Here is a 57,671-nt window from a genome sequence, read left to right as displayed (position 1 = left end):
AAAGGAAACGGTTGTCAGAATGGTGACCTTGCTAGGGCGGATGTTGCGTTATTCAATCAATAACAAAGATTTGTTAGTTCCTGTTCATAACGAATTGGTTCATATGAAGGATTACCTAACGATACAAAAAATTCGTTTCGAAGACAAACTTGATTTTGTTGTCAACGAAGAGTTTAATACAAAAAAATACTATACGCCTAAGTTTCTTTTACAACCAATTGTGGAGAATGTGGTAAAACATGGAATGGTTTATGGGAAGGTCACGACCATTGAAACTTCTGTCAAGATCGTTCCAAACATTAACACTGGGGTAGAGGAGGTTGTTTTCCAAATAAAAGATAACGGACCTGGTACGAGAGAGGACATTCTAGAAAAGATTCAAACATCACTTAATTCCGATCCAATGGCCAAACGTGATTCACAGTTCGGTTTGATCAATGTGCATGCACGTATTGCCATGAATTTTGGTTTGAACTATGGGTTACAAGTCAACAGCGAGATAGGTGAAGGAACTCAAGTTGAAGTCAGAATTCCGGTTATAGCTGAGGAGGGTATACATGATTGGAAGAAAGATTAAGACAATCATTGTTGATGATGAAAGTCGAATACGTCGCGGAATTGAAAAATTAGTACTCTCATGTGGGGAGGACTGGGAAGTTGTAGCATCGTTTGGTGATGGACAGGAGTTACTAAATGCTTTTACTCTGGAACCAATTGATTTTGATGTGCTACTAACCGATGTAAAAATGCCTGTATTGGACGGCCTTTCTCTCATCAAGGAATTAAAAAAGCTCGCCTCATTCAGCCCAATTGTGATTAGCGGATTTGAAGATTTTTCGTTCTTACAAACAGCCTTGCGTGAAGGTGCGCTAGATTACATTATGAAACCGATTGACAGGGAAGAGTTTAAAGAACAATTAGATAGTGTCAAAGAAAAAATAAAAAAAGAATGGGCTGAACAAGATCTTTTAGAGGTGATCAAGGAGCAAGCAACCAAAGTCTCTGTTACTTTACAAACTGAAAAACTAAGAGAAATGATGAGCAATAAAACAATGGAGCAGTTTGAATGGTCAAATGATTTTCCACAAGGATCATACGTATTGCTGTTTGTTTCGATTGACCGTGCATTGAGTCACTCCCGCTCTATATTGAAAGAGGAATGGAATCGGAAAATCAATATGTATGGGACCATACTAGATGACACGCTAAAGGAATGTAATGTAGAGTATTGGAAATGGAGGGATGAAGGATCTTCCTTTTGGATTCTTTTATTTTTTTCGGATCGATATAAGCGAGAAGGATATATTGAATATGCATCTTCTATTTTAAAACCAGCTCAAACACAAGTACAACAGAAAACATCTCTATCCATTTCTATTGCCATTAGTGATATCATTGAAGATTTATCGTCACTGCCGAACGTGAAGAAAGACGTAATATCCCTTATGAAGTTTCGTTTTATATATGGTGATAACCAAATATTTACCCGGGAATTAGAAGGATTACAGTTACTTGAAAGGAACAACAATAAAGATGAAAAAAATATATCTGGAACTGTAAAAAAACTTATGGTTGCGCTTGAGAATGTAAATGAACAGCATATACAAGTACAACTTGCTCAATTGAATGAAGAACTTAAGATCCTAAATACTTCAAAAGAAATTGAACGATTTATTGAATCCCTAAGAGTTCAAGTGACTCAGTTTTGTATTAAACATTCTACTATTGGAAGTAGTGAGTACATTCATTTGATAGATGGAGGGAAAGAGTTAGATAAAGTTGGGAATTTTGAAGAATTACAACTAGAATTAGAGCGTTGGTTCTTATCTATTATCAAACTTATAGATGAAGAAAAATCCTATGATCAAATTGAAGAAGCGAAAGAATGGATTATTGCTCACCTCCAACAACATATTACGATTGAAAAAATTGCTGCAAAAGTTTATATGAATCCTACTTATTTTTGTGAGTATTTTAAAAATGAAACAGGAGAGACGGTTCTTGAATTCGTCACGCGGTCTAGAATTCATAAAGCGAGAGAATTGTTATTAACATCCAACTTAAAAGTATATGAGATAGCAGAGCAAGTTGGTTATTCTGATACGAAGTATTTTAGTAAATTATTTAAGAAATATTATGGAGAACTTCCTTCAAAATATAAGGAAAGAGTCAAGGTTAAATGATCAAATTAAGTATCAAAAAGACTCACAGACGTTCATCGGTCTGTGAGTTTTTAAGGTTTTATTAAATGGTTTTACAAATATCAGAAAAATAACCCCCTATAACCGAAATTCATCACCTTATGAAAAAGGATCTATTTCTATAATATTCTATGTAAGCGCTACAAAATACGACGAGTGATAGTTTTAAAGGGGTGGGATTATGTCAGAGTATGTTCTTGAGTTAAGGGGGATTACGAAGAAATTTCCTGGTGTTACGGCTCTAGACAATGTTCATTTTAAATTAAAGCCCGGTGAGATTCATGCACTAATGGGTGAAAATGGTGCAGGGAAATCTACATTTATTAAAGTCATTACAGGTGTTCATGCTCCTAATGAAGGAGAGATCTATTTAAACGGTCAAAAAGTAGAATTCTCTAATCCAAAAGAAGCACAAGCATTAGGGATTGCAGCTATTTACCAACACGTAACAAATTACCCTGATCTAAGTGTAACGGAAAATATCTTTATGGGTCATGAGAAAGTCCAAAAAGGTACAAGAAGATTACTTTGGAAACAAATGCATCAGGAGGCAAAAGAAATCCTGAGATCATTAGGATCATCCATTGATCCGAAATCGGAAATGGGGGCACTGAGCGTGGCTCAACAGCAAATTGTAGAGATTGCAAAAGCCATTTCTACAAATGCAAAAATCATCATTATGGATGAACCAACAGCTGCCTTAACAGCAAGGGAAAGTGAGGAGCTTTATAAGATTGCTGAGGAGTTACGTGACCAAGGGGCTTCGATCATTTTTATTTCTCATCGTTTTGAGGATATGTACCGATTGGCGACACAAGTGACGGTGCTACGAGATGCCAAATACATTGGGTCTTGGGAGATAAACGCAATCTCAAATGATGATTTAATCGTCGCAATGGTAGGGCGCGAAATCACACAAGTCTATCCTGATAAGAAGGGTAAAATCGGTGAAGAGCTTCTGAAAGTAAATGGTCTTAGCAAAACAGGGTATTTTGCAGATATTTCCTTTACTCTTCATCGTGGAGAAATACTAGGCCTGACGGGTCTTGTAGGAGCAGGTAGGACGGAAGTTTGTCAATCGCTCTTTGGAATTATGCCTTACGATAAAGGCAAAATCGAACTAAATGGGAAAAGCGTATCAATTCAGAGCCCAAAGGAAGCGATGAAACTCGGAATTGGATACTTGCCAGAAGACCGACAGTTACAAGGACTTGTTCTTCAGTGGGGAATAGGAAGAAACATTACTTTACCTGCTTTATCAAGTATCGGGAAAAAGGGTTGGTTAAACGAAAAGAAGGAAGCAAGCATTGCTAAGGAGCTAGCCGAGAAAGTACATGTAAAAGCGAATAGCATCTTTGATCTTGTCAGTTCATTATCTGGAGGAAACCAGCAAAAAGTTGCGGTAGCTAAGCTTCTAACAAAAGACCTTGATATTATCATCCTTGATGAGCCGACCAAGGGAGTAGATGTTGGGGCAAAGTCGGCCATTTACGAAATTATCAATGAATTAGCTGCACAAGGTTACGGAATTATAATGATTTCCTCTGAAATGCCTGAGGTTATTGGAATGAGTGATCGTATTGCCGTCATGCGTGCAGGGAGAATAACTAAGGTCTTGGATCGAGCAGAAGTTTCGCAAGAGGTTATTCTCGAAGCTGCGATGACGGACTTATCCAAGAAGGACGCTGGATAAGAGAAAGGAAAGAGGTGAAAAATGATGGCCGAAAGTGCTTTAGTCAACCCAAGCATGGATGAAAAAGAACGAAAAACTTCTAAACTAGCTGCGATTTCTAAATTTCGAGAATTAGGGTTACTTGCCTTTATAATCTTGCTTTGTATCTTTGTTCAAACTCGTAATTCAAGTTTCCTCACAGTTGGCAATCTAACCGATTTAATTACAAACACAGCCATACTTAGTATTCTCGCCTTAGGAATGATGCTTATTTTAATTACGAGAGGAATCGACTTATCGATTGGATCTACTCTTGCCTTATCTGGAATGATTGTGGCACAGGTAGTAAGTGTGAATCAGGGGCTTCCGCCAATAGTAGCCATTTTGCTTGGAATTAGCGTTGGGATTGTTTGCGGAGTGATGATTGGGTTTCTCGTTTCGAAGTTAGGGATTTTACCGATCATTGCAACTTTAGCGATGATGAATATTTTTAGAGGGCTAACCTTTACCGTTAGTGATGGCCAATGGGTGAGTTCCTATCAAATGCCTGAACGTTTTGTATCCATTGCAACTAGTCAAATTCTTGGTGTGAATACACTCGTATTTGTCGCCATTATCATTTATATGGTTGCCTATTACTTTATTAACCATACAACAACAGGAAGACAAATATATGCAGTTGGAAGCAATCCTGCTTCTGCAAAAGTAAGCGGTATCAATGAAACAAAGATCCTAATGATTGTTTACATGATTATGGGGGGACTATCCGGCTTATGCGGCGTTTTATGGGTTTCTAAATTTGCATCGGCCCAAGGGGATACGGCTTCTGGCTTTGAATTAACGGTCATAGCCGCTTGTATTCTTGGCGGGGTAAGCATTGCTGGTGGATCAGGAAAAATATCTGGAGTCATTTTAGGAGCTATTTTATTAGGGATTTTAAACAATGCCCTTCCATTAATGAATGTTTCTCCATTCTGGCAAATGGCCATTCAAGGCTCGATCATACTTATTGCTGTCGTCATTAACACCATAGTTAAGCGAGGCGTGGATCGAAACAATCTACTAAGGAGGAGGATCTAGCAAATGGAACCAAGAGTCGTTAATCAAAATGAGTACGTCCAAAGAACTCTGGTTAATAAAGAAGCCTTCTCTTTGAAAAAGTTTTTCTTCCAATGGGAGTGGCTCTTAATCTTAGTTTTCATTGTATTAATGGTAATTAACACGAATATCTCTCCTTATTTCTTAAGTGCTACGGGGTTAAGAGATGCAACGATGATTTTCTTAGATAAAGCATTTATCGTCTTTCCAATGGTCATGATCATGATCCTTCGTGATATTGATATATCGGTTGGTTCTACGGTTGCCTTATCTGCTGTTGTCATGGCAACTCTCTACAACCGTCTAGGTGTTCCGATGGAAATGGCTATTGTCATCTGCCTAATGGTTGGAGCGCTTTGCGGATTAATTAACGGTCTACTGATTGTGAAATTCAAAGAGCTTTCAGCTGTTATTGTCACGTTAGGTACGATGATTTTATATCGCGGGATTGCTTATGTCATTCTTGAAGACCAAGCTTCTGGTAACTTTCCAGAATGGTTTAGTTTCTTCGGATGGGGAAGTGTCGCAGGAATTCCGTTCATCCTAATCGTCTTTACGATTTTTGCCATCGCTTTTACGTTACTGCTCCATAAAACAACCTTTGGCAGACAAATCTATGCGATGGGGAATAACGATACTGCGAGTCGATTCTCAGGTGTTCAAGTCGATAAAGTGAAAGTGATTGTGTTTGTCTTAGCTGGTTTAATGGCAGCAATTACGGCGATTTTTCTAGCCTCAAGAATGGGGAGCACAAGACCAAATGTTGCGATGATGTACGAACTGGATGTTATTGCCATGGTTGCATTAGGTGGAATTAGTACAGCTGGAGGAAAAGGCAGAATGATTGGTGCGATTATCGCTGTTTTCATCATTGGTTACCTCCAATACGGGTTAGGGTTAATTAATATTCCTTCCCAAACGATGCTGGTTATCGTAGGAATCCTGTTAATTGTTTCGGTTGCGATACCGAAGCTGAATGTAGGGACCAAATTTAAAAAAACAGAAAAAAGAAAAACGTAAATTAGTTACCTAGCCGTAAATTACTTTCGAGAGTAGTGAACGCAATTTACGGCTTAAGTATAAAAACACTACACTAAGAAAAGGGGTTAAGGACATGAAGAAATTTTTATCAAGATGGGCGACAATTGGATTAACAGTAGCCATGCTTACGGCTTGTGGAGGAGGAGAAAGTACTACAAGTGAGCCTACAGATACAGGAAGTGATGATGGCGGTACAAAGACATATGCCATGGTATTTAAGAACACAGGAAATCCATATGGTGAAAAAATGATGGATGGATTTGAAGAAGCGATTAAGGAAGTGGGGGGGGGAGTCATCCTTCGTTCTCCAGATCAACCGACAGCAGAAGGACAAATTCAAATCATTGAACAATTAATCACTCAGCAAGTGGATGCAATTGCAATTGCAGGAAATGATTTCGATGCCCTTCAGCCAGTATTGACAAAGGCGATGAATGCAGGCATTCAAGTCGTTTCTGTCGACTCAGCTGTAAACGCTAACAGTCGCCATGTTCACGTCAATCAAGCAGATCCAGAACGTATTGGACGTTCACAAATTCAAGCAGTAGCTGAAATGATTGACCAGGAAGGACAGATAGCTGTATTAAGTGCTACGTCTCAAGCAGCTAATCAAAATCTATGGATTGAATGGATGAAAAAAGAATTAGAAGAGCCTGGCTATGAGAACATGGAGCTTGTTAAAGTGGCATACGGTGATGATTTACGAGACAAGAGTACATCAGAAGCAGAAGCATTGCTTTTATCCTATCCAGATCTAAAAGCGATCATTGCTCCAACAACTGTTGGGATTGCAGCAGCGGGTAAAGTGTTGACTGACAAAGGTTTACAAGGACAAATTGCTTTAACTGGTCTTGGGTTACCTAGTGAAATGGCTTCGTACATTCAAAACGGTGTGTCACCAGCGATGTTCTTATGGAATCCAATCGATGTAGGGTATGGTGCAGGTATGGCTGCTCATGCATTGGTTGAAGGTGAAATCACTGGTGAAGTGGGTGAGTCTTTTGAGGCTAGTCGACTTGGTGGAAAAGAAGTGGTAGAAGACGGAGACGGAACACAAATTATGTTAGGGGATCCTTACCGTTTTGATGCTGAAAATATCGATGAGTGGAAAGAAGTATATTAAAACATCTATGGTTTGACTCGATTATATTAATGGAAAGTGAATTGAAAATTTCTATTAAAGAGGGAGTCAGACCCTTTCTTGTTAAGGGAGGCAGTGATGAAAAAAAGTAATAAATTCGCTTGGACTTGGACGATTAAGGATGAGTGCTTAGAAGAGTACGTGAGATTACATGAACAACCCTGGGAGGAAATCTTAGACGAACATTCAAGGGCAGGAATTAAAAATTACTCTATCTTCCAAAATGGAACACAGTTTTTTTATTGTTTTGAATGCGATGATGTTGACCAAGCTTTTGCTTATATTGCTAAGAGCGATGTTTGCAACAAGTGGAACGCAATTACTTCTACTATGGTAAAAGGTTCATTTGATTTTCAAGAAACCGAACCAATTAAAGCGATGAAGGAAGTTTTTTATCTGGAATAAATTTAACAATAATAGGAGGTATACAAATGGTTATAAGACATTCTTTCAATGTGTTTCTCATGTTCATTTTACTATTTAGTATCGTCATCCCTACCTTCGAGACTACTAGTGCAGCTGAATCTTCAACAATAGAAAACCTTAACGTAGAATATATGAAAAACCCAGTAGGGATTGACTCAGAAAAGCCAAGGTTCAGTTGGAATATGAAATCTACTACTCGTGGAGCCAAACAGCATGCCTATGAGATTTTCGTTGCTGAAAGTGAGAAAAAGTTAGAAGCTGGCGATTATTTTTGGACGAGCGGAAAGGTGTCATCACCTCAATCCGTGCATATTAAGTATTCAGGTAGTAATCCATTAGAACCAGGTACCCGCTATCATTGGAATGTGAAAGTGTGGGATCAACATAACAAATTGCTAGAATCAACTGAGAATGCTTATTTCGAAACAGGCTTAATGAGTACTGATGGAAAAACAAATTGGGAAGGGGCAAAATGGATTACGGATAACAAGGGAGAAACGAACCCTAACGTTACATTGTTTCGTACAGAAAAGGATCTAAATGAAAAGCCGATTAAGAGTGCTCAATTATTTATCACTTCCTTAGGGATTTATGAAGCTTTCATTAATGGAGAAAAAGTGAAACTATTGCAAGAAGATGGAAACGTCGTTGAAGAGACATTCAATCCAGGTTGGACTGATTATAATTCGTATGTTAATTACCAAGCTTACGATGTCACAAGTTACCTATCTAGTAATTCTAAGGTTAGCTTGGGAGTTATGGTTGGAAAAGGTTGGTTTGCTGGGCGCATCGGTTCAGTTGGTGAATATTCCAAAGTGAACGGAAAGAAATTGGGCTTGTTAGCAAAAATGGTGATTACTTATGAGGATGGCAGTAAGTCGGTTATTGTGACGGATGAAAAAAATTGGAAATCAAGCAATAAAAGTCCGATTCTAGCAAATGATTTTTACGATGGCGAGGTTTATGACGCAAATATCGCGCAAGAAATAGAAGGATGGAATGATATTGAGTTTGATGAGAGTCAGTGGTCTCCTGTAAAAGCTTTTACCTATAATGGAAAAGTGAAGGGAAGTAGACGTGCTTCAGCTCGCATTGCAGAAGAATATACTCAACATCCAATTCAAGCCTTTAAATATAGTGAAATTGAACCATCTACCGTAAATGGAGGAGAGTCACCTTATGAATTTGGTCATGCGGTTACAATGGATCTTGATGTAAATTCAGATATCACTCTAAAAAAAGGTGAAACACTAATCATTGATATGGGTCAAAACATGGCTGGTGTACCGAATATGAAAGTATCTGGGAATGCAGGTACCACTGTTACAATGAGGTTTGCAGAAATGCTTAATGACGGTAGAGTAAATCCAAAAATAGCGTCAGGTGGAAGTGACGGTCCAAAAGACACTTTATATCGAAAAGCATTAATGACTGCAGAACAGACAAATAAATATATCCTTTCAGGTCAAGAAGTAGAGGAATACCAGCCAACATTCACATTCCATGGGTATCGTTATATGGATATTAAGGCTGATCAAGATATCATCATTAAATCTGTAGAAGGTAAAGTTGTCACTTCAGTAGCTGAACAGACTGGGGAAATATCGACCTCTAATGAAGATGTAAATAAGCTTTTTAACAACGTATTATGGGGGCAGAGATCGAATTATTTATCGATTCCGACTGACAATCCTCAACGGTCGGAGAGAGCTGGTTGGACAGGTGATGTTCAATTGTTTGCTCAGACAGCGGTTTATAATTACAATACCATTCCGTTTCTAGAGAATTACAATGAAATCATGGATTCTCACAACAAAGATCAAAATGGTTGGTACGGAAGTGTAATGCCAACAGCATTTATAGGTTTTCTAGCAAATACAGTTGCCTCTGGTTGGAGTGATGCTGGTATCATCGTTCCTTGGGTGTTATACCAACAAACAGGAGATCCGACAGTTATAGAAAAATCATTCCCGCAAATGGATAGATATATGGATTATATAGGAGCAAATGGTTATAGTACAGGACTGTATGGAGATTGGCTCGCGTTTGAGGCAACTTCTACTGTTTTTCTAAATACTGTGTATCGTGCCTATGACGCACAGCTCATGAGCAAAATGGCTAAAGCCATCGGTAATGAGTCTATGGTGCAGAAATACGACACTTTGTTTCAAGAGGTTAAGTCTGATTTTATCCAAAAATACCTTGATGAAGAGGCTAATCTCTTAACGGCAACTGCAGATAATTTCACAGTTTCTAGACATGGATATCCTGGAGCAGATAATGCGCAAACAGGATTATTATGGGCAATCAAACTAGGTCTATACGAGACTGACAATCAAAAAGAAACGATGATTGAAAATCTAACTACAAATATTAAAAACGAGGGCAGCTTAATCCGACCAGATCAACCGGAAAATACATTGGCTGTTGGATTTTTAGGAGTTAACGTATTACTGCCAATTTTATCGGATATTGGATCTGATGAGCTAGCTTATACTCTGTTGTTACAAGATGAAATGCCGTCTTGGTTGTACAGTGTGAAAAATGGAGCAACGACTATTTGGGAAAGATGGAATTCTTATTCGAAAGATGATAGTTTTGGAGACTCCGGTATGAATTCATTCAATCACTATGCATATGGTGCGGTAGTTGAATGGATGTATAACTATATGGCAGGAATTTCAAATAACCCAGATCAACTTGGCTTCCAAAACTTTGTCTTACAGCCTACACTGGATAAGGAAAAGCGTATCACATGGGTAAATGGATCCTATAAGTCTGTGTATGGAGAAATGGAGAGTAATTGGAAGGTTGAGAACGAAGTATTTACCTACGAAGCAACAGTTCCAGCTAATACAACTGCTACTCTTTATCTACCAGCTGTATCAGAAAAAATGGTGATTGAAGGCAAGAAGCTTGCCTCTCAATCGGAGGGAGTAGAGTTTGTTAAATTTGAAAATGGAAAAGCAGTATTTGAGCTTCAGTCAGGTAGCTATGTGTTCCATTCAGTAATTAGCGGATCTGAAATTTCTACAGTTGAGGCGTTAGAGAATCTACTTCAAGATTACATTAGTTCAGGTGATGTAAACAAACCACTGACGAATCAATTAGAAAATAGTTTAAAGCAAGTCAAACATCATCTGAAAAAAGCCTCTTCTAAGCAGGCCGAGCAGCATATGAATAACTTTATTAAGAGTTTAAGTCATAAAGAAGATACTACTTCGAAGACGGCGGAAATACATTTGCTGATAGGAGCGAGATCAGTTATGAATTCGTGGTGATTGTTTGGGAGCTTCAGGCTGTTGAGAAAGTGTTCTCAACAGCCTGTTTTTTTGTTTATTAATCCATGATTAACCGATACTGTGCCCCATCATTCAGCCATTAACTTTAGTCGTCCTAAACAGTATAAAGATACAACTGTTTTTTAAGATATTTTTGATTAAGTGGGTCTTTAATAAGAGAACACCGCATATAGGTGGTCGCGTATTATCCACGGACTTACTCATTGAAGAGAATTAAAAGGCACGTGGGGAAAAAATTTAATATTAGTGTTATTCTCACTATAAAAAATGAAAGGTAATGCGTAGGCGCGGATAACAAACTAAAAAAGATTCACTTCCCAAAGGAAGCTTAATAAAAATGTACTTTACCATTGCATTTGGATCATTCATTTGGTAATATCGTTTCATAGCTAACGATTATCAAAAAAGGGGTGGGTTATTATACATTCATTTAATGAAGATGGAGAGTTACTCCCTGAAGAAATAGAGACAATGAATCGCTTGACGAAGGTACCATCTGCTGAATTAAATCTAGATGCCATATCAGTTGTTACAAATATGTACCGTGCAGCGCAAGGATTAAGAAATAAAATGGAACGAGATGTCCTATCAAAGTATGGTTTATCATGGACGGCTTTTTCCCTACTCTATGACATTTGGGTTTGGGATTCACTAGAGACGAAAAAACTAGCTGAATTATCCGGAGTAAGCAAAGCAACAGTTAGTAATATCACCAATACGTTAGAACGAAAAGAATTATGTTATCGAACAGTCGATAAGAGAGATAGAAGAATAACCTACGTGGCTATTACTGATCAAGGAAAGCAGGTCATGGAAGAATTATACCCAAACTTTCACAAAGGGGAAATAGACATCGTTAGTAGCTTGAATCAGAAAGAGCAGCAAATGGTCTCTCAATTACTTCGAAGAGTGATAAGGCATAATAATTTTTAAACAAGTGAATATCTTAAAAAGCTATGATAGGAATCCAGTAGTAGTTATCTCCCTGTTTAAGAGAGTCGGTGGATGGTGCGAATCGACACATAGATAACACGAATTACACTCCTTGAGCGATCTTTGTTAATCTTGATTATCAAAGACGGACGAATCCGTTATTCGATTAAGGTGGGGGACTTCAATCTCCAACAAGGGTGGTACCGCGTGCAAAACCACGTCCCTTTAGTAGGGATGTGGTTTTTTAATATTTTTTTTGGAGGAATTAGAATGAGCGAAATCGTAAAACACCTTACAACAGAACAGGTAATAGAAGTAAAAAGACAAATGGAGATCTACCGCCAAGGTGTACAAGATATTATTCCAATGGAAGAACTGGAACAGAAAGTAGCAAAATCGGTTCTAGAAAATCGTCCACTTAAAATTAAGTTAGGATTAGATCCGTCAGCCCCAGACGTCCATTTAGGTCATACAGTGGTTTTAAAGAAAATGAAGCAGTTTCAAGAGAATGGTCATATGATCCAGTTGTTAATTGGCGATTTTACAGGAAAGATAGGCGATCCAACAGGTAAGTCGGTTGCGAGAAAGCCATTAACAGATAAAGAAGTGAAATACAATGCAAAAACCTACTTCGAGCAATTTGGAAAAGTGGTTGATATGGATAAAGTTGAACTACATTACAATTCGGAGTGGCTATCTAAATTAAGCTTTGAAGAAGTGATTCAACTAGCTGGGAAAATAACTGTCGCAAGACTAATGGAAAGGGACGATTTTGAAGAACGAATGGCTCTTGGCAAACCCATTTCATTGCACGAATTCTTCTACCCTTTAATGCAAGGTTACGATTCTGTCGTCTTAGACTGTGATATTGAACTTGGTGGAACGGACCAGCATTTTAACGTATTAATGGGGAGACATTTTCAAGAAAAGCTTGGCAAAGAAAAACAAGTAGCCATCCTCATGCCGTTATTAGAGGGTCTAGATGGTGTAGAAAAAATGTCGAAATCAAAGAAAAATTATATCGGAATTGACGAAAGTCCGCAAGAAATGTACGGAAAGGCGATGTCGATTCCAGATGAATTAATGAATAAGTATTTTGATTTAATTACGGACTTCTCACCAGGACAAATAGAAACCGTAAAGAGAGAATTGGAAACAGGTGAGCTTCACCCTAGAGATGCAAAGATGTTGCTTGGAAAGACGATCGTCAGAATGTACCATGGCCCTGCGGCTGCAGAAAAAGCAGAGCAGCATTTTGTCTCCGTCTTTCAACAAGGGGTGATTCCAGAAGAGATCCCAGAAATAGAATGGCAAGGAGAAATGGAAAAAACAATTATTGATCTGTTGGTTGATTTAAAATTGTTAAACTCTAAGAGCGAAGCAAGAAGGATGATTGAGAATAGAGGAGTAAAAGTAAATGGGACCAAGGTTGAAGACACAAGTTCACGAATTACTATTACGAATGATTTAATCATCCAAGTTGGAAAACGAAAATTTTTAAAGATTAAGATTTAGGATCAGAAAAAATAAACCTAGCTAACCATGTTGCGTTTACGGTAGCTAGGTTTACTTTCAAATGCAGTATGTTTTTCATCTCACACAAGAAAACCCCCCGTCCAAAAATCTGACGGCGGGCACCTTTGACACTTACTTACTTGTTAGCTGAGCTTTTTTAAGGTCATTGCGCTTAAGATCAAAACGATCCGCATTCATGACTTTAACCCAAGCAGCGATAAAGTCATTTACAAATTTACCTTTGTTATCCTCTTGAGCATAAACTTCTGCAATCGCACGTAGAACGGAGTTTGAACCAAATACTAGGTCCACTCTAGTTGCAGTACGCACAACTTCACCTGTCTTACGATCACGTCCTTCAAATACGTTTCCGTCTACAGATTTCCACTCTACACCCATGTCTAGTAAGTTCACAAAGAAGTCGTTAGTGAGTGTACCAACACGATCCGTGAATACGCCGTGTTTTGTGCCACCGAAGTTTGTACCTAGAACACGCATACCGCCAACAAGTGCAGTCATTTCTGGTGCAGTCAGGTTAAGCAGTTGTGCTTTGTCTACTAGAAGCTCTTCTGCACTTACACTATATTGCTTCTTTTGATAGTTGCGGAAACCATCAGCGACAGGCTCTAGTACGTCAAAGCCTTCAACATCGGTTTGCTCTTGTGTTGCATCTCCACGTCCAGCTGCGAACGGAACCGTAACGTCAAAGCCAAGATCTTGTGCAGCTTTTTCTACTGCAGCACTACCACCTAATACAATCAAATCAGCCAAGCTGACTTTCTTTTCTAATTGATCTTGAATGCCTTCTAATACAGTAAGCACTTTTTCCAGTTGTTCCGGCTGATTCACTTGCCAATCCTTTTGCGGGGCAAGACGGATACGGGCACCATTCGCGCCACCACGCATATCTGAGCCACGGAACGTACTAGCGGAAGCCCAAGCAGTTGTGACTAACTCGCTTACGGTAAGTCCTGAGTCTAAGATTTTTGCTTTAAGTTCTGCTACTTCTGCATCTGTTAATTCATAATCAACCGTTGGTACAGGATCTTGCCAGATAAGCTCTTCTTTTGGAACTTCTGGGCCAAGGTATCTTGTGCGAGGTCCCATGTCACGGTGTAGAAGTTTGAACCATGCACGAGCAAAGGCATCTGCAAACTCTTCTGGATTTTCATGGAAACGACGAGAAATCTTTTCGTAAGCTGGATCCATACGTAATGCCATATCAGCAGTTGTCATGATAGTCGGAACACGAACAGATGCGTCTTCTGCATCTGGTGCAAGATCCTTCTCATCAGGATTAACAGCAACCCACTGATGTGCGCCTGCTGGGCTCTTTGTAAGCTCCCATTCATAACCAAATAAGAGATCAAAGAAACCATTATCCCATTGTGTTGGATTCGCCGTCCAAGCACCTTCAATACCGCTTGTGATGGTGTCACTACCTTTACCGCTGGCGTGTTTGCTTAACCAACCTAAGCCTTGTGCTTCGATAGGAGCAGCTTCTGGTTCGCGACCTACAAGTGCCGCATCTCCTGCACCGTGTGCTTTACCAAACGTATGGCCTCCAGCCACTAGTGCAACTGTCTCTTCATCGTTCATTCCCATACGAGCAAAGGTTTCGCGGATGTCGCGGCCACTTGCAACTGGATCAGGATTACCGTTTGGACCTTCCGGATTCACATAGATAAGACCCATCTGAACGGCAGCAAGTGGATTCTCAAGCTCGCGATCACCTGTGTAACGGTTATCACCTAGCATCTCCGTTTCAGAACCCCAGTAGATGTCTTCTTCTGGTTGCCAAATGTCTGCTCGTCCGCCTCCAAACCCAAATGTTTTACCACCCATGGATTCAATCGCAACATTTCCTGTAAGAAGGAACAAATCGGCCCAAGAGATCTTGTTGCCATACTTTTGCTTAATCGGCCATAATAGTCGACGTGCTTTATCAAGGTTGGCATTGTCAGCCCAGCTGTTAAGTGGAGCAAAACGCTGTGTGCCAGTTCCGCCACCACCACGGCCGTCACCCGTACGATATGTACCTGCAGAGTGCCAAGCCATACGGATAAAGAATGGACCATAATGACCATAGTCAGCAGGCCACCACTCTTGGCTGTCTGTCATTAGATTGTGAAGATCTTGTTTAAGAGCATCATAGTCTAGCTTTTGAAATTCCTCTGCATAGTCAAAGTCTTCTCCCATAGGGTTGGTCTTTCTGTCATGCTGATGTAGAATATTCAAGTTTAACTGGTTTGGCCACCAGTCTCTATTTGTTGTACCACTAGAAGTTTTACTAGTAGCAGCTCCATGCATTACCGGGCATTTTCCAACGTTAGGAGTGTTTTTAGAGTCCATTTGTTATTCCCCTTCCAGAATGTAAATTAAATAGTAAATAATTATGCTTCTCATCTAGAATTTATAAAGCGATAATTATTCTTATGTAATTATTATATTAAACTATTTCTTAAAATGAAAGAAATATATACTGGGAAAATAAATATATTTAGTGACAAGCTGTCCATGATCATCACGAAGAGGGATCAACGGTCAGTAAATCTCTATTAATTGTATGACGAACAGACTGGAAGTAGAAATAGTTTTTGAAAAAGAATTTAAAAAAATGATCGTTAATTGAGAATGAGAATGTACGGAATGATTAAAACAAATTCATTTAATTGAATGAGAATGAGTATGTGAAAGTGGAGCGAGAAGAAATGAAGTTCTTAAAGGAGAGGAAGGAACGGATCCATCTTTGAATCTTCTATTTCATTATCAAAAGAGTTAATATTAAATTGAATGTATAGAAAATCACATATTTAATGGGGATCTCTGTGATGTTGTCTACAATTCCCTAGCAGAAAGTATTTAGAGAGTTTCAGCGAATTTGAGGACAAACGTTATTTGATAAAATGAATTTATTCAGTAATGTTAATTGTCTGTACGATGGAAAAACAAGGAGTTTTACAAATGGGAAAAAAACGGGAAGGGTCATCGCCAACATTTGTAAGGATTGCAAAAGAAAAGGTGAAATAGCATATGAAACGTCAACTTCAGACTATGATCGAGAAGTGAATAACCTTAACAAAGCGATTCGAAACTGCTTGATTGTGTACTTACAAAGCTCAAGCTTTTTCTTATTTGAGTATCAAAGAGCACGCTATATAACACGAGATGACTTTGAGTCCGAAATTTTTATTTATCAAGTAAATGCAGATCAAAAATTTGTGGTGGAAAAGACTTTGAAAAGGAATGATGCTTTAATGGACGTATTAGTTAAAAAATATTACGAATCTATGGGAAATGGACACGTCGTTGATTGCGATGGAATTCAAAGTTATAAGTAATAATATTGAATGGGATATCAAATAGACAAATGCAAACTAAAAAAAGAAAACAGGAGGACAAGGTCTATGCAAGTGAAACTGGAAGACATATTAGACGGAATAGAGATGCAATCAGAGGAGAGTCATGCTTATTTTAATCTTGAAACAGGGGGAATCGTTTATGTCTCACGCGAGGCGTTATTGATTGCGGACGACGGCGAGGAATTTGAACATTTACCCGAATGGCAGCAAGATGAAGTGAAGCAAGCGTATGACATAGTAGAAAGCACTGGAAAGTATGTCTCGCTCCCTACTAGCTTTGATATAGATGAGTATGACATGATGGAGAAATTTTGTTATAGCCTTTCTGATCATAAAAAACAAGACATCTTATTACATTCTATTAAGGGAAAGGGAGCATTTCGGCGATTTAAGGATCATGTCAATCGTTTAGGAATTGATGAACAGTGGTATGATTACCGTGATCAAAGGTATAAGGAAATAGCTAAGGAGTTTTGTCAGAGTGAAAATATTGACTATATAGAGTGAGGTATGGAATCAGGGGAGATGACTCTCCTGCTTTCATACGTTCTTCCAAACATACAAGCAGGAGAACTGGAGGGCACTGAAAAAAATACCTTCTTCATTACCCTTAGAGAACCGTGCTTTTCTATTTCCCTTTTACTCCAAACCCTTTATCCAACCATGAACCCCATTGCGTTTTGCACGCATAACCTCTTCGTTTTTCGTATGTAAACAATCTAAAGATACCAATCCTTTTTGATTCTCTATTACTAACATTAATTTAAACTGTTCACTGTATTTAGCGATAAAAATACAACCCAGAATTCGGATTCTAGCTCTATCTTTTGGGGTGCAGTTCACTTTCCAGAGCCCTCGGCCCTGAGCCTTACATTTTTTTTCTACAACACTAGTAAATGATATTGACTTTTAGATAGTTAAGTTTTATCATTGATAATGATTTTCAATATCGAATATAAGAGGGGTCAAACGGTTATGGGAATACATAAAAACAAAAAACAAAGCTTATTTTTATCTTTACTTGTTCTAATTTTATCAATAACTTTACTCGGTTGTACAAGTGGTTCAGTTGAGAATGCATCAACTGAGAATGAAAGCAAAAAGATCATTACAGTTGCTTGGCCTAGAGATGTAGGAGAAATGAACCCACATGTTTATAATCCATCTCAGTTATTTGCTCAATCTATGATTTATGAACCTTTGGTTAGTTATCAAGATGGGGGCGAGTTACAAGCACATTTAGCAGAATCTTGGGAGATCTCCGAAGATGGGACAGAGTATGTATTTCATTTACGTCAAGATGTGGAATTTTCTGATGGCACAAGCTTTAATGCCGAAATTGTGAAAAAGAACTTTGATGCTATATTAAAAAATGCGGATTTTCATAGTTGGTTAGGAGTTATTACGAAGATTGATCAAACAGAGGTCGTAGATGAGTATACGTTTAAATTATCCTTAACGGAACCATACTACCCTACTATTCAGGAGTTAGCAGTCGTTCGTCCGGTCCGTTTCTTAGGAGAAGCTGGTTTTCCTGAAGATGGTGACACTTCAAAAGGTGTAGAAGAAGCAGTCGGTACAGGTCCATGGGTAATGGAAGAATATGTAGTAGATCAATATGCTATTTTTAAACGGAATGAAAATTATTGGGGTGAACTCCCAAGTGTAGAACAAATTAAAGTTAAGGTCATTCCTGATGCTGAGACACACGTGCTTGCCTTTGAAAAGGGTGAATTAGACCTTATATATGGTGAAGGTGTGATTAATCTAGATTCCTTCAAACAATTAGAGGCCACAGGTTCCTATGAGATTAGTATTTCTGAACCAGTTGCTACGAGACAACTAGTTATGAATACGAATAAGGAACAGCTTTCAGATATCAGGGTCCGTCAAGCATTACATTATGGATTCAATAAAGAAGTAATGGTTGAGGGAGTAACATCAGGGGTCGAAGAAAAGGCGGACTATATCTTATCAACTAATTCCCCTTACACTTCAAATGTTGATGTAACGGCTATTGACTATAATGTTGAACAAGCGGAACAATTATTAGATGAAGCTGGATGGACATTACCAGAAGGAAAAGATATTCGTGAAAAAGATGGGCAGCCTCTTGAATTCGAGTTAATGTACAACTCTGCTGAATCGATTCAAAAAACAATGGCTGAAACGTTACAATCTGAGTGGGCTGGAATTGGTGTTAAATTAAATGTAGTAGGAGTTGAGCTAGCCACTCAAGTTGAAAGATTTAAAGGGAACGAGTTTGATATGAATTTCTTTAGTAACTATGGTGCCCCATATGATCCACATGCGTTTGTAAATGTCGTTGCAACAGAGGGATTTGGGTTTAACGAGGCGATTTCAGCTTATCCTAACAAAGAAGAGTTATTGACTCAGATTGCTGAAGTTAAACAAACAACAGATGAAAATGCGCGCCAACAATTGTATACTGAAATTTTAAGTTCCCTGCAAGAGCAAGGCGCCATTGTCCCTATTTCTTATATTAAGAAAATAGCAGTCTATCAAAAAGGTGTATCTGATTTTACTTTCCCAGCTAATCGAGATGAACATCCGTTTACGGGAATTAGGATCGAGGAGTAAGCGACAGGAGATTTTTTTATGGGCACTTATATTGTGAAACGAATTATGACAATCATTCCTATCTTTCTTTTGGCCACGTTGCTAACATTTGGAATGATTAACCTATCACCAGTGGACCCAGCTGAGGCCTACTTCACTGCTGCACATATTCAACCTACAGATGAACTGTTGGCGCAAAAAAGACAGGAGTTTGGCTTAGATCAACCTCTACTTGTCCAATATGTAAACTCCATTATGAAGATAGGCCAATTTGATTTTGGCCTATCTTATGTAACCAATAAACCTGTATGGGAAGAGGTTGCTACTCGAATACCAGCAACAATTCAGTTAACCGTAGGTAGCATCGTCATAGCGATCCTTGTAAGTGTCCCTCTTGGATTTTTAGCTGGTATAAAAAAGAACAGTGGAATGGACCATTTTAGTCGATTCCTCTCTTTTTTAGGCGCATCCATCCCTTCCTTTTGGCTTGGATATTTATTGATTTTTTTCTTTTCTGTAAAACTAGGTCTATTTCCAGTAGAAGGGATAGGCACTTGGAAACATTTAATTTTACCTTCAGTCACGTTGGCTTTTCCTTTAATCGCATTATATACACGACTACTTCGTGCAAGTGTTCTTGAACATTTACAAGAGCCATATGTGCTTTTTGCGCGAACGAGAGGGGTTCATGAAAAAGTGATTATGGGAAAGCATGTACTCAGAATTGCGATTTCTCCTATGATTACAGGACTTGGAATGAATTTAGGAAACCTAATGACGGGGGCTATCATTGTAGAGGCCGTTTTTTCGTGGCCAGGATTTGGACGCTATTTTATTGAGGCTGTTTTTAACCGTGATATTCCTGTCATTCAATGCTATGTGCTATTAGCAGCGGGGGTGTTCCTCTTAAGTAACTTACTGGTCGATCTTATCCAACTATATATTGACCCACGTATTTCTAGAAAAGGAAGGCAGTATCAATGAGTGTAAAGTTTCGTGAGTTATTAAAAAGTCAAAAGGTGATTGTTCTTTGTTCTCTCATACTGTGCGTGTTATTTTTAATCACGATCTTTGCTCCTTGGCTTGCACCTCATGACCCTGTTGTTGTTAATTTAGCTCATAAACTAGAGCCTCCTTCTATGCATTATCCATTAGGAACAGATCATTTAGGTCGATGTACGTTATCGCGTATCTTATATGGTGCTCGTATTTCGCTAGGGTTTGCAATCATTATCTTTATTTCAGCTTTAAGTATTGGTTTAATTGTGGGTATTATAGCTGGGTATAAAGGTGGTTGGGTCGATCAAATACTTATGAGACTCGGAGATGGCTTGATGGCGATCCCAAGCCTTTTGTTTGTTCTAGGTTTTGTGGGTATTTGGGGAGCAGGTCTTAAACAAGTTATTTTAGGATTAATTCTCGTCCAATGGGTTTATTACGCAAGAGTCATACGAGGAATGGTCCTAAGTCTGAAAGAACAGAACTATATTACTGCAGCTAAAATAAGTGGTTCTTCTTCATGGACCATTATGAAGAAGCATATCATTCCCAATGTTCTTCCACCGCTAGCGGTAATGGGCACATTAGAAATGGGTTGGGCTATTATGAATTTGTCTTCTATGTCATTTTTAGGTCTAGGTGTACAACCCCCTATCCCAGAATGGGGAGCGATGATTCATGAAGGAAAGTCATATATCAGAACGAATCCAGCATTAATGCTTTATCCGGGTTTAATGATTATGCTAGTCGTTATCACCTTTAATCTATTAGGGGAAGCACTTTCAGAACGCTTTGGGGTTAAGCGCCGTTAATGAAAGAGGACTGATAAAGAATGAGTTTGAAAAAAACAAATATTTTAAATGTCAGAGGCTTACATGTTGAAGTGAAAACCAATGAAGGTTTTTCCACACTTGTTCAAGATATTCATTTTGGATTGAAAAAAGGGCAGATTCTAGGTCTCGTTGGCGAAAGCGGTAGTGGCAAAACGGTTACAAGTATGTCGATCTTACAGTTACATGATCGAAGAAATATGAACATCCAAGGAAGCATTACACTAGAAGGCAGGGAATTGAACGGTTTAGATAACAAGGAAATGCGGAAAATTCGTGGGAAGGATATTGCCTTTATTATGCAAAATCCGATGAATGCCTTTACACCCGTTTTCACGATTGGCCATCAATTTATTGAAACGATCAGAGCTCACACCTTATTAACAAGAAAGCAAGCAAAGGAGCTTGCGACAGATGTGATGCAAAGTGTAAACTTGCCAGATCCTCATAAATTATTAAAAAATTATCCTTTTCAATTAAGTGGAGGGATGCTGCAACGAGTCATGATTGCTATGGCTGCCTGCTTACATCCCTCCGTTATTATTGCGGATGAGCCAACGACAGCACTTGACCTTCATAACCAATTAATCGTCCTTCGTCTATTAGATAAAATTCGGTCCGAATATGGAACATCCATTTTACTCATTTCTCATGATCTTGGAGTCATTTCAGAAGTAGCAGATGATGTCATCGTCATGCAACATGGAAGCATTGTAGAAACGGCAAATGTGTTTGATTTATTTGATCATCCACAACATGAGTATACAAAGAAGCTGTTAAAGACACGGCCAACCTTATATTCTGAAAAACAACCTTATACTTATATGTTTTGATAGATGAAATGAATTTTTCAAGGGGAGATACCAGTGAGTTTATTACAGGTAAAGCAAGTCAATCATACCTATCATTCTAAAAAGCTGTTTAAATGGAAAGATCAATCAAATATGGTTCTTCATGATATTTCCTTTGCTATCGAAGAAGGAACATGTTTAGGCTTAATTGGTACAAGCGGAGCTGGTAAAAGCACCTTAGGGAAAGTGATTCTTGGCATCGAACGTCCACAGCAAGGACAGGTTTTGTTTCAAGGAAACGATATTTATCATACAGATAAAGCTACCCAACGAAAGATACGCCGAGATCTACAAGTTGTATTTCAGGACTCATATTCAGCTGTCAACCCTCGGATGACAGCTGAACGTATTATAAGCGAACCATTAGAAAATTATGAAAAACTAACCATAGCCGAACAAAAAAGGAAGGTCAGTTATCTATTAGAACGAGTGGGTTTAAGTGACAAAGATCTAAAAAAATATCCACATCAATTTAGCGGTGGCCAATTACAAAGGATTAACATTGCTAGAGCAATCGCTTTAAAACCGAAGTTAATCGTCCTAGACGAATCGGTAAGTAGTTTAGATATGGTTACACAAAGCTTAATTTTAGATTTATTAAGAGAATTAAAAGAAGATTTTGGTTTATCTTATCTATTCATTACTCATGATATTAAAGCAGCTTTTACACTCTCTGATACCTTGGGTGTACTAGAAAAAGGGGAACTAATTGAGTTTTACGATTCAAAAGATCAGTTTTTTTCTTCGCGACACCCTGTCGTTTTACAGATGAGAGAATCCATTCTTGCTGAGCATCCACGTTTTCGGTCAGTTCCGACAAGGGTGAAAATGGGTTAGGACCATGAGATTAGACCTTCTATGATTGGGATGCTTGAATAGGTAAAAAATTCGGTTCCTAATCCCCGGCGCTTTAAAGCACTGTGGGCAGGAACCTTTTTCGAATGAAACAGATATAACTCGATGAAGTAGGGAGGTTGCGATTTAGCAGTCTTCCTATTTTTTTGAAAACAATTTACTTCGATTTAAGATGTAATTTAAGTGTGATTGTTAATTTTGGGGTGGCCAACCGTTCATCAAGTGTATAAAAGCGCGCCGCTGAATTCACTGAACTTTTCACAAAAGGCAATTGAAGTACGCAATCAGAAGGAAAGCCCATCCTTTTCCGTACATAGGACGGACCAATGTTAGACTACTAAAAACTGAAAGCATGTGGTAGTCTTAAAGAAAAATGAAGATTATTCATATGAGAAGGTGAATAAGTGGACCATATTGATATTCAAATCCTCACGATTCTGCAAGAGGACGGAAGAAAAAGCATTAGCGATTTATCAAAAGAGTTATCTCTTAGTCGTCCAAGTGTGTCTGAACGTTTTACGAGGCTGGTTGAGCGCGGTGTGATTGAAAAAATTAGTGCAACAGTGAATCTGTCCTCCTTAGGGCGTGAAGTCATTCTGTTTATCCAGGTGAGTGAAGTTAATCTATCCTTTGTGAAATTTGAAGAAATTATAAAAGAACACCCTGATATTATCGAATGTTATTGTTTAACAGGTCAAGTAAACTATTTACTGAAAGCGGCTGTACGGGACATGGCTCATTTAAGTAAATTGATCGAGGAATTCTCAACATATGGAAGAATTAATTCATCTATTGTTGTAAAAACGCCAGTTAAAGATAAGATTGTACAACCGATTCTTTAGTTTACAGCATGCTGCCTAGTAACGAACTATGCAGCATGCTTTTTTGTGCTTTACAAACTGAAGGGATTCGAGACAGAACAAATAAAAAATGCAGGCGTTGAGCAGATATTTCATTCATTTTTCCATATAAAAGCCGGTTGAATTTTCCTAAACTTAAAGTAAGAATATTAAAACGTTTGTAAGGAGACGATTGAATGAATAAGTTTATGAACTTAGTATTTGGCTGCTTTCTAACGAGCATAGGTGTCATTCTTCTAGGTCATGCAGAGATTGTTACAGGAGGAACAGCAGGGTTAGCGTTAAGTTTTTCCCTTGTCCTTAATCTTCCGTTCTATTTGTTGTTTTTTCTTATTAATATCCCTTTTTACATTTTTTCGGTGCTTCGAATGGGTTGGAGTTTTACGATATCGACGATTCTATCTGTCTCGATGCTGTCTTTTATGACATTTTTAGGTTCGTGGTTGCCGGAATTAACGTTAAATCCGATAGCTGCTGGATTAATTGGAAGTATGGTCATTGGATTTGGATTATCGACTTTATTTCTAAATGGATCCTCTTTAGGTGGAGCCAATATTCTCGCCTTATATTTTCAGAAGAAGTTTAATTGGGATCCTGGGAAAGTTAACTTTATCTTTGATTTTTTAGTCGTTCTTTCAGGTTTTTATTATCTTGGTTTATTAAACGGTCTTTATTCGATCGTATCGATTGCCATTTACTCATCCATCATTAGTTATTTTAAAAATCAGATCAAGGAGCGGAATGTTCAGAAAGAAAGTAAAGGTCTTACTTTGAGTGCTAATTAAAAGTGCGTAAAATAACTACTTTTATAAGTCCGCTAGCATGAAGCACAAGGCTTCAACTTCATTGTAACAAGTCCTCGCGTATAATATAGTTTCACAATGAATGTGTCTGCAATTAACGCCCCAATAAACATTTTAAACTTAAGTGACTCTCCCCAGTGGCTTTAGCGATGGGGGGCAGGCACCTTTTTTCGTGATTGCTCATTTGTGAAAAGAGTTTTTGAGAGAGATTTATGGTTAGGGTTACCCTATCATTTCCAACAAAAACCAGTTAAAATAAGGCTAAGTGGAAAGGTTATTGACGAATGAGTCTGATTTTGCTAACGGTGCTTGCATTTACACAGATAGCGGAAGTGCAGTTCGTACATTCCGTGAGGATATTGATGCAGGTATGCTAGGGGTTAACTTAGGGGTTCCGGCTCCGATGGCATTCTTCCCGTTTTCTGGTTACAAAAAATCATTCTACGGTGATTTACATGCTAATGGGACAGATGGTGTTGAATTCTATACTCGTAAAAAAATGCTAACGGCTCGTTGGTAATAAAAATGGAGGTGCTGGATGATATCTTAGCACCTCCAATCTTGTTTATAAACACGGAGTGATCACTTGAGTACTCGTATTCCGAACAAAGAAAAATATCTATTTTTAGTTGTTTCATTTGCGATATGGTTTCCGCATTTTATATATCTTCCCATACTGTCACCGTATATGGAAGTAATGGGGGGAACCTATACATTTATAGGATTGGTCTTAGGTAGTTACGGTCTTATGCAATTTTTATTTCGAATGCCAATCGGAATCACTTCTGATCTTTTGAAGCTAAGAAAGCCTTTTATTATATGTGGATTGGTAATAGGTGCACTTAGTTGTTTTCTTTATGCCTTTACTGATAGTTTAGGGTGGATTCTAGTTGCTCGCTCTTTAGCAGGAATTGCAGCAGCAACTTGGGTAGTATTTGCTGTAGTATATTCAAGTTATTTTTCCGATAGGGAAGTACATCGAGCAATGAGTAGCATTTCCTTTGTTGTCGTGTTGGCGCAATTGTTAGGAATGATGTTTAGTGGTTTTCTTGTCAATGCATGGGGATGGCAGACTCCTTTTTGGATTGGTGGATTTGTTAGTCTTACTGGTGCAGTGCTTGCATTCTTTATTTATGAGCCGAAATCAGCTGTACCTAAAACACCTGTAAATCTTCGGGATCTCACATCTGTGATAAGAGAACCGCAGCTTCTAAAAATTGCTTTATTATCCATTTTGGCTCACAGCATCATTTTCACAACGACATTTGGCTTCATTCCAACATATGTAACAAGTATTGGCTTTGAAGCCAGTGACATCAGTTTAATTGTGTTTGCTTTCATGATTCCTCATGCCATAGCCACACTTTTTATGGGGAAAATGATCGTGCCGCGTTTAGGAAACTGGCGATCTTTAAAGTATGGGTTTTTAATGGCAGCCCTATTTACCTTGCTAACACCTCTTGTTGAATCGAAGTGGTTATTGCTTTCTGTCCAGGGATTTAGCGGTTTTGCTCTAGGTGTGTTGTTTCCTTTGCTTTTAGGAATGTCCATTGAATCGATTTCACATGAGAAAAGGGCAACGGCAATGGGCGTTTATCAAGCCTTATATGCAATTGGCATGTTTGTTGGGCCTTTGGTGGCAGGTATGTTAAATTCGAGCTTTGGACTTGCAGCTGGGTTTTACTTTACTGGCCTGCTAGGCTTAACTGCTTGTGTCTTAATTGTCTTATGGGAGAAAAAGAAATCGAATAAAGAGTTTAAAAGATATTCGTTGAGCAGTTAAATGTGGATGAGAAAAGGTTCTGTTCAAAAATTAGTTATTCTAGATAGAGAAAGAATGGTTGGGATAGGTGTTACAACCACAATGTAATAGTAGTGAGGTAAAAGCCTTTTGGATGTGAAAGGCTTTTTTTGTTATTTAGGCGGTTTAAAAGGACACTAGGTACGTTATTTGAAGAAGATCTATTTAGCTCCTAACTCATTTGGACACCTACTTCTCAAAATATTAAAATAGAGATAGTTAAAAGGAGAAATAAATATGGAAACATTACAGGATATTAAGCAACAGTCATATTTGAAGCACCTATCCAAAAAGTATGGGATACCGTATTAACTTCTAATGGTATCGCATCATGGTTTAGCCAAATGATTTTGAACCAAAAGTTGGACATTAATTCCATGTAGAATTTCCATTTGGTCCATGCCGATGCAAAGTATTAGAAGTGGATGAACCGAACAAATTTCATTTTCATGGGATACAGACGGATGGATAGTTTCTTTACTACTAAAAGACTTGGGTAAAAAAACAGAGTTTAGGCTTATACATGGTGGCTGGAAACCTCCAGATACAGTTCTCCGTATTTCATTACAACGCATGGCTATCATGCTTTTGTGGAATATTGGAATTCAAAGTTATAAGTAATTATAATGAATGGGATATCAAATAGGAGAATGCAGGCTATTAAAGTGGAAACAGGAGGACAAAGTCTATGCAAGTGAAACTGGAACACATATTAGATGGAATAGAGATGCAATCAGAGGAGAGTCATGCTTATCTTAATCTTGAAACAGGGGAAATCGTTTATGTCTCACGTGAGGCATTAGTAATTGCGGAAGATGGCGAGGAATTTGAACATTTACTTGAATGGCAGCAAGATGAAGTGAAGCAAGCGTATGACATAGTCGAAAGCACTGGAAAGTATGTCTCGCTCCCTACTAGCTTTGATATAGATGAGTATGACATGATGGAGAGATTTTGTTATAGCCTTTCTGATCATAAAAAACAAGACATATTACTACATTCTATCAAGGGAAAGGGAGCATTTCGGCGATTTAAGGATCATGTCAATCGGTTAGGAATGAAGGAACAATGGTATGATTACCGTGATCAAAAGTATAAAGAAATAGCTAAGGAGTTTTGTCAGAGCAAAAATATTGACTATATAGAGTAAGGTATGGAATCACGGGAGAACTGGAGGCCACTGGGAAAAGTCCCTTTTAGTAGATTCGGGGAAGTGCAATGGCTCGATACGTTGCGCGCCTGCTAGGAGAAACCCCACTTATAGAGGCTTAAAAGAAGGAAACGGTTCCGTTCTTTGGATAGAGGGCACTAAAAAAGTAAAGTACCTTTTTCAGTGCCCTCGGAGAACGGTGCTTTTTTATTCCCCTAATACCCCAAACCCTTTATCCAACCATGAACCCCATTGCGTTTTGTCCGCATAAGCTCTTCGTTTTTCGTATGTAAACAATCTGAAAATAGTCCCATAATAATACTGGAAGAACGTTGTTCGTATGCGGCGCTTTTTATATTGAAACACTGTTAACTTAAGAGCCTTTTTAATAAGGTCATCAAAGGAATCAATTGAAAAATTGTTATGAAACTTGGCTGAGCGAAACGCAATTTGTGTTTGATTCCATAACTTACATATTTCTGTTGCGCGATTAAAGAAAGGTTTAACGGTTTTTACAAATACTTGAGGGACATAGGTAGGAGTATACGATTCATCTAAATCATCGAGATTGATTTGATCCAATGTTTCCTTACGTAGGTTTTTATTAGTTAAGGTTTTCGTTTTAAATAAATGAGTTTCTTGTTCATCTTTGACCAGTTCATCCGTTGAGTAGACAGGCTTTTCATCATATTCACATTCAGTCGATTGACTGGGCTTGCTTTTGTCAAAGCGGTGAAATACGTAGACACTGTGGGAATAACCACCTTTTGCTCGTTTCGTCCGATAGTTGGAGAGGATCCCTAAAGACCTTGCTTTACGAAGCATGCGCTCAAAGGTCGAACGCGAGATGCCACCTTTTGTCTGCTGACAAGCTTGAACGAGCTTACAGATCCGAGCGTTGCAAACGCCAATAACCTTCACACTAAAACGAGTCAGCTGAATGAACGCGATTCGTTCTCCTTTCGTAAAATGATGGCCATGAATATCCAATGCAGCAGCTACCGACTCGTTAAACTCCTTCACGGTTTTAAATTCACTTAAATGGGCAAACTGTTCAATTCTTCCTGACTTCATTCAACATTCCCCCTTAGGTTATGGTTCCTTCAGTTTGTATATATAAGGGTGGAGGAAAAATGTATGGGTAGGAGGGGAATTTTTTTAAAAGATATGAGGAACAGTGGGCTCATCATAAATATGTTTTGTCCCTTTACAAACAGAAACACCTAAATGGAATTGGATCTAATCCCCCGTTTCCTTACGTAGATCTTTATTATTTATGGTTTAAGTTTAATATAATAGTTTCCTGTACTTTTTTTACGGGTTTAACCGTTGAGAGAGAAGGTTTTCATGACATTCACGTTCATTCAATTGACGGGGCTTTCTTCTGTCAAAAATGACCGCCTTTTTACTAATATTGTTATTGAGCCAAAAGCTTTAACTCAACAACTAATCATTGATACGTAATATTACGCAAAAGCATTAAAGTCAAGTAATCATAGTAAAACGAAAAAATAAATATCGACAAGCTTTAACAGATCGCAACTAAGCATCGGAGGTCAGGAACCTTTTCTACATCTAAGTAGGCAGATTTAAAAAAATTCTATGATATGAAAATAATTTTCTAAGATTATAACTGTTGCTACAACATTTCTAACACACTCATTTATCAATCAACCTTGTAATAAATACACCTATTTCTGACAAATTAAAATATTTTAAAAATATTGACATTAATATTTGTTCAAAGGTATATTTTACATAGTGAAATTGTTTTTTCAGTATGTGAACAGGGGTGAGGCTTTGAACTATAAAAATAAAAGTGTAGAAAAAGCGTTCGAAATCATTGAAGCTCTCAGTGTTTCACCATTAACACCTTCTGATTTATCTAGTCATCTTGGGATTAACCGAAGCACACTACATAGATTTTTGCAGAACTTAGAAGATCTTGAATATGTTGAAAAACTTCCGGATCATCGGATTAGACTATCCCATCGATTTATTCGTATAGGTCTGCAAGCGCAAACGCATTTTAATTTTTTAACTATTGCAAAGCCGATTATGAAAGCGTTTGCTGAAGAAATAGGAGAAAGTGTCTTAATCGCTTCTTTTAATGGGTATAAAGTGACCTATTTAGAAAAAGAAGAAAGCTCGCAAACGGTAAGAATTGTCGTAGATGCGGGTAGCCAATCACCACCATATACCGTAGCTTCAGGGAAATTGTTTTTGTCAGAACTATCCGAGAAAGATTTAAATTTATTTTTCAAGCGAACTCAACTTAAATCATATACGAAAAATACAATAACTGATGAAGATGAGCTAAGAAAAGAGTTAAAAAAGATTAAAGAGCAAGAAGTTGCGATCGATGATGAGGAGTATGAGTTAGGATTAAAAGGATTTGCTAGCCCAATCCGTGATGTAAGTGGAAGTACGATTGGTGCTTTATGTGTAGCTGGTGTTTCCATTCGCTTCGATAAAAGGAAAACGTTAGAAACGATTGAGCTATTGAAACAGTATTCGAGAGAAATATCTTTTCAGTTAGGTTATCAAGGGTACCACACTACTATTAGTGGTGATCAAAAATAAAAACAAACTTTAAAAGGGGGAAGTGAAATGAAGAAAGTTTTAACGATGTTTTCAATGGTAGCGCTTTCGCTATCGTTAGTTGCGTGTGGTGGAAGTAATGAAACAGGAGGAGATCGTTCACAAGACGCAGGTTCTAATGGAGATGCCGAAAAGAAAAGCTATGATCTTAACATGTCTGTTACGGTCGGTAATTCATCGACTTGGTTTATTGCGGCTGAACAATTAGCGGAAGATGTGGCAGCGGCTACGGATGGACGTATTCAAATTTCAGTATTTCCGAATGAGCAATTATCTGGCGGAGACAGTGGCGCAGGGGTTGAGCAAGTAATGAATGGAACGACGGACATGTCTTATCACTCTACTATTATTTACTCTATTATGGATGAAAGATTAGGAGTATTAAGTGCACCGTTCTTATTCGCTGACCTTGAAGACACTGATGTTGCTTTAGCTGGTGAAGGCGGAGAAGCGATTAAAGATATTATTCGTGAAAATGGTGTAGAAACTTTAGGTTTTGGTCAAAATGGTTTCCGTCAATTGACGAACAGTAAACAACCAGTTCAGGGACCAGAAGATCTTCAAAACTTAAAAGTAAGAATTCCGGGAATTAGCATGTACACAGATTTATGGAGAGAATTTGGAGCAGACCCAACAACAATGACATTCTCTGAGGTATTTACAGCACTACAACAAGGAACAATTGATGGTCAAGAAAACCCCATTGATGTGATTCATTCTTCCCAGTTAGCAGAAGTTCAAAAGTATATTACGATGTGGAACTACTCTTATGATCCTTTAATCTTAGGGATCAATAAAGATCTATTTGACTCTATGAGTGCAGAAGATCAAGAGATTTTAAGAAATGCAGCGGCCGATGCTAATGCGTATCAAATTCAAATGGCACGTGATAAAGAAGCTGAACAAATTGCAGAATTAAAAGAAGCAGGAATGGAATTCTATGAGCCTACTGATGCAGAGTTAGAAGCTTTCCGTCAAGCGATTGAACCTATTTATGAAAAATACGAAAACGTTTGGGGAGCAGACTTATTAAATTCATTTCGTTAAAAAGTAAGTAAGATAATGGTGACTCATTGTAGGGTGACAGGCACCTGGATCTGATGAGTCACCTTTTTTAAAAAAGTTCCCATACCCAGACAAATTTGAAGGGAGTGTCCAGAAATGAGCCGTATCCTTTCCTTTGTAGAATATACATTGGTTGTATTTGCTTTAGGTACGATGTCCGTCATCACATTTGCGAATGTACTATCACGTTACTTTCTAAATTCCTCCATTTCATTTACAGAAGAGATCACTGTAAATTTATTTGTGCTTTTAACCTTTGTTGGTGCTTCTATAGGGGTAAAACGTGGTGCTCATTTAGGATTCAGTTTAATTTTTGATACAGTACAAGGAATTTTGAAACACTTTATGACGATCCTCGTTGCATTCATCATGATCTTATTTTTTAGCGCAGTAGTTTATTTCGGTTACGATATGGTCATGTCTCAAATCGCAAGAAATCGGATGACTCCTGCATTAGGCTGGCCACAGTGGATCTTTACATCGATGATGCCGCTTGGCGCAATGCTATGTATTATTCGAATTATTGAAACGACAATCCTATCATTTAAGAAAGAAGCTCAAAAAGGAGAGGGGGACACTACTACATGACAGCCATTTTATTATTCGGTTTATTTTTCTTACTCGTGTTCCTCAATGTTCCAGTTGCGATTTCACTTGGCTTAGCTTCGATTACTATTTTGTTTTTAGATAATGGAATGAATTCACTAGGTTTATTGCCAAGTGTCATGTATGCAACGATCTCTTCTTTTACATTATTAGCCATTCCTTTTTTCATCTTAGCGGGAGTCATTATGGAATATGCAGGGATTTCAAAACGTTTAATTGACTTTGCCAACGTTTGTGTTGGTCATAGAAAAAATGGAATCGTGTTAGTTACTGTTATAACTGCCTTGTTCTTTGCTGCGATTTCAGGGTCAGGGCCTGCAACAGTGGCTGCGATTGGAGCGATCTTAATTCCAGCCTTAGTAAAAAATGGCTACCCCAAAAATGTAGCTGCTGGACTAATTGCTAGTTCTGGGTCCATTGGTATTATCATTCCACCGAGTATTGCCTTTATCGTCTTTGCGGTTGTCGCAAACGACCTTGTACCCATTACAATTAGTCGCCTCTTTATTGCTGGTATTATTCCAGGACTTCTTCTAGCGGTCGCATTAGTGGTTGCGGCAATGTTTGTAAAAAAAACAAATGTATCTTCGGATTTTAAATCAGCTGATTCAGAAGTAGCTGCTACGCTCAACGTAGGAAAGATAAGCTCAGGAAAAGAAATTGCTTCTGCCTTTTACAAAGCGATTTGGGGCTTACTCATCCCGATCATTATTTTAGGTGGAATTTACGGTGGGATATTTACACCAACAGAAGCTGCGGCAGTAGCCGTGTTCTACGCACTTATGGTTGGTCTCTTTATTTATCGCGATTTAAAACCAAAACATTTACCGAATATACTTATTGACGCTTCCGTGCAAACAGCTGTTGTTATGCTTATTGTCGGTGCGGCTTCGATCTTTTCCTACATTATAACAACAAAGCGTATTGCTCAAACGATTTCAGAAGCGATGTTAGCGATCACAGAAAATAAAATTTTAATTCTCTTAATGGTTACAATCATTTTACTTATTATTGGAGCATTTATTGATGCGATTTCAGCTTTCTATTTACTCGTTCCTATTTTATTACCAATCATGCTCCATATTGGAGTTGACCCTACCACATTTGGGGTGTTCATGACCGTAAACTTAGCGATCGGTTTATTTACCCCACCAGTTGGATTGAATTTATATGTGGCGAGTGGAATAGCGAGGATACCGCTCAAAGATATTACGAGAGGAACGATCCCATTTTTGATCGCTTCTATCATCGTTCTATTACTTATTACGTATATACCTGCACTATCGAATTGGTTACCAGATTTACTAGGGATGTAATAACCATTTATATAACACACACTGAAGGGAGTTTTCATTTTGAAAAGATTAGAAAATAGAGTATCGATTGTAACAGGAGCGGCCAGAGGTATTGGTGCAGCAGCAGCGAAAGCTTTAGCGAGAGAAGGATCTCATGTCGTATTAGTAGACGTACTAGAATGTAAAACAACAAAGCAAGAAATAAACGAATTGAACCCTGAAGTTGAAGTCTTGATTCATAATATTGATATTAAAGAGAGAGCCCTCGTTGAAGGTGTAGTGAATGAAACGGCAGAGCATTTTGGCAGACTTGATGTTGTCGTTAACAATGCAGGAACGTGCTCGCGACTTGATTTGGAACATATGACAGATGACATGTGGTTTAGAGATATTGATACGAATTTGCGAGGAGCATTCTTGTTTACTCAATCCGCAATCTATCCTCATATGAAAAAGCAAGGCTCAGGAAAAATCATTAACATTAGCTCAATCTCGGGAATTATGGGTGGTCCGATTTCAGGTGTCAAAGCAGAAAATGGCGAGAGTGGGCGTTCGGGCCCTGCATATGCAGCTTCTAAAGGTGGCGTTATTGCTTTAACGAAATGGGTTGCCAAAGAAGTAGGAGAGTTAGGCATTTGCTGTAACAGTATCGCTCCTGGTCCGATTGAAACAGCAATTACAAAAGGAATGAATTATAAATTAGAGCAACCGATTCAAAGAATGGGGGAACCAGAAGATATCGCCGAAGCCGTCGTTTACTTAGCTTCTCCTGGAGCTGATTACGTAACTGGGCAGGTATTAAAAGTTTGTGGAGGTTCTGCGATCGGTTAATCAGTTAGTTACTAATGGATTGAACTTATTTTGCGCAAACACTCCTACTTTAGGTGAAGACCCATCCATGGAACATAAGTAGGGGGGCACGAGTGCAACACTTATGAAATCTATTAATAGGAGAGGATGAGAGGATGGCTCGAACAAATCATTCCTATTCTACTGAAGTAGGGAAAGTCATTTTTGGCTCGTTAACAGCCGGAACAGACTTGATCGAAGGCATATTAGCTGAATGTAAAAAACAACAGATTCATTCAGGTATGGTCACTTGTATTGGCTCTCTAAAAGAAGTTGGATATGTTCTTTTTAAAACGGAAAATAATTACCCTACAGGTTATGGTAACCAAATTATGATTAAAAACCCAGTTGAACTAATGAACTGTACGGGGTTCATTTGTGAAGATGAAAACGGTCAATTGGACCTTCACCTTCATGGTTTAGTTACGGAAGAGGATGGGAAAATAAGTGGTGGTCATTTTCTAAAAGGATTAAATCCTACACTTATAACGATTGAATTTACGATCATTTGCGGAAATGAAATTAAAGCAATGCGTGAGTACGATGAAGAACTAACATTTAAAGTGATTAATTTTAACAAATAGCTAATAGGGGGTTGTCGATATGGAAACACTTGGTGCTTTAGCAAGGAAAACATTAGTTCGACATAGTGAAAAACCAGCTATTAAAGACTCGCGTGGAATGATTACATTTAATCAACTTAAAAGAAATGCTTGTCAACTCGCTCATGCGTTATTAAATGAAGTTTTAACGAAAGGTGACCGCGTTGCGATCCTCATGTCCAACCGACGTGAACATATTGAACTAGATATTGCGATTGCCTTAACTGGATTAATTAAAGTACCAATCAATTACCGTCTTCATCCAAAGGAATTTGATTACGTTGTAGACAACTCTGGAGCATCTCTATTAATTGGAGAAGCGAATTTACTAGAAAATGTAAGTTTATCCATACACAAAATCGATATCGATACAGAATATGAACTTTTTTTAAGCGGTCATTCTAGCGATTTCCCTGATGTAGAAGTGAATGAAGATGATGTGTACGCACTTATGTACACATCAGGAACGACGGGGAAACCAAAAGGTGGAATGCTCACACATCGAAATATAATCTCAAGTGCACTCTCACTTAATATGGTTTGTAATATTACGCATGGCGATGTCATTGGACACGTAGCTCCACTCACACATGGTAGTAACTTTTTATCACAATGTGCATTATTTTTTGGTTTGAAACAAGTGATCTTCAACAAGTTCGACCCAAAAGAATTTATGGATGACCTTGAAAAAGAACATATTTCCATTATCTTTTTAGTACCAACACTCGTTAATTTAATGATACATGAAGAAAACTTTGACCCAAATAAGTTGCGTCATATTAAGTCGATCAACATGGCAGGTTCACCGATTGCGGTAGAAAAGTTAAATAAAGCTTTATCGCTACTAGGACCGAAGCTCGCTGAAACGTACGGTTTAGTAGAAGCACCAATGACGATTACGATGATGCCAAAAGAAGAGCTTGCGAGTAAACCAGACTCATGTGGGGCAATCGGACCCTTTGTTGAAGTTCGGATTGTCGATACTAATGGAAACGAAGTTCCTTATGGAGAAATTGGTGAAGTGACGTGTAAAGGCTCTCTCGTGATGAAAGGGTACTGGAACAATGAAAAGGCAACAAATGAATCAATGAAAGATGGTTGGTTCCATACAGGTGATTTAGGCAAGATCGATGAAAAAGGCTATTTACGTTTAGTCGACCGAGCAAAAGATATGATCATTACAGGTGGCTTAAATGTATATCCTCGTGAAGTAGAAGAAGTATTAAATCAACATCCAGAAGTTAAAGAAACATGTGTTTTTGGGGTACCTGACGATAAATGGGGAGAAAGCATTTATGCTCATGTCGTATTAAGAGATGATACGAACAATCTGAATGTTGATGAGCTGATCGAGTTATGTAAAAGGAATCTAGCAAGCTATAAAAAGCCTCGAAAGATTGAAATAGTCAAAGAATTACCGAAAAATAGTTACGGTAAAATAGTACGAAGAGCATTACGTGACCAATATCAATTAAAGGGGGGAAATCGATGTCAACAGTATCTGTAATCGGAAGAGGAATTACGCCATTTGGAAGAAGTGATGAATCGATCAAATCAATGGTCGTTAAAGCTTGTCGAGAAGCGATAGTGCAGGCGGGGAAGCCTAAAATCGACGCAGTGTTCGTCGGCAATTTTGCAGCAGGACCGTTAGCAAGTCAAGAAATACTCGGCTCCATTATTGCAAATGAGCTTGGCTTAGGTAGTATTCCTGCAGTAAAGACAGAAGGAGCCTGTGCATCAGGAGGAATTGCATTTCGTCAAGCGTACCAACTCGTCAAAGCTGGTGAATACGATACGGTATTAGTGGCTGGTGTTGAAAAGATGACAGGGTTGGATACTGAAACGGTGACCCAAGCAATCAATTATGCAATGGATCATGAGTCGAATGAAGGGGCTTCAGGTTTAACGTTTCCAGGATTTTTCGGTGTATTAGCACATCGCTATATGCATGAATACGGGATGGAAAAAAAGCATCTTGCCATGGTTGCATTGAAAAATCGCCAGTATGCGATCAACAACCCCATTGCTCAATTTAAAAAAGAAACATCTCTTGAAGAAATTATGAATGCCAAGCCAATTACTGATCCATTAGGACTATTTGATTGCTCACCGATTTCAGACGGAGCTGCTGCCGTTGTCATCCAAAGAGGAGACGATGGTGTGCAAATTTTATCTTCAGGGCAAGCATCAGGTACACCACTCATGCAAGAAGTTGATCAACTTTTACATATTTCTGCTACTAATCAGGCGGCAAAAAAGGCGTATGAAGGGGCAGGACTTGGACCAGAGGATATTGATGTCGTTGAATTACATGATTGCTTCTCGATGACGGAAATGATTGCGATCGAAGAATTAGGTTTTTTTGAAAAAGGTAAAGGCTGGGAAGCTCTCGCACAAGGATTAACACAGCATGGAGGAAAAGTACCTGTCAATACGAGTGGTGGTTTGCTGTCAAAAGGCCATCCGATCGGGGCGACGGGTATCGCGCAGATTGTCCAAATTGTCGATCAACTAAATGGCAGAGCGTGTAACCAAGTAGAGGACGCGCGTATCGGTCTAGCGCAAAACTTAGGTGGGACAGGAGCGTATTCCCTCGTTCACATCTTCAGTAAAAAAGGGGTGTAACCAATGAATTTACCAGTAAAGAAATGCAAGCAATGCCAATCAATCTTGTATACAAGTAAATATCATTGCACAACTTGTTTCTCGGATGAATTAGAGCTAACAGAAATCGACGGAAAAGGAACGATTTATTCGTACACGAAAATTCATGCCGCACCGAAACAGTTTGCTGATCAAGCTCCTTATTATGTCATCCTTGTTCATTTAGATGAAGGGCTTAAAGTGACAGGCAGGTTCACAGGTGATAACGTACAAATCGATACACCAGTTGAGTTAGATGAAATCAAAGATCGAGCATACTTTTTTAATGCACAAAACAACAAATAATGGGGTGTCAGGCACCTTTAGATAGGTTGGGGTTAATATTAAATATATTAATTCTTTTATATCAGGAAATTTGCCCTTATTAATTATCCTTGTTGCCTTCATAACTTATTTTCTACCGTTTCATTTAGAAGTTGCTAGCTGGGTGCCGAGTTTACTACTCGGTTTAGTGATTTTCTTTACGGGATTATCGATGAATATCGAAGCGATTAAGAAGATGAAGTCAAAGCATCGTGTTTTAGGACTGGCTACCTTTTTAAAATGGACGATAACGGTCATGATTTCAGTCGTCCTAGCGCACCTCTTTTTTTCATCCCACCCAGAGGTTGCAGCAGGCGTTATTTTATCAGGAACTGTTCCTAATGCTACAGCGGCAACACTTTACACCTTTATAGCTGGTGGCAACACCTCATTGGTCATCGCTGCCTCCTTTTTAGATATTATGATTAGTCCGATTATCACTCCTTTAGCATTAATTGGGATAGATGGCGATAGCGTTACAATTTCTTTCTTTAATTTACTTCAATCTTTTGTTCTAATCGTCATCTTGCCAATCACAATTGGACTGATAATGCAGCGAAAGGTTCCGCAGCTAGTTGCAGAATCAGCTAATTATACGAAACTAGGATCATCAATCACGTTGTTGTTAATCATTCATACGATTATCGGTGATGCTAAAAGTACCATTTCGTCTGAGTTCATTCTGATCCCCATGATTACGGCCGTTGCTTTTTTACAAGTCGTTCTGCCTATGATCATCACTTATCTCATTTTACAGTTGAAGTCGATTCGAGTCGATGAAGGGGATATAAGAGCGATCGTCTTCCATGTTGGCTTATGTAATACGGCCTTGGCTGCCATATTAGCAATTGAATTTATTAGTGAAATCGCTGCTTTGCCCGCGATTATTAACATGGTAATAAATCTTTCGCTAGGTTCATTATTAGCGAACCATCTTTCTAGAAAAAGGATTTATTCAGAGGTGCTTGAAGCGTGATCGAATTCTACTTTAGTAGGAACAAAGTATTCTCCTTAAATCTAGGTAAATGACTAGTCTGAGGGAGCTTACTTATTTTACTTATAAAGTAACGAGTTTAGTTGAACGAGCATTTACCTTATACCTAAATAAATAGTTTAAAGTACGAGATTGTATCTATTGGTCCCACAACTGCATGAGAATGGAAAAATAAGAAAAGGAATTTAATGAAGAAACAGGTGTTAATCTCATTGTAGGAATAGAAGGAATGGGGAAGAAGAATACCGAAGAAGGGGGCAAGGCTCACAAGGCACTGCATCTGGTTTTTCCAGCTGAAAGTTGGCCAATCCCGTAGCTTTTAGCCTTACTGAACGGAAGAGGAGGATATACTATTTGCTGCCAACAAGGGTACATAGATTTTTTCAAAAAGCACATGTAGTAGCTTTCATGAAGCGTTACCATGATAATGTAGTGAGTCAACCAACGGATTCGATTCCGGCTCTTTCATTTTAATACGGTTGATATTATGACAGTACAACTTAAGTCTCAGGCTGAAATATGCTTGGAATTGATCAAAGATTTGTAATACATAGCGTATTCGTATTAAAGAAGCATTCGTTTTAGTAGTTAAAACAAATGCTTCTTTGTTATTTTACTATGTCTAAACAAACCATTTCATTTTTACCAAATTATACAAGTGAATGGCGATAAGTCTCTCTAAGGTGACAAGCTAACTGTATTCTTAGGACATCCTCATTATTATTTAATTCTAGTTTTAGTAAATCTTCAATCTTCTTGATTCGTTGATATAGTGTATTAATATGAATGTGAAGTTGATTGGCTGTTTTGGTAGCGGAACGATTGTTTTTAATGTATGTAAGTAGAGTTATTTCTAAATCCTTGCTTCGATCGTGATCAGACCAAAGTGGTGAGAAGACCTCGTTTATAAATTGTTCGATTTCCTCAAAAGATTGATTTAAAAAAAGTCTATTCAACCCAATATCTTCAAAGTGAAAAATTTCCATTCTATTTTGATTAGCTAGATATGACAGTACTTTATTGGCTTCAACGTAACATTTTTTGATGTTTTCTAATCCTTTATAAATGGTACTTATTCCTCCACGAAAAGGAGGGTTATCACTTTTTTTTCAATGTTCTTGGTTTTCATCCGGGGTGGACAATAATTATCTCAGGATTTGCTGCTTACGCATCAATTATCGCATTAGTGTGGGTAATTGAGCCTGTGAGTTATTATCCAGTACTGGGTGCTACTGGTACTTACCTGGCCTTTCTAACTGGAAATATCGGAAATATGTGTCTTCCTAGTGCATCAGTTGCCCAAAGTGTTGTTGGTGCGGAACCTGGGACAAGAAAAGGTGAGATTACGGCGTCGCTAGCTATAGCTACGGCCTCGTTAGTTAATATTATCATCCTTATCTTCGTTATTTTAGGTGGTTCCTATTTGATATCTCTTATGCCTGAATCCCTAGTCAATTCATTTCGATTTGTTCTTCCAGCCATATTTGGAGGAGTTATTGCGCAATTTGCTATTCAAAAACCGGTATGGGGAATCGTTGGAATAGCCTTTGGATTATTCGTCAATTTAGGACCTGTACCACGTCCTTTACAAACTTTTTTGTGTATCCTTGGAACAGTAGTGGTTTGTATGCTTTTGAATAAATTAAAAACACAGAAGGAAGTAGAATAATAATTAAATGTAAAAAAGGATTCCAGTGCTTCGCTCGTTACGTTGAGTTTGTTGATATTTGAACAAACCTTTAGAAATAAAAACAGCTTAGCGAAGTGACCTGAAACATTGATTTGATAATGGAGTGATTAAGTTTGAGTAAACAAAGAATTCTAGAATTAATTAAAAAGGATCAGTCCGAGTTTACTGATATGGCAAAACAGATTTGGGACCATCCTCAAGTCGCATATGAAGAAAAGTATGCTTCTAATTTACAAATATCTAAATTAGAAGAAGAGGGATTTAACATTTACTCACCTATTGGTGAAATGGATACAGCGTTTGTAGCTGAATATGGTACAGGAAAACCTATAATTGGGATATTAGGTGAATATGATGCATTACCAGGACTTTCTCAACAGGTAAGTGCAGTTCAGGAGGAAATTGTTTCAAATGGTCCAGGGCATGGGTGTGGACATAATTTACTGGGGACAGGGGGGGTAGAAGCCGTCATAGCTTTAAAGAAAGTAATGAAAGAGGAGGGGCTTAGTGGAACGATTCGTTATTATGGTTGTCCGGCAGAAGAGGTTCTCTCTGGAAAAACATTTATGGCTAGAGAAGGCGTTTTTAATGATTTAGACTGTGCTTTAACTTGGCATCCTGGCGACTCGAACATCGTAATGAATATGAGTATGCAAGCGATGGTTTCTGTTAAATTCCATTTTAAAGGTATTACAGCACATGCCGCCGCTGCACCTCATGCAGGAAGAAGTGCTCTTGATGGTGTAGAGCTTATGAATGTAGGAACTAACTATTTACGGGAACATGTTCCAGATGGTACTCGTTTTCATTACGTCATTACAAACGGTGGACTTGCACCCAATGTTGTTCCAGATGAAGCCGTTGTCTGGTATTACTTGAGAGGAGCTACCAAAGATGCAGTCGATCAACTATTTACAAGAGTCGAGAAAATTGCAAAAGGGGCAGCCATGATGACGGAAACAAATGTAGACTCTGAAATATTAGCATTTGCATATGAAACCCTTCCCAATGAACATTTAAATGAGCTAATGTATAAAAACATGCAAGAATCTACTGATCTGTTATTTACTGAGGATGAACAAGGTTTTGCAAAGCAATTAGTGAATTCCATTGAGAAGGCAGTCGGAAATGGAACTGGGTTGTTCGGTAGTACCGTTAATGAGCTACTTCCAACGAACGTTCAATATAAAAAGGAGTTAAATGGAAAATCCCTTAGCGGTTCAACCGATGTAGGGGATGTAAGTTGGATTACACCATTGGGCATGATTAGTACAACCTGTGCTCCTGTTGGTGTTGCACTTCATTCTTGGCAGGCGACTGCTTCATTTGGGTCATCAATTGGTTTTAAAGGGATGCATTTAGCGGCCCAAGTCATGTCACTAACGGCTTATGATTTATTGATCAATAAAGGAAATATTCTTGATAAGGCATTGGAAGAGTTCAAGAAAAGTACAAAAGAAAGACAATATGTAGCGGGGATCCCAGCAGAATTGGGACCAACTGGAAAAAGGAAAGAGAAAGTTAGATCACAGAGCAAAAAGTTCTGAAGCTTAGAGAAGGAATAACTCTTTAGTCTTTTCATCGTACTGGAAAATAAGTGATATTTAATAACATGGAAATAGTGATTGGACGAATTTATTAAGCGGGAAGTAGACCATATGTAGCGATATCTGAAAAAGTATCCTTTATCAGGTCTTTTATAGAAATAATAAGTCTAGTTTTCTCATTGAAAGACAGAGGATGTTAACATTCTCTGTCTATATTTGTTTAACAATAAGTGACCCGTTTTGGAACATTAGAAAGGATGAATGGCTTGTAATGGGAAATCTTAAATATTGTTGGAACAATTGCGTTTGCCATAGGTGGCGCTATCGTAGCGATGGAAGAAGAATACGATATTTTAGGAGTATAATGTTTTAGTTAGTCACAGCCTTTGCTGGAGGTGCGATTCGAAATCTTTTAATAGGTGTACCCATATCGGCTTTATGGGACCAAGGGCCATTATTTCTAACGGCTGTTAGTCTGATTATAGTTGTGTTTGCTTTTCCATTCCGTGCTTTGAAGCAGTGGAAAAGGTGGGGAACCTATACCGACGCCATTGGACTATCTGCCTTTGCTATACAAGGTGCTCCCTACGCTACCGAAATGAACCATCCAATAAGTGCCATTATCGTTGCCGCTCTTTTAACTGGAAGTGGTGGTGGAGTAATTCGCGATGTTCTTGCTGGAAGAAAACGATACTATTGCATGCAGATATTTATGGTTCTTGGGCAATTGCTAGCAGGCTTTTAATAGGAATAGGAATCGTAAATCAACAATGGGAATTTTATCTTTTATTTATTTTAGTTATCGTTCTTAGAATTCTAACTGTCATTATTATTGGAAGTTACCTAATCGTTCCGCTTATAATAATCAAGTATCTAAGTCATGAAACAAACATTTTCCACAACCGAATGTTCATGTCCTATTAGTCTGGAAAAGGGGCTCAAGACGTGAATAATCATAGCGTATAAACGGAAATGGTATTCCGGACAAAACTATAGGCGTCTTTTCCTTTCTTGAAATTTAAGTATCTTGGTCATTATATTGGTCAAGACCGGTCAGGCATTAGTGTTTGCTTTCGGAATATTTAGATTGGCTTAAACCCGGAATCTTATTTTACATTGATTGGTGGTAGTTTCACGAAATATTTTTGGCTGGCCTTTTTCTTGTTAGGATCTGCGAATTCGGTGGTTATTATCAAGGGCAATTAAATGAAAATACAGATAAATGAAAAAATATAGTAGGAAATCTACCAAGAATAAGGTAAGCTGTATATAAACCAGTTAAGATTTATTTATGAAACGGGAATCAATACGACCTTAACTGGTATACCACATACTACATACTATATATCTTAGTTTGAAGAAAGGGGGTGAACCTCTTTTGAAAAAAGTTTCTAAGTTTGTCTCATATACAGATCAGGTGTATCGGGAGTTAAAAGCCAATATACTTTTGGGAAAAATTTCAACAGGAGATTTTCTTCAAGAGAGATCGATTGCAGAATTATTAGGGGTTAGCAGAACTCCCGTTAGAGAAGCATTAAAACGATTAGAGTTTGAAGGGTGGCTTGAAACGATACCATGGAAAGGAGTCATCGTTAAGGAAATTGAAAAACAAGATGTGATTGAAGTTTTTCAATGTCGGCTAGCTAATGAGTTATTCATGATTAAACTTATTACACCGAACTTGACAGATGATCAGCTTAATGATTTGAAAAGCATATTTGACAATATGGAAGCCGCTTTAAGAGGGGGTAAAAGAGAAGAGTTTATTCATGAAGATAGAAGATTCCATATGTACTTAGCGCAGCTAACAAATAATTCAAGGTTGGTTCAGTTTTTGGATAATTTAAGTGATCAAATGCTTCGACTTGGAATCAGAGCTATTACTAAGGAATCGAGGGCGAATGAAACACTTGAAGAACATGAAAAACTGCTCAGTGCACTTCAAAAGCGTTCAGTACCAGAGGCCGTTGAAGCAATGGAACAACATATTTATCAAACTCAGGAAACCTTAATGAAAATGTTAGATTCGGTTATAACAAGAGAGGAGAATTAGTATGAAACAAGTTGATTTAAAGAATGAATATAGTTTTATCATTAATAATGAAGAGAAAAAGTTTGATGTCACTTCAGTTTATTGTATTGGATATTCAGGTTCTGACGTGAAGAAGGTGCAGGAACATATTGATGAGCTTGCGGAGTTAGGAATTCCGAAACCACCTGAAATCCCGATGTTATACCCTGTTAGAGTGACAAGTTTAAATCAAAAAGGAAATATGGAAATTCTCGGTACGATGACTTCGGGTGAGGCAGAAATAGTGCTGATTTTTGGTGATACAGAAGAAGAGATTTATGTTTCAGTTGGCAGTGACCATACAGATCGTGGTCTTGAGTCTGTTGATATTAATAAGTCAAAACAAATCTGTGATAAACCATTGGCTCAAGAAGCTTGGCCTCTCTCGAAATTGGAAGATAACTGGAATGAATTAAAATTAGCATCAAAGGTCTTAATTAATGGATCATGGGAGCCATACCAAGAGCAAAGTGTTACAGCTATCTTGCCATTGGAAAAGGTTTTAGATTACCTAAAAAATAAAAAATTAGACTTGAAAAACTCAGTCGTTTTTGCAGGTACAGTTCCACTATTAAATGGTTTTAAGTATGGAGACGGATACGAGGTTACCCTACTAGACCCACGAAAAGATCAGTCTATAACTTGTTCATATACAGTGAAAAATCTAGAGATTTGAGGTTGGAAAATGAAAATATCTTCTTATCAAATGGACATTATCCCTGGAAATCCCAAAAAGAATCGGGAGAAAGTCAAGGAATGGGTAGACAATATATGCAAAGAAGAAAGTCCTGACGTCATTGTATTACCTGAAATGTGGACAACTGGCTACACCTTACCAGAATTAAAAGAGATTGCGGATCGTGATGGAGAACCAACAACAAGATTTCTACAAAATCTAGCAAGAGAGAACGAGATTAATATAATTGGTGGTTCGTTTGCCAACATAAAAGATGATGAGGTTTATAATAGTGCAATTGCTATTAATAGAAAAGGTGAGATCCTCTACCGCTATGATAAAGTCCATCTAGTCCCTATGTTAGATGAACATTTATATCTAAAAGCAGGAACTCATAATCATATTTTTGAAATAGAGGGAATAAAAGCGGGGCTCATCATTTGTTATGATCTTAGGTTTCCTGAACTTTCTAGACAACTCGCTGTAGATGGGGCCGAAATTCTCTTTATTGTGGCTGAATGGCCAGAAGCAAGAAAGTACCATTGGAAACACTTACAAATTGCTAGAGCAATTGAGAATCAAGTTTTCGTCGTCTCGACTAATTGTGTTGGACAATACAATGGAGTTCAATACTGTGGGAATTCAATGATGATTGATCCTTTAGGTGAAATTATCAGTTGTGGAAACGAGGAAAATGAAGAAACGATTACTAAGGAGTTAGACTTACATTCGGTACCTGTAATTAGAGAAAAGGTACCTGTATTTAAAAGTCGAGTTCCTTCAGTATATAAAATTAATTAAAGAAAAGGGGTAAAGCAAATGAACAAGAAATTTATGACTTTGATTGGTTTGATGTTAGCGCTTTCTATTTTTCTAGTAGCATGTAGTGGGGGTTCTAACTCGGAACCGGCAGAAGCCGATGCTAACGATACAGAGGATGCAGCAACTGATGCAGAAGTAACATTGAAATTGGCGCATTCTGGTTCTGAAACACATCAATATCATATTGCGGCTGAAAAGTTTAAAGAAGAAATTGAAGCAAGCTCAAACGGTACGATTGCAGTAGAAATATACAGCGGTTCTGTTTTAGGTAACGAAGGAGAAGCTGTTGAGCAGGTTTTAGATGGTACTCTTGATTTAACAACTGTTTCTGCAGATAGTTCATTTGCTAATACAGTACCTGAAATGAACGTATTCGGTATTCCATATCTCTTTGAAGATCTAGATCATGTTTATGAAACATTAGATGGAGAAGTTGGAAAAGAGTTATTAGAACTATCGAATCAAAAAGGAATGAAGGCTTTAGGCTATTGGGAAGTTGGGCAACGACATGTAACAAACGATAAAGTTGAAGTTAAAACGCCTGCTGACATGAGTGGTTTAAATATCCGCGTACAACCAGCACCTGTATGGGAAGCGCATATGAGAGCAATAGGTGCAAGTCCTACACCTGTTGCATTTAATGAGCTATATTCTGCGCTTGACCAAGGTGTAGTTGATGGACAAGAGAATCCATTAAATACGATTTATGCTATGAAATTTTATGAAGTACAAAAATATGTTTCACTTACAGCACATACATTCTCACCTGCGATTGTCGTCATGAGTGAGAGAGCTTGGGGAGCACTAAGTGCAGAACAGCAACAACTTGTTGAAGACGCTGTACAAGCTGCGAAAACATATCAAAGAGAAACGTTAATGGAGAAAAATGATCAAATCCTTGCACATCTTGAAGAAAGTGGTGTAACAATCACAAGTGATATAGACTTTGATGCGTTTAGAGAAGCTACTAAAGAAGTCCGAGACGTGCTAAGTTCTCAAGTTCCAGCTGAACTTATCGAGAAGATCGAAAAATAAACAATAGGTAAATAAGTCTTTAAGCATTAGAAGGGCTGAAATAGACTACTGTACTAATGCAGTAGTCTATATTTATATAGATTTATTTCGGAGGGGTGAAAACGGTTTGAGAAAAATCGCTCATTATTTAAGTTACACGATAGAGTTAATTATTTTTGTTTGTATGACAATCACAGTTTTAACCACTTTTCTACAAGTATTTTATCGGTATGTCTTAAAGAACCCTCTGCCATGGTCCCAAGAGATATTGATGATCAGCTTTGTGTATTTAGTGTTATTTGGTGCAGCGCTAGCGGTGAAGAATAAAGAACATCTGAAAGTAGAAATATTTGATAAAGCACCTGAACTTGTTCAGAAAATATTTAAAGCAGCTGAATTTGTGATCATGCTTATTTTCATCGGAGTTTTTGTCTACTATGGTACATTATTGGTTATAGCCAATTTCACATCTGGTACAATCGTCGGATTCCTACCTATTAAAGTAGCTTATGTATATATGTCTATCCCTATCAGTGGTCTTTTTATGGCTTACTATTTAGTAAAAGGGGTGTTTAAATGATTTTATTAATACCTATATTATTTATATTATTTTTTCTTGGTATACCGATTGCCTATTCGTTAGGGTTTATTTCAATTGTTGGAGTCTATTTAACAGATCCTGAGATGCTCATGAATATCCCTCGAAGAATTTTCAGAGGAATAGATAATTTTTCTCTTGTTGCTGTACCGTTATTTATTTTAGCGGGTGAATTGATGACAAAGGGTGGAATTTCAACACGCTTGATTCGATTTGCGCAAACGCTAGTAGGTCATCTGCCTGCTGGTCTGGCCATGGTCGTTGTCGTTGCTAGTATGTTCTTTTCAGCTGTATCAGGTACAGCAATTGCAGCAGCTGCTGCAATTGGAGGAATGATGATTCCTGCCATGAAGAAGGAAGGGTATGATAGTCGCTTCTCTTCTAGCTTAGTAGCGACGTCAGGAACGATTGGTCCAATTATTCCCCCGAGTATTACGCTCGTGTTGTTTGGGGTTATGACCAGTACTTCAATTGGCGCATTATTTGTTGCTGGAGTTGTTCCAGGGTTATTAATGGGAATTGGTTTGATGATTTATTGTTACTACGTAGGAATTAAACATAACTACAAAGGGCGAGAAAAAAGAGCTAGTTTTAAAGAGATAGTAGTGGGGCTGAAGGATGCTGTCTTGGCGCTTATTATGCCAATCATTATTGTTGGTGGTATTTTATCAGGAGTTTTTACTCCAACAGAATCTGGCGTGATAGCGGTCGTCTATGCTCTCGTTATAGGATTATTTGTTTATAGAGAACTACATTTGAAGGATTTAGTCGCAATTGTCTTAAGTTCAGCTAAAACGACAGCAATTATCGTTTTCTTAATTGGAAATGCAGCGCTTTTTACATGGTTTCTATCGTTCCACCGGATTCCTGATCAATTGGCGTCAATGCTAGGGCCATTTGCTGAAAATAAAATATTACTGCTGTTCTTCATCAATGTCATTCTTTTAATAGCAGGAACATTTATTGATACGATTAGTGCGTTAACGATTTTTACACCATTGTTTTTGCCATTAGTATTAGCAGCAGACATCGATTTAATCCATTTCGGAATTATTTTGGCTGTTAATCTAACAATCGGAATGGTTTCGCCACCGCTTGGGGTCTGTTTATTCGTTACCGCAGCTATTGCGAAAATTAGAGTTCCGGAAATGTTTAAGTTCTTAGTCCCACAAATCGTGATTTTATTAGTTGTACTGATTATCATTACTTACATTCCTCAAATTACGCTCTTCCTGCCAGAGCTGTTAAATAATTTGATGAATTAGAAAGGAGTGGCGAAGAGTGAGCACGATTGATAATACTTTATATGATTTTCCTGGACGTGAAAATTACCCAGTATCAGAAACTGTTAATCTATCAGCCTTTGAATTAAAGCGATGGACGAAGGAAGTGCTGAGTTTGATTGGACTGTCAAACAAGCACGCCACAATCATGGCTGAAGTTCTCGTAGAATCTGATTTATTAGGTGTAGATACGCATGGCACCTATAAAATAGCATTGTGGGTCAAGCGTGCACTTAATAAAGGCACTAATCCGAAAGCGGAATTTCAAATCGTTCATGAAACACCAACGACAGCTGTTGTCGATGCCCAAGCAGGATACGGGCAAATCATGGGTTCTCTAGCGATGGATCTAGCGATGAAAAAGTCCAATTTATATGGCAGCGGCTTCGTGGTTGTTAGGAATTCAACATCGCTAACCGCTGCTAGATATTATGCCTTAAAAGCAGCAAAATCTGGAAAAATTGGAATGGTCCTCACCAATGCCGATCCTGTTTCAGCACCATTTGGTGGGAAAACTCCGATGCTTGGAACAAATCCTTGGTGTATTGCTGTTCCAGGTGAAGAATTTCCCATTGTTATGGATACAGCTACAACCGTCTCGAATTGGACAAAACTGGTTGTCTATTCGAATGCTGAAGAGTCAATTCCGGATGGGTGGGCTCTTAATGCGGATGGCCAACCAACCAATGACCCAAATGAAGCGATGAAAGGATCTGTGTTACCAGTAGGTGGCCATAAAGGATATATGTTTGGCTTATTTACTGATATTCTTACAGGTGTTCTAGGTGGGGGAGCTTTTTTGAATCAAGTTCTAAGCTATGGACATGTCGATCAACCAACGAGTACGAGTCATTTCATTGGTGCAATTAATGTGGATGGTTTTATGCCAGAGGAAGAATTTAAAAAGCGAATCAGTGAGATGGTAGGAAGCTTAAAGAATTCGGAAAAGGCTCCTGGGGTGGACGAAATTCGTATACCTGGAGAGCAAACGCATAAGATTTATCAAGAAAGAATGAGTAAGGGAATTCCAATAGAACCTAGAAGAATGCAAAATATGCTCGCTATTTCAAAAGAATTAAATGTAAAAGCGCCGCCAATTCGAAAAGCTTAGGAGGAAAAGCAATGAATCCTAAAGAGCTAAGAGAAAAAATTCGAAATGGTGAATTTAATGGACATACTTCAGGTGTCTGCAGCGATTATGTTCAAGCCAATTTAGCGATTGTGCCAAAAGAATATGCGTTTAACTTTCTTCTGTTTGCGAATCGAAATCCTAAATCTTGTCCAATCATTGATGTATTAGAAGCGGGAGAAATTGAATCAGTCCTTGCACCAAATTCGGATATTCGTTTCGATATTCCTCTTTACCATATTTATGAGAACGGGATATTAACAGAAAGGCTTCAAGATTTAAGTAACATATGGTAAGAAGATTTTGTTTCTTTCTTAATAGGATGTAGCTTCACATTTGAAAGTGAGTTATTAAAAGAGAATGTTCCTTTAAAACATATCCAACAAAAGAAAAACGTTGCTATGTATATTACTAGTTTACAAACTAAACAAGCTGGCCCATTTAGCGGTCCTGTCGTCACATCGATGCGACCAATCAAAAATGAATTGATTCAAAAGGCGATTGATGTGACAGCAAAATTTCCTAATATGCACGGTTCGCCGATCCATGTAGGAAATCCGGAAGAAATCGGAATAAAAGAAATTTCAAATCCAGATTTTGGTGAATATGTTGAAGTAGCAGAAGGAGAAACTCCTGTATTTGGGGCATGTGGAGTAACTCCTCAATCAAGTTGCCATTCATTGGAAACTCCCATTTGTGATTACACATGCTCCTGGCCACATGTTTGTAACGGGTGTAACAAATGATGATTTTCTAAATAAACTCTAAGCACTTAAAGGAGTGATTACGTGAATTTATTGTTTTCTTCTTTTGAACTTGGAGGAATGACATTAAAGAATAGAATTGTGATGTCGCCGATGTGTCAATACAGTTGTGTAATGGAGGATGGAAAAGTAACCGATTGGCATAAGGTTCATTATGCTACAAGAGCAGTTGGACAGGTAGGTTTGATTATTGTTGAGGCAACATCTGTTACTCCTCAAGGAAGAATTTCGTTACAAGATTTAGGTATATGGGAAGAGGCGCATATAAGTGGGTTAAAGGAAATCGTTGATTTAGTCCATTTAAACGGGTCGAAAGTAGGCATTCAACTTTCACATGCGAAAAGAAAAGCTGATATTAATGGTCAAATCATAGCGCCTTCTCCGATTCCTTTTTTCGAGGGCCGAAAAGTACCTGTAGAAATGACGATAAAAGATATTCAAACAACAAGCAATAGGAGCATTTATAGACGGGGCACGAAGAGTGGCCGAAGCTGTATTTGATATGATCGAACTTCATGCTGCGCATGGCTACTTAATTAATGAATTTTTATCTTCGTTATCCAATGAAAGAGATGATGTGTATGGAGGAAGTCGCGACCGCAGATTTCGTTTTTTAGAAGAGCTTTTGATAGAAATAAGAAAGGTTTGGAAGAAGCCTCTATTTGTTAGGATTTCAGCGACCGAATATGCCCTAAAAGGCAACAGGATTGATGATTACGTCTATTATGCGAAAAAAATGAAAGAGTTGGATGTCGATTTAATAGACTGTAGTTCTGGATCTGTTATCCGTACCCCTATTCCTGTATATCCTGGCTATCAAGTCCCTTTAGCTGAAGCCATTAGACGAGAAGCGGGTATTCCAACAGGAGCCGTTGGAATAATTACAAGCGGGCTTCAGGCTGAGGAAATCTTGCAAAGCAAACGAGCTGATTTAATTTTCTTAGCTAGAGAATTGTTACGAGACCCTTATTGGTCAAGAACAGCTGCATGCGAGATCAATGCAGCTGTGAAAGCACGAAACAATATAGTCGGGCTTGGGATGGACATCCAATGAGTAGCTTTCTGAAAACTTCGGAACGTTAGATAAAATGACTTGTATGATGAGTTTACTAGAGATAGTAGAGGAACCTAAACGATCTAAAACTTTTAAGGTAGGTTATCATGTTGCGTTTTATTAAACTGATCGTCCGTAAAACAACAATTTCCATTATTTCATCTGGGATTCTAGCAACTATAATGACATGTGTCACCCCTACACTAGTAGCCTTGGAGGTGGCACAAAGGCATAATCTCCCCGAAAAGATCGTTATTAGCTGGATCTTTGGCGCATATGTATTAGCTGGTTGTATGGGATTTCTCATTGCTTGGCAGACGAAACATCCCATTAATGCCACGATGTCAGTACCAGCGATTGTTTTTATTGGCTCTGCGCTATATGTAATCCCGATTCACACAGCTATCTTTGGGTATGCCGTTTCAGGCGTAATGATTGCTTTGATCGGGATTTTCAAGCTTTATGATAAAATGATTAAGTTCATCAAACCACAGATAGTAATGGCAATGTTTGCTGGAGCGATGATTCATTATACCGTGAATATAGTGGTATTAACCTCGAACCATATACTTTATGGAGGAATCGCAATTATAGCATATTTGCTAACGATGAGAAAAACAAAACTTATTCCTCCTGTGCTTATGTCTATGATCATCGTTACGATTGTCTTAGGGTTGAATGGATTAATTCCTTTTCAGCCATTTACAGAGTCAGCATGGGTATCTCCGGCCATCTCTTTTTGGGAACCTTCTTGGAAGGTTATTTTTAGCATATCGATTCCATTGATGCTCATTGTGCTTAGTGCAGAAATAACGATCGGGGCTTCTATTTTACGATCTGAACATTATCATCCAAATGTTAATAAGATGACGTTATATACAGGAATAGCGACCATTTTAGGGTCTTTTTTTGGATCCCATAGTGTAACGACATCAGGGGTACCTGTGGGAGCTTTAAGTGATCCGATGACAGGCCCGAAAAAGAGACGTTTCCTAGCTGCAATATGGGCATCCTTTTTTACGTTTTTATTTGGTATTTTTGCTTCTTATGTCTACGCATTTTTATCAATGTATCCTATAGAAATTCTTCAGATCTTAGTCGGTCTGGTTCTCGTATCAATCTTAATTAAAGCGTTAAGAAATGCTTTTGGCAATGGCCGGTTTCAGTATGGAGCCTTTACTTCTCTAATCGTTGCGATGTCTAATATCACAATCTTTGATATAGGAGCTCCGTTTTGGGCGGTTATCTTTGGCATGGGGGTATCTTACTTTGTTGAGGGTGAGGATTTTAGAGTGGAGTAGTAAAATTGAATACACTGTTGTTGACGGTAGAATAGTGAAAGAGCAGGATTCCTGCTTTCCTATTATATGAAGGCTGTTTTAGTATATAATATTACTAATTTTACCTAATTTCACCTACTGTCTTTTATTGGAAGTTGGTACTGTCACTTGTCGAATTCGACAAGTGACAGGCACCTTTTTTTATTTTCATTTCCAATAATGGAATTGAAGTTACTGACTTCAAAATTAAATTTTGGTAAATTAAGACAGGGGGATAGGTTCCTTGTCCCAAAAGAATAAAGAGTGAAAGAAACAGTCTGCTGGTTTTGAAGAGAAAAAACCAAACGAAGTTGTGCTCAATCAGACCAGGGAGATTCTGTGCCTGCCGTCGCTAATGAGGGAAGTGGAGGATCAGATTTCAGAAACGCTAAAGAGGATTTAGTTCAAGCTAAGTTAATGAGAATATGAAGGATGAACACTTTTTTTAAGAACCATTCAAGAGAAAACATTTTAATATGGTTGATATTATGACAGTACGACTTAAGTCTCAGGCTGAAATATGCTTGGAATTTATCAAAGATTTGTAATACATAGCGTATTCGTATTAAAGAAGCATTCGTTTTAGTAGTTAAAACAAATGCTTCTTTGTTATTTTACTATGTCTAAACAAACCATTTAATTTTCACCAAATTATACAAGTGAATGGCGATAAGTCTCTCTAAGGTGACAAGCTAACTGTATTCTTAGGACATCCTCATTATTATTTAATTCTAGTTTTAGTAAATCTTCAATCTTCTTGATTCGTTGATATAGTGTATTAATATGAATGTGAAGTTGATTGGCTGTTTTGGTAGCGGAACGATTGTTTTTAATGTATGTAAGTAGAGTTATTTCTAAATCCTTGCTTCGATCGTGATCAGACCAAAGTGGTGAGAAGACCTCGTTTATAAATTGTTCGATTTCCTCAAAAGATTGATTTAAAAAAAGTCTATTCAACCCAATATCTTCAAAGTGAAAAATGTGCTGCCTTTACTTATTCTAATGGTGGCCGCCGTCTTAAGAAATTCTGCACTAAGAAATGACCTGCATATTTATTTTTTTAAAAGTTATCCAAAGCCAAGGTTCCTGCCCCCCACTAAACTAATGCTTTAACGCATTAGTTTAGTGGGGGGCAGGAACCATAACTACTTCACAACCCTAACAGGAATCTTCAACTCATTCATCCTAGATCCATCTTCCGCACTTTCCTCAAACAGGATCACTGTGCCTGAATCATTGCTGACATCATCAAACTCAATGATAATTTCAAATTCTCCCCAGCCTGGAGCCCCTTCTGAAGCGGTAGTGAATCCTTCATCAAGAATAAAGTGTCCGTCTTCAAATTCATATAAAACAGTCCCTTCATAGACACGAGCTAAGCCGCGGACAACGATTTGGTCTTTGACTTCAGTGTCTGGCGCAGGTTCATAGATTCGGAATGCGACGTTTTGCAGGACGATCTCCTGTGATTCTTTTTCATCAATCCAAAGGTAACTCTCGGGAGCATTTGCTACGATTGGGTCACCGGTGTAAAGGTGGCCAAGTAACGTTTCGCCCACTCTGCCTTCTACTAAAATTTGCGTTCGATCATAGCCGAACTGCTCCATGATCATGGCAATTTGTTCAGCAAACATTAATTCTCCGCTTGAACCTAGGTTGCTTGCTTGAAATTCTTTTGAAAAACTAACATGTGCGATTCCATCGACCTCTTCAACATATTCAATGATCACTTCTGAATCGATCAAGCCAATTAATTCTTCATGATCAGGTCCGTTGATCCAAGCATCCAGGGCAGCCTTTGCCACATGCTCTCCATTTCTTACAGCAACCTCTTGTTCAATCCGATACGTATTCAGTAAGTCCTTATCAGAAAAGTAGAGGACTACTTGATGGGTTTCCAGCTTTTCATCAGGTGTTGGAGATAAATTAGTTTCATCAACGGTCGGTACCTCTTCTTCCATAAGTTCTTCATTCTCCTCTTCCTCAAAAGAAGGGGGAGTTCGTTCCTCTTCATCTGGTTGAGTAGTCGGAGCACAGGCACTAAAGATGAAAAGACTTGCTAACATGATCATTAAAGCCAACATTTTTTTCATTTAAAATAACCTCCTTATCATTCCTTCTTACTTACAATATAGTCACCATTTGTATCATAGGAATTTAAGAAATGTAACATTTTTGTTACGGTATAAGTAGGTGCACGCAGGTTCCTTGATTGGGTGCAGTATCTATTTCAATCCGACCCTTATGCCTCTCGACCATTTGCTTAACAATGGGCAGACCTAACCCGGTTCCTTCTTGATTCCATGCTGTTGCCTCATTGGAGCGGTAAAAAGGTTCGAAAATATGAGGGAGGTCTGTTGGCGAAATCCCAATCCCTTGATCACAAACACTGATCTTGCTTTGATCATTTTCCTGTTTCAGGCTCACTGTTACGTTTTGGCCTATAGGGGAATAGCGAATTGCATTCGAAACGAGATTATCGACTCCAAGCAAAAACGAGGCTCGGTCGACAGATAACTGGATCGGATCCAGTTCAAATTCAATGGTTATTTGTTTGGCATCCGCGAGATGTTGAAAAGATTGCCTTAGATGCTGCTCTATGTCTTCAGCAAACAATGCTTCTTGTTCAAGAGGTTTGTCCCATTGACGATTGATCTGCAGCAATTGCTCCACCATTTGTTTCATTTTTTCTACCTGAAACGATAGGTCTTGGACAAATTCGCGGTGGTTTTCTTCACTCTCTCGGACATAGGGCAAATTCTCAAGAATCAACTGCATCGTTGTCAAAGGAGTTTTCAATTCATGAGAGGAAGTACTTAGAAACCGTCGCTGTCTTTCATCATATTGCTTTAATTCTCCAACCATCTTTTCGATTGCATCAATTAATTCCTTAATCTCATCACGCCGCTTCCGCTTCAAGGAAAAAGTTCGTTGTTGCGGTGTGATGTTCTTTAAATGAACAATAATTTGCCGGATGGGTTTTGAAAACCAGGTCGAGATAAAATAGGAGAGAAAAAAGAAAGCAAAAACAGCGATCAGCAGCGCCTGGACCATCCAGGTTTGAAAGGATTTTAATTCCGAATACAGCCCATTCGCTTCCTGGATCATTAATAGATACCCTTCATGTTCTCCTGTCTGAAAGGGGATTAGGGTATGCTGAACATAGCCGAAAGCATCGGTTTTGGAAAAGAGAGAGACGGGAACGGTGTCTTGAGCTAAGATTGCTAGGTTTAATGTTGTGTTCGGCTGGAGCTGACCGAAGCTATCTGAATAGACGTTTTTGTCTTCGTCTAACATGATCAATCGGCTGTTTAACTGGCCGTTGTACGTTTGAAGGTACCCCGTACTACGGTTAGGTGAATAAGGATAGGTGCCTACTAATTGGCCAAGAATAGAAGACCCTTGAGTGATCGAGACATGTTCGTAGCCTGCTTTCAGCCGTTGTTCATAGGAAGTGGAGACAACGAAATAGAGGGCAAGGCAGACAACAATAAATGTGCTCGAAAAAATCAGCCACAATTGAAAGTGGATCTTCATGGTTTTTCTCCAAAACGGTACCCCATGCCTCTGACAGCATGAAAATACTTCTCTCCGGAGAGTTCCATTAATTTTTTTCGTAAACGGCTAATGCTGACATCAACGGTTCGTTCACTATATTCAAGTAAACCGCCCCAAACCTCATCATATAAAAATTCCCGTGAATAGACATTATTCGGTTTCTTCATCATGATTTCTAGCAGCTTATACTCATTAGCAGTCAGTGTAACGTTCTGTAAGCCGAATAAGATAAGCAGCTTTTCTCGGTCCAATGTAAGACCCTCATATTGAAGGCGCTGCTCGGCAGTGCTCGTTGATTCATTTCTCCTTAACAAAGCATGGATTCTAGCCAATAATTCTCGCGGGTCAAACGGCTTCACAATATAATCATCAGCCCCGAGCTCTAAACCAAGGATCTTATCGACGATTTCACTTTTTGCCGTAATCATGATGATCGGAACATTCGATTCTTTGCGGATTTGCTTACATAGCTCTAAGCCGTCTTTTTTCGGCAAAGTCCAATCTACCAAAATCAAATCATAGGCTTTATTTGTATAGGCCGCCCATCCTGCTTCACCGTCATATTCGATATCTACTTGATAGCCTTCTCGGCTAAGAAAAAAAGCAAGGTTTTTAGCTAAAATCTTTTCGTCCTCGACGAGTAAAAAACGCTTCATGAAGACCCTCCTCTTCGTTTTGCAAAAAAATACTAGCTATCTAAGTTTAGTCTAACGAGTTTCCTTCAAAGGCGCAAACAAGCTTTTTATTGTCTATGGTGAAATTGGATTGATTTGATTAAAAATCAGCCCGTAGAGGCGGGGGAATTAATATCCTCAAGTCCTTTTGGCGGGCATAGGTCTCTTATTCAATCAAATACTAGACTTTGAATATAAGCAGACATGAATCTGTTATGTGTGAACAATTATAAAGAATTGCCACCATAATCCCCAAATTTGCACTATAGCATGAGCGTTTGGAAATTTATTAGCTATCATATGTGGTTAATTTAAATACAACAACCACCAAAAAATAAAAGAAAGGTTATAAAGTGCTGTCAACACCTCTTCTGTTAAATATTAGAAAAAGTTAAAAAGACGCAATATTTACTTAGGGATGATTAAAAATGGATAATATAGAGGCATTAGGGATTAAAAAGTATTTTGGTATCTGAATGGGGAAGTTTTAAAAAAACAGACCCAGAAATATTTTATAGAGCTGTAAAGGAACTTAACCTTAACATATCACCTAATGAAAGTATATTTGTGGGAGACCATCCAAAAATGATGTCAAAGTAGCCCAACAGGTCGGAATGAAAGGGATTTAACAATTTAATAATGTCGATGCAGATTACATCATTGAGGATTTGGCGGAAGTACCGTTAAATATTGCAAAACTAAATAAACATTAATCTAAGATTATCGGTTCAGGGAGCAATGCTAGATAAGGTATCGTTACACCCGTTCCTATTCCGAACACGGTCTTAAAGCTCTTCAGCGCCGACGATAGTTGGGAGCTTCCCCCTGTGAGAGTAGGGCGTTAATACCTGAGCGGAAGTAGGTAAGTGCTGTAAACAGACTTTCCATAGCCGCACTTGGGACGTAATTTCAGTCGCGTTAGCGTTTTTGTTCCTATAAGCGATTCATGGTATGGAGTATTATCCGTTTAACAAAATAAATTTATATAATACTATGCACTAGTGTTGCATTAATTTAATTTCACTATTTGAAAAACTCAAAATGTTCAATTTTGTTATTTTGTGCAAAGAAAA

50 protein-coding genes, 4 pseudogenes and 1 other annotated feature (1 of these 55 running past the window's edge) are annotated in these 57,671 nt (G+C 38.2%); of the genes and pseudogenes, 47 read left to right on the top strand and 7 right to left on the bottom strand.

Features of this window, described 5'->3' with window-relative positions; translation table 11 throughout:
• From PQ474_RS13595 to tyrS, 10 genes are all read left to right on the top strand, one after another.
• On the top strand, positions 1 to 577 hold the end of the coding sequence (locus PQ474_RS13595; protein WP_273844194.1) for a sensor histidine kinase. 1,178 nt of this gene lie to the left of the window's left edge; 577 of the gene's 1,755 nt are visible here — the last part of the coding sequence; the start codon falls outside the window, past its left edge; it ends in the stop codon at positions 575 to 577.
• Positions 558 to 2,183 (top strand): response regulator transcription factor, encoded by a 1,626-nt coding sequence (locus PQ474_RS13590; protein WP_273844191.1) that lies wholly within the window; start codon positions 558 to 560, stop codon positions 2,181 to 2,183. The genes PQ474_RS13595 and PQ474_RS13590 overlap by 20 nt, the downstream gene beginning before the upstream one ends.
• 199 nt (positions 2,184 to 2,382) lie before the next feature.
• Positions 2,383 to 3,894, top strand: a complete 1,512-nt coding sequence (locus PQ474_RS13585) for a sugar ABC transporter ATP-binding protein (RefSeq protein WP_273844188.1) — start codon at positions 2,383 to 2,385, stop codon at positions 3,892 to 3,894.
• 21 nt (positions 3,895 to 3,915) lie between these two features.
• On the top strand, positions 3,916 to 4,953 hold the full coding sequence (locus tag PQ474_RS13580) for an ABC transporter permease (protein ID WP_273844186.1): 1,038 nt from the start codon (positions 3,916 to 3,918) through the stop codon (positions 4,951 to 4,953).
• Between the two features lie 3 nt (positions 4,954 to 4,956).
• Positions 4,957 to 5,991, top strand: a complete 1,035-nt coding sequence (locus tag PQ474_RS13575) for an ABC transporter permease (RefSeq protein ID WP_273844184.1) — start codon at positions 4,957 to 4,959, stop codon at positions 5,989 to 5,991.
• A gap of 94 nt (positions 5,992 to 6,085) precedes the next feature.
• The gene (gene rhaS, locus PQ474_RS13570) at positions 6,086 to 7,135 is read left to right on the top strand and encodes a rhamnose ABC transporter substrate-binding protein (RefSeq protein ID WP_273844182.1); all 1,050 of its coding nucleotides are present in this window, start codon (positions 6,086 to 6,088) and stop codon (positions 7,133 to 7,135) included.
• Positions 7,136 to 7,231: 96 nt separating this feature from the next.
• A complete protein-coding gene (locus PQ474_RS13565; protein WP_273844180.1) occupies positions 7,232 to 7,558 on the top strand; it encodes an L-rhamnose mutarotase in 327 nt (108 codons plus the stop codon).
• A 26-nt stretch (positions 7,559 to 7,584) separates the two neighbouring features.
• On the top strand, positions 7,585 to 10,860 hold the full coding sequence (locus PQ474_RS13560; RefSeq protein WP_273844178.1) for an alpha-L-rhamnosidase: 3,276 nt from the start codon (positions 7,585 to 7,587) through the stop codon (positions 10,858 to 10,860).
• A 492-nt stretch (positions 10,861 to 11,352) separates the two neighbouring features.
• Positions 11,353 to 11,814: a MarR family winged helix-turn-helix transcriptional regulator gene (locus PQ474_RS13555; RefSeq protein ID WP_273844176.1), complete on the top strand. Its 462-nt coding sequence runs from the start codon at positions 11,353 to 11,355 to the stop codon at positions 11,812 to 11,814.
• A gap of 14 nt (positions 11,815 to 11,828) precedes the next feature.
• Positions 11,829 to 12,042: a binding site (T-box leader), on the top strand.
• Positions 12,043 to 12,084: 42 nt separating this feature from the next.
• Positions 12,085 to 13,329, top strand: a complete 1,245-nt coding sequence (gene tyrS, locus PQ474_RS13550) for a tyrosine--tRNA ligase (RefSeq protein ID WP_273844174.1) — start codon at positions 12,085 to 12,087, stop codon at positions 13,327 to 13,329.
• Positions 13,330 to 13,461: 132 nt separating this feature from the next.
• Here tyrS and katG read toward each other — a convergent pair whose 3' ends face one another.
• Positions 13,462 to 15,681, bottom strand: coding sequence for a catalase/peroxidase HPI (gene katG, locus PQ474_RS13545; RefSeq protein WP_273844172.1), 2,220 nt, complete (start codon positions 15,679 to 15,681; stop codon positions 13,462 to 13,464).
• 554 nt (positions 15,682 to 16,235) lie between these two features.
• Between katG and PQ474_RS13540 the strand changes: the two genes are divergently transcribed.
• The 13 genes and pseudogenes from PQ474_RS13540 to PQ474_RS13480 all read left to right on the top strand — a co-directional run bounded on the left by PQ474_RS13540 (position 16,236) and on the right by PQ474_RS13480 (position 27,420).
• Positions 16,236 to 16,670 (top strand): hypothetical protein, encoded by a 435-nt coding sequence (locus PQ474_RS13540; protein WP_273844168.1) that lies wholly within the window; start codon positions 16,236 to 16,238, stop codon positions 16,668 to 16,670.
• Positions 16,671 to 16,736: 66 nt separating this feature from the next.
• Positions 16,737 to 17,198 (top strand): UPF0158 family protein, encoded by a 462-nt coding sequence (locus tag PQ474_RS13535; protein ID WP_273844165.1) that lies wholly within the window; start codon positions 16,737 to 16,739, stop codon positions 17,196 to 17,198.
• 468 nt (positions 17,199 to 17,666) lie between these two features.
• Positions 17,667 to 19,292: a nickel ABC transporter substrate-binding protein gene (nikA, locus tag PQ474_RS13530; RefSeq protein ID WP_273844163.1), complete on the top strand. Its 1,626-nt coding sequence runs from the start codon at positions 17,667 to 17,669 to the stop codon at positions 19,290 to 19,292.
• A gap of 18 nt (positions 19,293 to 19,310) precedes the next feature.
• A complete protein-coding gene (nikB, locus tag PQ474_RS13525) occupies positions 19,311 to 20,255 on the top strand; it encodes a nickel ABC transporter permease subunit NikB (protein WP_273844162.1) in 945 nt (314 codons plus the stop codon).
• On the top strand, positions 20,252 to 21,082 hold the full coding sequence (nikC, locus tag PQ474_RS13520) for a nickel ABC transporter permease subunit NikC (protein ID WP_273844160.1): 831 nt from the start codon (positions 20,252 to 20,254) through the stop codon (positions 21,080 to 21,082). The genes nikB and nikC overlap by 4 nt, the downstream gene beginning before the upstream one ends.
• A 20-nt stretch (positions 21,083 to 21,102) precedes the next feature.
• On the top strand, positions 21,103 to 21,933 hold the full coding sequence (gene nikD, locus PQ474_RS13515; RefSeq protein ID WP_273844158.1) for a nickel import ATP-binding protein NikD: 831 nt from the start codon (positions 21,103 to 21,105) through the stop codon (positions 21,931 to 21,933).
• A gap of 33 nt (positions 21,934 to 21,966) precedes the next feature.
• Positions 21,967 to 22,788: a nickel import ATP-binding protein NikE gene (gene nikE, locus PQ474_RS13510; protein WP_273844156.1), complete on the top strand. Its 822-nt coding sequence runs from the start codon at positions 21,967 to 21,969 to the stop codon at positions 22,786 to 22,788.
• A 422-nt stretch (positions 22,789 to 23,210) separates the two neighbouring features.
• Positions 23,211 to 23,648: an Lrp/AsnC family transcriptional regulator gene (locus PQ474_RS13505; RefSeq protein WP_273844151.1), complete on the top strand. Its 438-nt coding sequence runs from the start codon at positions 23,211 to 23,213 to the stop codon at positions 23,646 to 23,648.
• A 194-nt stretch (positions 23,649 to 23,842) separates the two neighbouring features.
• A complete protein-coding gene (locus tag PQ474_RS13500) occupies positions 23,843 to 24,451 on the top strand; it encodes a YitT family protein (protein ID WP_273844149.1) in 609 nt (202 codons plus the stop codon).
• A 295-nt stretch (positions 24,452 to 24,746) separates the two neighbouring features.
• Positions 24,747 to 24,989 (top strand): annotated as a pseudogene (locus tag PQ474_RS13495) (aldehyde dehydrogenase family protein); the annotation flags it as partial.
• Positions 24,990 to 25,055: 66 nt separating this feature from the next.
• Positions 25,056 to 26,252: an MFS transporter gene (locus tag PQ474_RS13490; protein WP_273844147.1), complete on the top strand. Its 1,197-nt coding sequence runs from the start codon at positions 25,056 to 25,058 to the stop codon at positions 26,250 to 26,252.
• A 255-nt stretch (positions 26,253 to 26,507) separates the two neighbouring features.
• Positions 26,508 to 26,891, top strand: a pseudogene (locus tag PQ474_RS13485) (SRPBCC family protein).
• 67 nt (positions 26,892 to 26,958) lie between these two features.
• Positions 26,959 to 27,420, top strand: coding sequence for a UPF0158 family protein (locus tag PQ474_RS13480; protein WP_273844145.1), 462 nt, complete (start codon positions 26,959 to 26,961; stop codon positions 27,418 to 27,420).
• A gap of 207 nt (positions 27,421 to 27,627) precedes the next feature.
• Here the strand turns inward: PQ474_RS13480 and PQ474_RS13475 are convergent, their stop codons facing one another.
• Positions 27,628 to 28,494, bottom strand: a complete 867-nt coding sequence (locus tag PQ474_RS13475; RefSeq protein WP_273844142.1) for a hypothetical protein — start codon at positions 28,492 to 28,494, stop codon at positions 27,628 to 27,630.
• Between the two features lie 726 nt (positions 28,495 to 29,220).
• Here PQ474_RS13475 and PQ474_RS13470 point away from each other — a divergent pair.
• The 10 genes from PQ474_RS13470 to PQ474_RS13425 all read left to right on the top strand — a co-directional run bounded on the left by PQ474_RS13470 (position 29,221) and on the right by PQ474_RS13425 (position 38,381).
• Positions 29,221 to 30,003, top strand: a complete 783-nt coding sequence (locus tag PQ474_RS13470) for an IclR family transcriptional regulator (protein ID WP_273844140.1) — start codon at positions 29,221 to 29,223, stop codon at positions 30,001 to 30,003.
• Positions 30,004 to 30,030: 27 nt separating this feature from the next.
• Complete coding sequence (locus PQ474_RS13465; protein ID WP_273844138.1) at positions 30,031 to 31,068, top strand: DctP family TRAP transporter solute-binding subunit; 1,038 nt, start codon at positions 30,031 to 30,033, stop codon at positions 31,066 to 31,068.
• A gap of 114 nt (positions 31,069 to 31,182) precedes the next feature.
• Positions 31,183 to 31,674 (top strand): TRAP transporter small permease, encoded by a 492-nt coding sequence (locus PQ474_RS13460; RefSeq protein ID WP_273844136.1) that lies wholly within the window; start codon positions 31,183 to 31,185, stop codon positions 31,672 to 31,674.
• Complete coding sequence (locus PQ474_RS13455) at positions 31,671 to 33,008, top strand: TRAP transporter large permease (protein WP_273844134.1); 1,338 nt, start codon at positions 31,671 to 31,673, stop codon at positions 33,006 to 33,008. The genes PQ474_RS13460 and PQ474_RS13455 overlap by 4 nt, the downstream gene beginning before the upstream one ends.
• Before the next feature lie 39 nt (positions 33,009 to 33,047).
• Positions 33,048 to 33,818, top strand: a complete 771-nt coding sequence (locus PQ474_RS13450) for an SDR family NAD(P)-dependent oxidoreductase (protein ID WP_273844131.1) — start codon at positions 33,048 to 33,050, stop codon at positions 33,816 to 33,818.
• 134 nt (positions 33,819 to 33,952) lie between these two features.
• Entirely contained in the window at positions 33,953 to 34,420 is a 468-nt protein-coding gene (locus PQ474_RS13445) for a PPC domain-containing DNA-binding protein (protein ID WP_273844128.1), read from the top strand.
• Between the two features lie 19 nt (positions 34,421 to 34,439).
• Positions 34,440 to 35,945 carry a class I adenylate-forming enzyme family protein gene (locus PQ474_RS13440; protein ID WP_273844124.1) on the top strand — a complete coding sequence of 502 codons (1,506 nt, stop codon included), beginning with the start codon at positions 34,440 to 34,442 and terminating at the stop codon, positions 35,943 to 35,945.
• A complete protein-coding gene (locus PQ474_RS13435; RefSeq protein WP_273844121.1) occupies positions 35,927 to 37,063 on the top strand; it encodes a thiolase domain-containing protein in 1,137 nt (378 codons plus the stop codon). The genes PQ474_RS13440 and PQ474_RS13435 overlap by 19 nt, the downstream gene beginning before the upstream one ends.
• Before the next feature lie 3 nt (positions 37,064 to 37,066).
• Positions 37,067 to 37,387, top strand: a complete 321-nt coding sequence (locus tag PQ474_RS13430) for a Zn-ribbon domain-containing OB-fold protein (protein WP_273844119.1) — start codon at positions 37,067 to 37,069, stop codon at positions 37,385 to 37,387.
• A gap of 70 nt (positions 37,388 to 37,457) precedes the next feature.
• Positions 37,458 to 38,381, top strand: coding sequence for a bile acid:sodium symporter family protein (locus PQ474_RS13425; protein WP_273844116.1), 924 nt, complete (start codon positions 37,458 to 37,460; stop codon positions 38,379 to 38,381).
• A 668-nt stretch (positions 38,382 to 39,049) separates the two neighbouring features.
• Here PQ474_RS13425 and PQ474_RS13420 read toward each other — a convergent pair.
• Entirely contained in the window at positions 39,050 to 39,355 is a 306-nt protein-coding gene (locus tag PQ474_RS13420) for a PucR family transcriptional regulator (RefSeq protein WP_273844089.1), read from the bottom strand.
• A gap of 248 nt (positions 39,356 to 39,603) precedes the next feature.
• Between PQ474_RS13420 and PQ474_RS13415 the strand changes: the two genes are divergently transcribed.
• From PQ474_RS13415 to PQ474_RS13355, 14 genes and pseudogenes are all read left to right on the top strand, one after another.
• A complete protein-coding gene (locus tag PQ474_RS13415; RefSeq protein WP_273844114.1) occupies positions 39,604 to 40,068 on the top strand; it encodes a hypothetical protein in 465 nt (154 codons plus the stop codon).
• 134 nt (positions 40,069 to 40,202) lie between these two features.
• Positions 40,203 to 41,636 (top strand): amidohydrolase, encoded by a 1,434-nt coding sequence (locus PQ474_RS13410; RefSeq protein ID WP_273844112.1) that lies wholly within the window; start codon positions 40,203 to 40,205, stop codon positions 41,634 to 41,636.
• Positions 41,637 to 41,914: 278 nt separating this feature from the next.
• Positions 41,915 to 42,520, top strand: a pseudogene (locus PQ474_RS13405) (trimeric intracellular cation channel family protein).
• Positions 42,521 to 43,014: 494 nt separating this feature from the next.
• Positions 43,015 to 43,689 (top strand): GntR family transcriptional regulator, encoded by a 675-nt coding sequence (locus PQ474_RS13400; RefSeq protein WP_273844109.1) that lies wholly within the window; start codon positions 43,015 to 43,017, stop codon positions 43,687 to 43,689.
• A 1-nt stretch (position 43,690) separates the two neighbouring features.
• The gene (locus tag PQ474_RS13395) at positions 43,691 to 44,383 is read left to right on the top strand and encodes a DUF2848 family protein (protein WP_273844106.1); all 693 of its coding nucleotides are present in this window, start codon (positions 43,691 to 43,693) and stop codon (positions 44,381 to 44,383) included.
• Positions 44,384 to 44,392: 9 nt separating this feature from the next.
• Positions 44,393 to 45,184 carry a carbon-nitrogen family hydrolase gene (locus PQ474_RS13390; protein ID WP_273844104.1) on the top strand — a complete coding sequence of 264 codons (792 nt, stop codon included), beginning with the start codon at positions 44,393 to 44,395 and terminating at the stop codon, positions 45,182 to 45,184.
• 18 nt (positions 45,185 to 45,202) lie between these two features.
• Positions 45,203 to 46,240: a DctP family TRAP transporter solute-binding subunit gene (locus tag PQ474_RS13385; RefSeq protein ID WP_273844101.1), complete on the top strand. Its 1,038-nt coding sequence runs from the start codon at positions 45,203 to 45,205 to the stop codon at positions 46,238 to 46,240.
• Between the two features lie 106 nt (positions 46,241 to 46,346).
• Entirely contained in the window at positions 46,347 to 46,799 is a 453-nt protein-coding gene (locus PQ474_RS13380) for a TRAP transporter small permease (RefSeq protein WP_273844099.1), read from the top strand.
• Positions 46,796 to 48,082, top strand: coding sequence for a TRAP transporter large permease (locus tag PQ474_RS13375; RefSeq protein ID WP_273844096.1), 1,287 nt, complete (start codon positions 46,796 to 46,798; stop codon positions 48,080 to 48,082). Before PQ474_RS13380 ends, PQ474_RS13375 begins: the two co-directional genes overlap by 4 nt.
• A 16-nt stretch (positions 48,083 to 48,098) precedes the next feature.
• On the top strand, positions 48,099 to 49,211 hold the full coding sequence (locus tag PQ474_RS13370) for an Ldh family oxidoreductase (protein WP_273844093.1): 1,113 nt from the start codon (positions 48,099 to 48,101) through the stop codon (positions 49,209 to 49,211).
• An 11-nt stretch (positions 49,212 to 49,222) separates the two neighbouring features.
• A complete protein-coding gene (locus PQ474_RS26400; RefSeq protein WP_337956358.1) occupies positions 49,223 to 49,525 on the top strand; it encodes a putative hydro-lyase in 303 nt (100 codons plus the stop codon).
• A gap of 21 nt (positions 49,526 to 49,546) precedes the next feature.
• Positions 49,547 to 49,975, top strand: coding sequence for a D-glutamate cyclase family protein (locus PQ474_RS26395; protein ID WP_337956359.1), 429 nt, complete (start codon positions 49,547 to 49,549; stop codon positions 49,973 to 49,975).
• Between the two features lie 42 nt (positions 49,976 to 50,017).
• Positions 50,018 to 51,076 (top strand): annotated as a pseudogene (gene namA, locus PQ474_RS13360) (NADPH dehydrogenase NamA).
• A 78-nt stretch (positions 51,077 to 51,154) separates the two neighbouring features.
• A complete protein-coding gene (locus tag PQ474_RS13355; protein ID WP_273844091.1) occupies positions 51,155 to 52,348 on the top strand; it encodes a benzoate/H(+) symporter BenE family transporter in 1,194 nt (397 codons plus the stop codon).
• A 669-nt stretch (positions 52,349 to 53,017) separates the two neighbouring features.
• Here the strand turns inward: PQ474_RS13355 and PQ474_RS13350 are convergent.
• From PQ474_RS13350 to PQ474_RS13335, 4 genes are all read right to left on the bottom strand, one after another.
• Positions 53,018 to 53,323 (bottom strand): PucR family transcriptional regulator, encoded by a 306-nt coding sequence (locus tag PQ474_RS13350; protein ID WP_273844089.1) that lies wholly within the window; start codon positions 53,321 to 53,323, stop codon positions 53,018 to 53,020.
• A 188-nt stretch (positions 53,324 to 53,511) separates the two neighbouring features.
• Positions 53,512 to 54,459: a Gmad2 immunoglobulin-like domain-containing protein gene (locus PQ474_RS13345; protein WP_273844086.1), complete on the bottom strand. Its 948-nt coding sequence runs from the start codon at positions 54,457 to 54,459 to the stop codon at positions 53,512 to 53,514.
• 85 nt (positions 54,460 to 54,544) lie between these two features.
• Positions 54,545 to 55,903, bottom strand: a complete 1,359-nt coding sequence (locus tag PQ474_RS13340; protein WP_273844083.1) for a sensor histidine kinase — start codon at positions 55,901 to 55,903, stop codon at positions 54,545 to 54,547.
• Complete coding sequence (locus tag PQ474_RS13335) at positions 55,900 to 56,580, bottom strand: response regulator (RefSeq protein WP_273844081.1); 681 nt, start codon at positions 56,578 to 56,580, stop codon at positions 55,900 to 55,902. Before PQ474_RS13335 ends, PQ474_RS13340 begins: the two co-directional genes overlap by 4 nt.
• Positions 56,581 to 57,671 lie beyond the last annotated feature (1,091 nt).

Source organism: Halalkalibacter alkalisediminis (assembly GCF_028610705.1).
GTDB lineage: Bacteria > Bacillota > Bacilli > Bacillales > Bacillaceae_D > Halalkalibacter > Halalkalibacter alkalisediminis.
The sequence above is the reverse complement of the archived record's forward strand: the minus strand, read 5'-3'. Positions and strand labels throughout refer to the sequence as shown.

What these genes read in the sequence shown, in the direction of transcription:
- PQ474_RS13435 (WP_273844121.1), top strand. Translation starts at nt 35,927, where the DNA reads ATGTCAACAGTATCTGTAATCGGAAGAGGAATTACGCCATTTGGAAGA.
- PQ474_RS13445 (WP_273844128.1), top strand. Translation starts at nt 33,953, where the DNA reads ATGGCTCGAACAAATCATTCCTATTCTACTGAAGTAGGGAAAGTCATT.
- PQ474_RS13430 (WP_273844119.1), top strand. Translation starts at nt 37,067, where the DNA reads ATGAATTTACCAGTAAAGAAATGCAAGCAATGCCAATCAATCTTGTAT.
- nikC (WP_273844160.1), top strand. Translation starts at nt 20,252, where the DNA reads ATGAGTGTAAAGTTTCGTGAGTTATTAAAAAGTCAAAAGGTGATTGTT.
- PQ474_RS13440 (WP_273844124.1), top strand. Translation starts at nt 34,440, where the DNA reads ATGGAAACACTTGGTGCTTTAGCAAGGAAAACATTAGTTCGACATAGT.
- PQ474_RS13345 (WP_273844086.1), bottom strand. Translation starts at nt 54,459, where the DNA reads ATGAAAAAAATGTTGGCTTTAATGATCATGTTAGCAAGTCTTTTCATC.
- PQ474_RS13475 (WP_273844142.1), bottom strand. Translation starts at nt 28,494, where the DNA reads ATGAAGTCAGGAAGAATTGAACAGTTTGCCCATTTAAGTGAATTTAAA.
- PQ474_RS13335 (WP_273844081.1), bottom strand. Translation starts at nt 56,580, where the DNA reads ATGAAGCGTTTTTTACTCGTCGAGGACGAAAAGATTTTAGCTAAAAAC.
- PQ474_RS13560 (WP_273844178.1), top strand. Translation starts at nt 7,585, where the DNA reads ATGGTTATAAGACATTCTTTCAATGTGTTTCTCATGTTCATTTTACTA.
- PQ474_RS13500 (WP_273844149.1), top strand. Translation starts at nt 23,843, where the DNA reads ATGAATAAGTTTATGAACTTAGTATTTGGCTGCTTTCTAACGAGCATA.
- PQ474_RS13385 (WP_273844101.1), top strand. Translation starts at nt 45,203, where the DNA reads ATGAACAAGAAATTTATGACTTTGATTGGTTTGATGTTAGCGCTTTCT.
- katG (WP_273844172.1), bottom strand. Translation starts at nt 15,681, where the DNA reads ATGGACTCTAAAAACACTCCTAACGTTGGAAAATGCCCGGTAATGCAT.
- tyrS (WP_273844174.1), top strand. Translation starts at nt 12,085, where the DNA reads ATGAGCGAAATCGTAAAACACCTTACAACAGAACAGGTAATAGAAGTA.
- PQ474_RS13555 (WP_273844176.1), top strand. Translation starts at nt 11,353, where the DNA reads ATGAATCGCTTGACGAAGGTACCATCTGCTGAATTAAATCTAGATGCC.
- PQ474_RS13390 (WP_273844104.1), top strand. Translation starts at nt 44,393, where the DNA reads ATGAAAATATCTTCTTATCAAATGGACATTATCCCTGGAAATCCCAAA.
- PQ474_RS13575 (WP_273844184.1), top strand. Translation starts at nt 4,957, where the DNA reads ATGGAACCAAGAGTCGTTAATCAAAATGAGTACGTCCAAAGAACTCTG.
- PQ474_RS13480 (WP_273844145.1), top strand. Translation starts at nt 26,959, where the DNA reads ATGCAAGTGAAACTGGAACACATATTAGATGGAATAGAGATGCAATCA.
- PQ474_RS13465 (WP_273844138.1), top strand. Translation starts at nt 30,031, where the DNA reads ATGAAGAAAGTTTTAACGATGTTTTCAATGGTAGCGCTTTCGCTATCG.
- nikA (WP_273844163.1), top strand. Translation starts at nt 17,667, where the DNA reads ATGGGAATACATAAAAACAAAAAACAAAGCTTATTTTTATCTTTACTT.
- PQ474_RS13375 (WP_273844096.1), top strand. Translation starts at nt 46,796, where the DNA reads ATGATTTTATTAATACCTATATTATTTATATTATTTTTTCTTGGTATA.
- PQ474_RS13535 (WP_273844165.1), top strand. Translation starts at nt 16,737, where the DNA reads ATGCAAGTGAAACTGGAAGACATATTAGACGGAATAGAGATGCAATCA.
- nikB (WP_273844162.1), top strand. Translation starts at nt 19,311, where the DNA reads ATGGGCACTTATATTGTGAAACGAATTATGACAATCATTCCTATCTTT.
- PQ474_RS13585 (WP_273844188.1), top strand. Translation starts at nt 2,383, where the DNA reads ATGTCAGAGTATGTTCTTGAGTTAAGGGGGATTACGAAGAAATTTCCT.
- PQ474_RS13580 (WP_273844186.1), top strand. Translation starts at nt 3,916, where the DNA reads ATGATGGCCGAAAGTGCTTTAGTCAACCCAAGCATGGATGAAAAAGAA.
- PQ474_RS26400 (WP_337956358.1), top strand. Translation starts at nt 49,223, where the DNA reads ATGAATCCTAAAGAGCTAAGAGAAAAAATTCGAAATGGTGAATTTAAT.
- PQ474_RS13355 (WP_273844091.1), top strand. Translation starts at nt 51,155, where the DNA reads ATGTTGCGTTTTATTAAACTGATCGTCCGTAAAACAACAATTTCCATT.
- PQ474_RS13565 (WP_273844180.1), top strand. Translation starts at nt 7,232, where the DNA reads ATGAAAAAAAGTAATAAATTCGCTTGGACTTGGACGATTAAGGATGAG.
- PQ474_RS13540 (WP_273844168.1), top strand. Translation starts at nt 16,236, where the DNA reads ATGAATTTATTCAGTAATGTTAATTGTCTGTACGATGGAAAAACAAGG.
- PQ474_RS13455 (WP_273844134.1), top strand. Translation starts at nt 31,671, where the DNA reads ATGACAGCCATTTTATTATTCGGTTTATTTTTCTTACTCGTGTTCCTC.
- nikD (WP_273844158.1), top strand. Translation starts at nt 21,103, where the DNA reads ATGAGTTTGAAAAAAACAAATATTTTAAATGTCAGAGGCTTACATGTT.
- rhaS (WP_273844182.1), top strand. Translation starts at nt 6,086, where the DNA reads ATGAAGAAATTTTTATCAAGATGGGCGACAATTGGATTAACAGTAGCC.
- PQ474_RS13460 (WP_273844136.1), top strand. Translation starts at nt 31,183, where the DNA reads ATGAGCCGTATCCTTTCCTTTGTAGAATATACATTGGTTGTATTTGCT.
- PQ474_RS13340 (WP_273844083.1), bottom strand. Translation starts at nt 55,903, where the DNA reads ATGAAGATCCACTTTCAATTGTGGCTGATTTTTTCGAGCACATTTATT.
- PQ474_RS13590 (WP_273844191.1), top strand. Translation starts at nt 558, where the DNA reads ATGATTGGAAGAAAGATTAAGACAATCATTGTTGATGATGAAAGTCGA.
- PQ474_RS13395 (WP_273844106.1), top strand. Translation starts at nt 43,691, where the DNA reads ATGAAACAAGTTGATTTAAAGAATGAATATAGTTTTATCATTAATAAT.